The organism is Lactobacillus sp. X-49 (assembly GCF_057063645.1).
In genome coordinates, this window is record NZ_JBXSQM010000002.1 from 1 (window position 1) to 57,671 (window position 57,671).

The 57,671-nt window shown below is 34.4% G+C and carries 51 protein-coding genes (1 of these 51 running past the window's edge); 42 read left to right on the plus strand and 9 right to left on the minus strand.

Annotated elements, in window-relative coordinates:
- Positions 1–266: 266 nt before the first annotated feature.
- On the plus strand, positions 267–1,238 hold the full coding sequence (gene galE, locus ACYIAQ_RS01330) for a UDP-glucose 4-epimerase GalE (protein ID WP_483562283.1): 972 nt from the start codon (positions 267–269) through the stop codon (positions 1,236–1,238).
- A 908-nt stretch (positions 1,239–2,146) separates the two neighbouring features.
- Here the strand turns inward: galE and ACYIAQ_RS01335 are convergent.
- From ACYIAQ_RS01335 to ACYIAQ_RS01350, 4 genes are all read right to left on the minus strand, one after another.
- Positions 2,147–2,371, minus strand: a complete 225-nt coding sequence (locus tag ACYIAQ_RS01335; RefSeq protein WP_483562284.1) for a hypothetical protein — start codon at positions 2,369–2,371, stop codon at positions 2,147–2,149.
- Positions 2,372–3,908: 1,537 nt separating this feature from the next.
- Positions 3,909–4,973, minus strand: a complete 1,065-nt coding sequence (locus tag ACYIAQ_RS01340) for a hypothetical protein (RefSeq protein ID WP_483562285.1) — start codon at positions 4,971–4,973, stop codon at positions 3,909–3,911.
- Between the two features lie 706 nt (positions 4,974–5,679).
- Positions 5,680–6,351 carry a lysostaphin resistance A-like protein gene (locus ACYIAQ_RS01345; protein WP_483562286.1) on the minus strand — a complete coding sequence of 224 codons (672 nt, stop codon included), beginning with the start codon at positions 6,349–6,351 and terminating at the stop codon, positions 5,680–5,682.
- Between the two features lie 438 nt (positions 6,352–6,789).
- Complete coding sequence (locus ACYIAQ_RS01350) at positions 6,790–7,818, minus strand: lactonase family protein (protein ID WP_483562287.1); 1,029 nt, start codon at positions 7,816–7,818, stop codon at positions 6,790–6,792.
- Between the two features lie 165 nt (positions 7,819–7,983).
- On the opposite strand from ACYIAQ_RS01350, the gene ACYIAQ_RS01355 reads away from it, so the two are divergent.
- From ACYIAQ_RS01355 to ACYIAQ_RS01435, 17 genes are all read left to right on the plus strand, one after another.
- Positions 7,984–10,740 (plus strand): cation-translocating P-type ATPase, encoded by a 2,757-nt coding sequence (locus ACYIAQ_RS01355; RefSeq protein ID WP_483562288.1) that lies wholly within the window; start codon positions 7,984–7,986, stop codon positions 10,738–10,740.
- An 82-nt stretch (positions 10,741–10,822) separates the two neighbouring features.
- Positions 10,823–11,203: a PTS glucitol/sorbitol transporter subunit IIA gene (locus tag ACYIAQ_RS01360; protein WP_483562289.1), complete on the plus strand. Its 381-nt coding sequence runs from the start codon at positions 10,823–10,825 to the stop codon at positions 11,201–11,203.
- Between the two features lie 14 nt (positions 11,204–11,217).
- Entirely contained in the window at positions 11,218–12,408 is a 1,191-nt protein-coding gene (locus tag ACYIAQ_RS01365; RefSeq protein WP_483562290.1) for an AI-2E family transporter, read from the plus strand.
- Positions 12,409–12,463: 55 nt separating this feature from the next.
- Positions 12,464–13,021, plus strand: a complete 558-nt coding sequence (locus ACYIAQ_RS01370) for a tRNA (cytidine(34)-2'-O)-methyltransferase (protein ID WP_483562291.1) — start codon at positions 12,464–12,466, stop codon at positions 13,019–13,021.
- A 1-nt stretch (position 13,022) separates the two neighbouring features.
- Positions 13,023–13,415 (plus strand): DUF1149 family protein, encoded by a 393-nt coding sequence (locus ACYIAQ_RS01375; RefSeq protein WP_122017958.1) that lies wholly within the window; start codon positions 13,023–13,025, stop codon positions 13,413–13,415.
- A 20-nt stretch (positions 13,416–13,435) separates the two neighbouring features.
- Entirely contained in the window at positions 13,436–15,877 is a 2,442-nt protein-coding gene (locus tag ACYIAQ_RS01380; protein ID WP_483562292.1) for a DNA translocase FtsK, read from the plus strand.
- Between the two features lie 166 nt (positions 15,878–16,043).
- On the plus strand, positions 16,044–16,772 hold the full coding sequence (locus tag ACYIAQ_RS01385) for an SDR family NAD(P)-dependent oxidoreductase (RefSeq protein WP_483562293.1): 729 nt from the start codon (positions 16,044–16,046) through the stop codon (positions 16,770–16,772).
- A 67-nt stretch (positions 16,773–16,839) separates the two neighbouring features.
- Entirely contained in the window at positions 16,840–17,901 is a 1,062-nt protein-coding gene (locus tag ACYIAQ_RS01390) for a helix-turn-helix domain-containing protein (RefSeq protein ID WP_483562294.1), read from the plus strand.
- 26 nt (positions 17,902–17,927) lie between these two features.
- The gene (pgsA, locus tag ACYIAQ_RS01395) at positions 17,928–18,488 is read left to right on the plus strand and encodes a CDP-diacylglycerol--glycerol-3-phosphate 3-phosphatidyltransferase (RefSeq protein ID WP_122017962.1); all 561 of its coding nucleotides are present in this window, start codon (positions 17,928–17,930) and stop codon (positions 18,486–18,488) included.
- A 222-nt stretch (positions 18,489–18,710) separates the two neighbouring features.
- Entirely contained in the window at positions 18,711–19,889 is a 1,179-nt protein-coding gene (locus tag ACYIAQ_RS01400; RefSeq protein WP_483562295.1) for an ABC transporter ATP-binding protein, read from the plus strand.
- A gap of 1 nt (position 19,890) precedes the next feature.
- On the plus strand, positions 19,891–20,514 hold the full coding sequence (locus ACYIAQ_RS01405) for an ABC transporter permease (RefSeq protein WP_483562296.1): 624 nt from the start codon (positions 19,891–19,893) through the stop codon (positions 20,512–20,514).
- A 9-nt stretch (positions 20,515–20,523) separates the two neighbouring features.
- Positions 20,524–21,459: a glycine betaine ABC transporter substrate-binding protein gene (locus ACYIAQ_RS01410; protein WP_483562297.1), complete on the plus strand. Its 936-nt coding sequence runs from the start codon at positions 20,524–20,526 to the stop codon at positions 21,457–21,459.
- Positions 21,459–22,118 (plus strand): ABC transporter permease, encoded by a 660-nt coding sequence (locus ACYIAQ_RS01415; RefSeq protein ID WP_122017964.1) that lies wholly within the window; start codon positions 21,459–21,461, stop codon positions 22,116–22,118. Before ACYIAQ_RS01410 ends, ACYIAQ_RS01415 begins: the two co-directional genes overlap by 1 nt.
- A gap of 149 nt (positions 22,119–22,267) precedes the next feature.
- A complete protein-coding gene (recA, locus tag ACYIAQ_RS01420; RefSeq protein ID WP_483562298.1) occupies positions 22,268–23,374 on the plus strand; it encodes a recombinase RecA in 1,107 nt (368 codons plus the stop codon).
- 131 nt (positions 23,375–23,505) lie between these two features.
- A complete protein-coding gene (gene rny / locus ACYIAQ_RS01425; protein WP_122017966.1) occupies positions 23,506–25,137 on the plus strand; it encodes a ribonuclease Y in 1,632 nt (543 codons plus the stop codon).
- Between the two features lie 111 nt (positions 25,138–25,248).
- Positions 25,249–26,406, plus strand: a complete 1,158-nt coding sequence (locus ACYIAQ_RS01430) for a glycosyltransferase family 4 protein (RefSeq protein WP_483562299.1) — start codon at positions 25,249–25,251, stop codon at positions 26,404–26,406.
- A 236-nt stretch (positions 26,407–26,642) separates the two neighbouring features.
- The gene (locus ACYIAQ_RS01435; RefSeq protein ID WP_483562300.1) at positions 26,643–26,741 is read left to right on the plus strand and encodes an IS3 family transposase; all 99 of its coding nucleotides are present in this window, start codon (positions 26,643–26,645) and stop codon (positions 26,739–26,741) included.
- A 72-nt stretch (positions 26,742–26,813) separates the two neighbouring features.
- Here the strand turns inward: ACYIAQ_RS01435 and ACYIAQ_RS01440 are convergent, their stop codons facing one another.
- A complete protein-coding gene (locus ACYIAQ_RS01440) occupies positions 26,814–27,461 on the minus strand; it encodes a YigZ family protein (protein WP_483562301.1) in 648 nt (215 codons plus the stop codon).
- Between the two features lie 46 nt (positions 27,462–27,507).
- Between ACYIAQ_RS01440 and ACYIAQ_RS01445 the strand changes: the two genes are divergently transcribed.
- From ACYIAQ_RS01445 to whiA, 17 genes are all read left to right on the plus strand, one after another.
- Positions 27,508–28,788: a helicase-related protein gene (locus ACYIAQ_RS01445; protein ID WP_483562302.1), complete on the plus strand. Its 1,281-nt coding sequence runs from the start codon at positions 27,508–27,510 to the stop codon at positions 28,786–28,788.
- Positions 28,785–29,474, plus strand: coding sequence for a ComF family protein (locus tag ACYIAQ_RS01450; RefSeq protein ID WP_483562303.1), 690 nt, complete (start codon positions 28,785–28,787; stop codon positions 29,472–29,474). Before ACYIAQ_RS01445 ends, ACYIAQ_RS01450 begins: the two co-directional genes overlap by 4 nt.
- Positions 29,475–29,555: 81 nt before the next feature.
- Positions 29,556–30,113, plus strand: coding sequence for a ribosome hibernation-promoting factor, HPF/YfiA family (gene hpf / locus ACYIAQ_RS01455; protein WP_122017971.1), 558 nt, complete (start codon positions 29,556–29,558; stop codon positions 30,111–30,113).
- A gap of 134 nt (positions 30,114–30,247) precedes the next feature.
- The gene (gene secA / locus ACYIAQ_RS01460) at positions 30,248–32,647 is read left to right on the plus strand and encodes a preprotein translocase subunit SecA (protein WP_122017972.1); all 2,400 of its coding nucleotides are present in this window, start codon (positions 30,248–30,250) and stop codon (positions 32,645–32,647) included.
- 67 nt (positions 32,648–32,714) lie between these two features.
- A protein-coding gene (gene prfB, locus ACYIAQ_RS01465; protein WP_483562304.1) for a peptide chain release factor 2 occupies positions 32,715–33,831 on the plus strand; the annotation gives its coding sequence in 2 pieces (ribosomal slippage) (positions 32,715–32,786 and positions 32,788–33,831; 1,116 coding nt in all).
- Positions 33,832–33,846: 15 nt separating this feature from the next.
- The gene (locus ACYIAQ_RS01470) at positions 33,847–34,116 is read left to right on the plus strand and encodes a hypothetical protein (protein ID WP_483562305.1); all 270 of its coding nucleotides are present in this window, start codon (positions 33,847–33,849) and stop codon (positions 34,114–34,116) included.
- Between the two features lie 17 nt (positions 34,117–34,133).
- A complete protein-coding gene (hprK, locus tag ACYIAQ_RS01475; protein WP_122017975.1) occupies positions 34,134–35,078 on the plus strand; it encodes an HPr(Ser) kinase/phosphatase in 945 nt (314 codons plus the stop codon).
- Entirely contained in the window at positions 35,079–35,915 is an 837-nt protein-coding gene (gene lgt, locus ACYIAQ_RS01480; protein WP_483562306.1) for a prolipoprotein diacylglyceryl transferase, read from the plus strand.
- 41 nt (positions 35,916–35,956) lie between these two features.
- Positions 35,957–36,976: an NAD(P)H-dependent glycerol-3-phosphate dehydrogenase gene (locus ACYIAQ_RS01485; protein WP_483562307.1), complete on the plus strand. Its 1,020-nt coding sequence runs from the start codon at positions 35,957–35,959 to the stop codon at positions 36,974–36,976.
- Between the two features lie 57 nt (positions 36,977–37,033).
- Positions 37,034–37,960 carry a thioredoxin-disulfide reductase gene (trxB, locus tag ACYIAQ_RS01490; RefSeq protein WP_483562308.1) on the plus strand — a complete coding sequence of 309 codons (927 nt, stop codon included), beginning with the start codon at positions 37,034–37,036 and terminating at the stop codon, positions 37,958–37,960.
- Between the two features lie 221 nt (positions 37,961–38,181).
- Positions 38,182–39,909 carry a phospho-sugar mutase gene (locus tag ACYIAQ_RS01495; protein WP_483562309.1) on the plus strand — a complete coding sequence of 576 codons (1,728 nt, stop codon included), beginning with the start codon at positions 38,182–38,184 and terminating at the stop codon, positions 39,907–39,909.
- Between the two features lie 98 nt (positions 39,910–40,007).
- Positions 40,008–42,050, plus strand: a complete 2,043-nt coding sequence (gene uvrB / locus ACYIAQ_RS01500; RefSeq protein WP_122017980.1) for an excinuclease ABC subunit UvrB — start codon at positions 40,008–40,010, stop codon at positions 42,048–42,050.
- Positions 42,040–44,880: an excinuclease ABC subunit UvrA gene (uvrA, locus tag ACYIAQ_RS01505; RefSeq protein ID WP_483562310.1), complete on the plus strand. Its 2,841-nt coding sequence runs from the start codon at positions 42,040–42,042 to the stop codon at positions 44,878–44,880. The genes uvrB and uvrA overlap by 11 nt, the downstream gene beginning before the upstream one ends.
- 56 nt (positions 44,881–44,936) lie before the next feature.
- The gene (locus tag ACYIAQ_RS01510) at positions 44,937–45,479 is read left to right on the plus strand and encodes an HdeD family acid-resistance protein (RefSeq protein WP_122017982.1); all 543 of its coding nucleotides are present in this window, start codon (positions 44,937–44,939) and stop codon (positions 45,477–45,479) included.
- An 87-nt stretch (positions 45,480–45,566) separates the two neighbouring features.
- The gene (gene rapZ / locus ACYIAQ_RS01515) at positions 45,567–46,445 is read left to right on the plus strand and encodes an RNase adapter RapZ (protein WP_483562311.1); all 879 of its coding nucleotides are present in this window, start codon (positions 45,567–45,569) and stop codon (positions 46,443–46,445) included.
- A 4-nt stretch (positions 46,446–46,449) separates the two neighbouring features.
- Positions 46,450–47,478: a gluconeogenesis factor YvcK family protein gene (locus tag ACYIAQ_RS01520; RefSeq protein WP_483564032.1), complete on the plus strand. Its 1,029-nt coding sequence runs from the start codon at positions 46,450–46,452 to the stop codon at positions 47,476–47,478.
- Positions 47,479–47,485: 7 nt separating this feature from the next.
- Entirely contained in the window at positions 47,486–48,421 is a 936-nt protein-coding gene (gene whiA / locus ACYIAQ_RS01525; RefSeq protein WP_483562313.1) for a DNA-binding protein WhiA, read from the plus strand.
- Positions 48,422–48,540: 119 nt separating this feature from the next.
- Here the strand turns inward: whiA and clpP are convergent, their stop codons facing one another.
- Positions 48,541–49,125 carry an ATP-dependent Clp endopeptidase proteolytic subunit ClpP gene (gene clpP, locus ACYIAQ_RS01530; RefSeq protein ID WP_122017986.1) on the minus strand — a complete coding sequence of 195 codons (585 nt, stop codon included), beginning with the start codon at positions 49,123–49,125 and terminating at the stop codon, positions 48,541–48,543.
- Between the two features lie 170 nt (positions 49,126–49,295).
- On the opposite strand from clpP, the gene ACYIAQ_RS01535 reads away from it, so the two are divergent.
- The 3 genes from ACYIAQ_RS01535 to ACYIAQ_RS01545 all read left to right on the plus strand — a co-directional run bounded on the left by ACYIAQ_RS01535 (position 49,296) and on the right by ACYIAQ_RS01545 (position 53,868).
- Complete coding sequence (locus ACYIAQ_RS01535) at positions 49,296–50,993, plus strand: SH3-like domain-containing protein (protein WP_483562314.1); 1,698 nt, start codon at positions 49,296–49,298, stop codon at positions 50,991–50,993.
- Positions 50,994–51,722: 729 nt separating this feature from the next.
- The gene (locus ACYIAQ_RS01540) at positions 51,723–52,949 is read left to right on the plus strand and encodes an SLAP domain-containing protein (RefSeq protein ID WP_483562315.1); all 1,227 of its coding nucleotides are present in this window, start codon (positions 51,723–51,725) and stop codon (positions 52,947–52,949) included.
- Between the two features lie 643 nt (positions 52,950–53,592).
- Positions 53,593–53,868, plus strand: a complete 276-nt coding sequence (locus tag ACYIAQ_RS01545) for a hypothetical protein (RefSeq protein ID WP_483562316.1) — start codon at positions 53,593–53,595, stop codon at positions 53,866–53,868.
- A gap of 147 nt (positions 53,869–54,015) precedes the next feature.
- On the opposite strand, the gene ACYIAQ_RS01550 is transcribed toward ACYIAQ_RS01545, so the two are convergent.
- The 3 genes from ACYIAQ_RS01550 to ACYIAQ_RS01560 form a co-directional block, all read right to left on the minus strand.
- Entirely contained in the window at positions 54,016–54,234 is a 219-nt protein-coding gene (locus tag ACYIAQ_RS01550; protein ID WP_483564033.1) for a hypothetical protein, read from the minus strand.
- Positions 54,235–54,514: 280 nt separating this feature from the next.
- Positions 54,515–54,757: a hypothetical protein gene (locus tag ACYIAQ_RS01555; RefSeq protein ID WP_483564034.1), complete on the minus strand. Its 243-nt coding sequence runs from the start codon at positions 54,755–54,757 to the stop codon at positions 54,515–54,517.
- A 21-nt stretch (positions 54,758–54,778) separates the two neighbouring features.
- Positions 54,779–55,036, minus strand: a complete 258-nt coding sequence (locus tag ACYIAQ_RS01560) for a hypothetical protein (RefSeq protein WP_483562318.1) — start codon at positions 55,034–55,036, stop codon at positions 54,779–54,781.
- 678 nt (positions 55,037–55,714) lie between these two features.
- Here ACYIAQ_RS01560 and ACYIAQ_RS01565 point away from each other — a divergent pair.
- From ACYIAQ_RS01565 to ACYIAQ_RS01580, 4 genes are all read left to right on the plus strand, one after another.
- Positions 55,715–57,058 (plus strand): SLAP domain-containing protein, encoded by a 1,344-nt coding sequence (locus ACYIAQ_RS01565; RefSeq protein WP_483562319.1) that lies wholly within the window; start codon positions 55,715–55,717, stop codon positions 57,056–57,058.
- A gap of 84 nt (positions 57,059–57,142) precedes the next feature.
- Complete coding sequence (locus ACYIAQ_RS01570; RefSeq protein WP_483562320.1) at positions 57,143–57,415, plus strand: BspA family leucine-rich repeat surface protein; 273 nt, start codon at positions 57,143–57,145, stop codon at positions 57,413–57,415.
- Between the two features lie 5 nt (positions 57,416–57,420).
- Complete coding sequence (locus ACYIAQ_RS01575) at positions 57,421–57,561, plus strand: hypothetical protein (RefSeq protein ID WP_483562321.1); 141 nt, start codon at positions 57,421–57,423, stop codon at positions 57,559–57,561.
- Between the two features lie 107 nt (positions 57,562–57,668).
- Positions 57,669–57,671: the beginning of an SLAP domain-containing protein gene (locus ACYIAQ_RS01580; protein WP_483562322.1), read on the plus strand. The gene runs 1,116 nt beyond the window's last position; 3 of the gene's 1,119 nt are visible here — the first part of the coding sequence; the start codon lies at positions 57,669–57,671; its stop codon lies off the right edge, out of view.

Here is a 57,671-nt window from a genome sequence, read left to right on the forward strand (position 1 = left end):
GAGGAATGGTGCAATAACCTGCCGCGCAAAATCTTAGCCTACCACACTCCCGATGAATTATATGAGAAAAGATTAGATTGCATCTATCAAATCAAGTAGGGTGTTCAACTTAAAATTGCAATTTTCGTTTAAAATATATTTATGATTTATACTATCTAAAAACAATTGTATTTTGTCATAGTTATTGGAATATATGGAACTGAAAATTTAGTATTTATTAGAATGAGTAGTTTACTAAAATAAATTGAAAGGTAGCGAATTTTGTTATGCGTATTTTAGTTATTGGTGGTGCTGGATATATTGGTTCAGTTGCAGTAAAAAAATTAATTAAAAATGGATATGATGTAGTCGTACTTGACACTCTATATTCAAGTGCAATAGATCCTAAGGCAAAGTTTTATCAGGGAGATTTAAAAAACACATTTTTAGTAAGTAAAATTTTGCGTGCAGAAAAAATTGGTGCAGTAATGCATTTTGCAGCGTCATCATTAGTTTCTGAATCTGTAAAAAAACCGTTGAAGTATTATGATAATAATGTAACTGGTATGATTTCCTTGCTTCAGGCAATGGTTGATGCACAAGTTAAATATTTGATTTTTTCTTCTACTGCTGCGGTATATGGTATTCCCAAAGTGGAAAAAATTACTGAAGATACGCCGCTTGAACCTATTAATCCATACGGTGACAGTAAAATGATGATGGAGCGTATTATGTCTTGGGCTGATAAAGCTAATGGCATTAAGTCAATTGCTCTTCGGTACTTTAATGTGGCTGGGGCAGCAGATAATGGTTCTCTCGGAGAAGCGCATGAGCATGAAACACATTTAATCCCAGTACTCTTGAAAAGTGCACTTAAGGATGATGGTAAATTTACAATCTTTGGTGATGATTATAATACAAAAGATGGAACTAATGTTCGCGATTATGTTGAGATTAATGATTTGATTGAAGCCCATATTTTAGCGTTAACTAAATTAGTGAAAACTAACAAGTCTGATGTGTTTAATCTAGGGACATCTCAAGGATACTCGAATCTTGAAATAGTAAAGGCTGCAAGAAAAGTTACTGGCATTGATATTCCATATACTTTTGGTCCAAGACGTGGTGGTGATCCAGATATTTTGGTTGCAGATTCAACTAAAGCGCGCGAAATTTTAGGTTGGAAGCCAAAACATGAGAATATTGAAGATATTATTTCTTCTGCTTGGAAATGGCATAAAAACACAGCTAAAAATTAATTTATTTCCTGTAATGTAGACTAATTGTTAAACTTTAAATCAGAGTTAATTTCTGAATTTATCAAATAAATACTGACGTCAAGAACTAGATATTTACTTGACAAATTGTCTATTTTTTCTTTTACAATTAAAGTTGAGGTCACTAACAGTAGTGGAATCTTTGAATTCATGTGTCAAAAGAGCTCATAAATATTTTTTCTCTTAAGTTAGTTTAGGTCGAGAGTCTCTAAGTTTGAATTGAAAAAATGATAAATCTGGAATATAAGTTTCTAAAAATATGCTTGATTCAGGTTTTGAAAATAATTATTATAAGTATAAAGAAAAGAATTAAGGACACCTGTAAAGCGTCCTTTTTTGTGAAAAATAAATTTTGTAACTGATACCTAGCTTTATTTATCTTTGAACTAATTATTGTATAGATAATATTTTCAGAAAGTACGCTCTTTAGATTAGTTATTGTAACTAGCATGCGATTTTTCACGTGTTTGTATTTGCCTAATAAAAATTTTTGCTTAGTTAATACTTTAAAAATAGTTATTATCCCAAGCCAAAAGATTTTATGGTCATAGAACACAGTTTCTTAGTTGGTGACCATATAATGTAATGTTTATGAATAGGATTATTAAAAATAAAGATAGCCAGTCCCAATACATTTTAGACAACATAATAGGTAGTAACAGATTTAATCACGATTTAAAATTTCAAATGAATTAAAACATCACTTGGCTGTTCAATAAGAATATTTTAACCTTAACTTTGGAACATATGCCAAGAAGAGGATTCTTAATCATAATTTGAATCCCAAACTTGTTAATGTGTATGAAAGATCTGTCATAATAATAAAAATACGCATTCTAAAAAATTAATTATTTGCTAGCGATATATATATAGTATAAAAATATTTAATTTTATCTAAAGTATCTTTTTAGAGTATCAAGCCAAATATCGACATTATTTTTAGCCGTACTAATGCCAGTATTACATAGCATCAAGTAAAAAAAACATCTAATTTCTGTTAAATATTGACATTTAGTTGTCTGAGACAGATTCTTGCCTAAGTAAAATTTTTTAATGTAAAAAGGTAATTTAGATATTTCCTTTTCTGTTAATTTTGCATAATGTGGTTGATCCATAAAATTCCTTCCAACAAACAAATTCTTTATAATATCTATATATACAAGATCAAGAGGAGAGTCACATTTGGCCATATGAAGAAATTAAAAAATTTGCAGCAGTGAAGCGATTAAAATTAAAACAAAAGCCCAAAAAGATATAGAAATGTTGGGCTTCTTATATTCATTAATTTAAAAGAGAGAACATTAAGTTGACGCCTTAAATCCAAGGTGCAAAAACGTCACTATAATTTAGAATACAAACTCGATCCAGACATTATAATAAGCCACTCAGATTAGTTTCTGAGTGGCTTATTTTTGTATAAAGTATTGGGCCCATAAAATTTCCTCTAGAAAGCAAATTTTTTCATAATATCTATTGTACAAGATCAAGAAGAATTTTTTGATTTTACAATTATTCTATTTGCTATTTATTTTAATCATGCTACATATACTGAGAGAACGATTCTAAGGTCCTTTTTACTAACTTGCATTAATTTTTACCCGTATATGTTCTTAGAATTATAATTTGATTATACAAATAAATAACGCTTTCATTAATTTTGGAAATATTACAAAAAATATATAAAAAGGAACTAATTTAAAAATGAAGCAAGAAGTTAAACCTATTAAAGATTCTTGGGTTTTAAAATATGTTCAAAAAGATTTGTTAGATAGAGCAGGAACAGGTAGAAAAGACTATACTATTTTTTAAGTTGGGAAAGCTACTTTACTTAGAGTAAGTGGCGTTCTTAGTTTAAAAAAGAGTGATGTCTTTGATAATCATGGAAGAGTAAGGCGTAAAGCATATACTATTGATAAGAAGACCATGATAAGAAGACCAAGAAATACAATATTTTATATTTAAAATCAGTTCAAGAGGATTTAGAAGAATACTTTGATTGATTTGAAAGCTTTCAGACCAATGCTCGTAAAATTCCTCGTTACCAGCATTCATCATTTAATGGCAATATTGTAGTAGCCCTTGGCTTTTTCCAAGTGTATATCATGCAGAAAAGCACATTGATAGTCGACAATATTGGAAGATTATGAATAGGTTAGGGAAAAATCTTCATATTGATTTTCTTGGAACTCACACTATGCGAAAGACTGGCGCATATCGTGTCTATCAACAAGCAAACTTTCTTGATTAAGTAGATTTTGGCTAAAATTTTTGCTTTAAATATAGAATCGCGATTCTAAGAATAAGTCCGGTAAAATTATTATCAATGTAAGTTAATAAAAAGCTTCTTAGAATCGTCCCCTCAGCATTACATCATCTAATTGAAACTACTAGCAATCGTAATGAAGTAAGTATTGCTTTATTCAGTAGCTATGTTCTTAAGGATAAAACTAGAAACAAAATATATCTATCATTTACAATGTAATTTACTTCTGTTTATGCCAACTGTGAGGCTGCTATAAGAATAGAGCTTAAAGCTAATGAAAGAAGTTATTGAGTTGGCTTGGCAACTGTTGCTTTTTAAATAATCTCAAAAAATAACTTATGCACTAAAAAAGATCAATTCTAACGAAACTTAGAATTGATCTTTTAATTTTAATTTACATCATTTACATTAAAGGTATGTACAGGAGGTACAGCTGGCAGTTTTGCTTTTGGTGGAGTTAGAACTACTAAAAGGTTTCCATATTGTAGTTTATTTACAGTTTGAGGAACTACATAAACACCAATCTTATAGCCTTTAAAATCTGAAAATGTTTTTCCCCTTAGTGCTAACTTATACTTTAATTGCTCTTTTTCAAATTCAACAAGACCATCTGGAGAGCCAGTATATCTTTCATCAGATTCAAAGTAATTATCTTGATTACCTTTACCAACGATATCATCTAATACTATATCTCTATCGTGGTCAGCATCTCCTCCAAATACAAGACTTGCTAAATTAGCACCAAATTGTACTTGACTATCCTTAATTGTATCAGGGAACAAATCTGCTATTTGGTTATTCAAATTATTATCAATTGAATCGGCAGGAACAGCCAAACTCGTATTATTTGGATCATAATAGACATCTCCTAATTTAGGTAAGGTTGCACTTTTTGGAATCAAGAAAATCATAAATTGACCGCAGTTTTTATTATTGCTGGGATAAACATATGAACCAACTTTATAATCCGCAAAATCAGAGATTGTCTTGCCTTGCACAGCTAGTTGCTGGTTTATTTGCTCTTTCACAAATTGAAATAATCCATCAGCTGGACCTTTATATTTGCTAGTACCAGCTATACTAATTATATTAGCAGCATTTTCAGTACCTAAAATATCATTTTGAAGATTTAACAAAGGTTTACCTGTTATTAAATAGTCGTCTCCAGCTAGATCTGCTGCTAATTGTACCTGCTTGTCTGGTTCTGTTCCAGTAAATAAAGCAGAAACTTGATTATTCAAATGACTGTCAATATTTTTCTTTTCTACCCAATTTGGTGGTAACTGCGGATCATAGTACCTCTCAGCTGGATCGGCTAAAACTATCCCTTTATCTGTATCAGCTGGGTCAATATAGGCACCCTTTGTTAAAAAGCCACGCCAAATATAACCACTATGCTTTTTATTACCACTAACAACTTTATAATAGACAGCCTTAGTAGAGCCGTGGCGCATGGTTACTGAAGAAGTCGCATACCAAGTTGTATGTGGAAAATTAACTAAATCATGTAACTTATGTGTGTGATTCCAATTCCAAACGGCTACACTCGCTTGAGGGTCTTTGGCATGATACGGTCTAGCAGAGTATGAATAGTTTCGTACCCAATGATATTTTTTGGCATGAACCTGTGTAGTAGAAACACTAAAACCTAAAGCTAATGATGTGGCCGCTAAAAAGTCCCAATCATTTTTTTGTTTTTCATGATATATACCTCCTAATCATGATTATCTATCAAAAATGTTATACCACAATTTGCGGCAAATTAAGTGTAATAGTTATTAGTCTGAAGAAACATATAACTTGAATAGATTTTTACTGTTTGGCTATGGAGGATGCGCCGATATTTACGGCTAATCACTTTAGTTATTTTTGAACGTAATTATCTATCTTATCCTGCATACTTTAACTCTTAGAAAGGACAGCTTGAGCAGACTATTGCAGTTTTCATTACTTCATCTTTCCTAAGGCGAACATGAGTGAGTAAAGTAGTCTTGCATTTTTAATTTGAACTATATCTGTGAATTCTGAACCATTATTAAACGTGATCGACCTGGATACTTATCAATCGTTTCCGCCGATTACTTTTTTGGCTTGGTATCTGTTAAGCTTTCATAACCATTTATTTGTTTAAAACTACTCATTTTACTTATCTCCTTTATGTTAAAAAAATCTTAATAACCAAATAATTAAATTTGTTAAGCTGTGACTAAGAATAGACATTTTAATATCTTTAGTTACTAAATATATTAGTGAGAACCCCAATCCACTAACGAATAATTGTAATGCTGCCCATGAAATTACTTCCCCATGAGCTAAAGCAAAAATCAGACTAGTTAAAATTACTGCCAGCCAAGGGTTCATTTTTTTGAAAATTCCACCCTGTAATCCACCTTGAAAAAATAATGTTTCTAAAATAGGACCTGATATAACTAGAGTAAAAAATACAATTACCCCTAATCGAGTGTGCAACAATCTGATTAAATCATTGTCTGTGTTACCTATACTACCAATCTTTCCAATTATCAGTTGTATTAAAAATGAAATTGTTGTAATACCTAAAGAACTCAACAAATTTCTAACACGTAGTTTTACTGACAGGATTGGTGTTCCATTAATCTTTTTATAAAAAATATAGACAGCTACAAAACCAACTAGGCAACCAATTATAAGAATAAGCACATGGTGTAAAATATTTACGTTATTTCTTGTTTCATGTTCATTTAATCTTTCTGCAAGTGTTGGCACCTGCATAAGAAGAAAAGTAACTAAAAACCAAAAGAAGTAGGCAGCCGCTTTTAATAAAAATAAAATAATTTGTCCTAGTTGTTTCATAATGCTATAAAATCCTTTCCTATATCTCCAGAAGCTTAGAAATACTTAATATACATAACTCAACAAGATGGTCGAGAAAGATATTTATTGAATTTGGAAATAGCATGCCCCACTCCATAACCAAAATTATAATCTGCTTGAGCTTTCCAAGTATCGTTGCTCTTTCTTTATTAGTTAGAACTTTAAAATTCTTGGGTTTAACTTCCATGATCGATTACGTTTCTTTAAAAATTATTTATATGTTAACATAGTTTTCGAAAGCCAAGTAAATATTTATAGCTATGAAATTACACTAATAAATTTGAAAAGTAGAATCAGACATACGTTAAAAGGACGCATCCCAATTGAATATCGGAATACGACCTTAGCGAATATAAATTAATGTTAACGAACTCTATGAAGTAACTTCAATGTTCTAACTCTTTTTGTTTTTAAAATTTAGTTGCAAAAAAGAACACAAGTACCTTCAGGAACAGATATATTTTTTTGAATAGGGGTTAAGCAACCGCTATGACTGTCTCGAGTATAAAGTGTGGCATTATCAGTATTCTGATTAGCTACAACAACAAATTTTTGTTCATTATCCCAATTAAAGTCCCGCGGAAACTCGCCGAAGGTTGAAACTGTTTGGCGTAGCTCCAAGGTATGATCATTTTTAACTGCAAATACAGTAATTGAATCATGTCCGCGGTTAGATACATAAACAAATTTTCCATCATTGCTTATTCTAATAGCAGCTGCACCATTATGTGCAGTAAAATCTTCTGGAATGGTCGAATAGGTGGCAATATTGGTAAAGGTCCAGTTTTGTTCATTAAAATGTACAACATTGACCTTGCTTGAAAGTTCACCTACAACGTAGAAATAATTTCCGTCTTTATTGAACACGATATGCCGACTACCAAAACCAGCTTCGTTTTGATATTTTGCCAAATGATTTAAATGGTTATGTTCAAAACTATAAAAATCAACGCAATCATTACCTAAATCGCAACTAACTAGGTTGCCTTGCGGTGTTTGGTCAAAGAAATGTGGGTGCGGTCCGTCTGCTTGTTCTGGACAAGGACCGAGAGTATCAGCTGTGTGTTTAATTGAATCAAGCAATTTTATTTGACCATTAGCTTCGTAAGAAAATACTGCCAAAACTGCGGTATGATAGTTTGCTGTATAAAGCAATTTTTGCTTACGATTGATACCAATATAAGCTGGAGAAGAACCAGTTGTTAAGTATGAATCTTGAGCTAAATAATTGTTATTAGATAATTTGAAAGAGCTAATTCCGCCTTGGTTACCCGTGTTATTGATTGAAAAAATCAAATCATTATCTTGGACAAAGTATGTTGGTCCTCCGATTCGAATTATTTCTTGAGCCTCTCCAAGTTGTAAACTATTATCAGATTTAATTAATGGCAATTGATAGATTCCAGTAGCATTTTTTTTAGTATACCCACCAATTAGTAATTTCATTTTACGCCTCCATTTTGCTTTAATGAGAATAAGTTCAATCATCATTATAGCATGACACACAATTGTAAAGATTTATAGTAACCAATTTTCTTAAATAGTGTTAAAGTATGGTGTCAGAACTGCTAACAAAATAAGCAGCAAAATTTTAATAAGGGGTATACGTGAATGGATGAAAATAAAATTCGAGAGCTTTATGCTAAGAATGAAATTTCAGAAGTTTTTACTAATCTTCACTCGTCTACTACGGGGTTAAGCTCGTCAGAGGCAGCTGATAGACTAAAAAAGTTTGGTTCAAACGAGATTAAAAAATCTCAGGAAGAATCTGAATGGAAAACATTCTTTAAAAACTTTGTCAGTATGATGGCAATATTATTATGGATTTCTGGATTAGTAGCCATTTTCAGTGGAACACCGGAGTTAGGTATTGCTATTTGGATGGTCAACATTATTAATGGATTATTTAGTTTCTGGCAAGAACGAGCAGCTAAACGGGCAACAGATGCATTGAATAGTATGCTCCCTACTTATGTTCAAGTTATTCGTGATGATAAAAAGATGCAAATTGATTCTAAGGAATTGGTTCCTGGAGATGTTTTTGTTTTGCAAGCAGGTAATGCTATACCAGCAGATGCTCGGTTAATTACGGCTAATTCTATGCAGGTCGATCAAAGTGCATTAAATGGTGAATCTGTTCCTGAATCTAAGACAATTGATTATGCACCCGGTGAAGGTAGCTATGCCGAAACTAATTTAGTATATTCAGGAACAACGGTTGGGTCAGGTACTGCTCGTGCGATTGCATTTGCCACTGGGATGAATACTGAATTTGGTAAAATTGCACAGTTGACCCAAAAACAAACAAAGGTTGATAGCCCATTAACGAGAGAATTAAATCGGTTGACAAAACAATTATCAATAATTGCTGTATCAATTGGAATGATTTTCTTAATTGCAGCAATTTTCTTTGTGAAGTATCCTTTTGCGAAAGCTTTTATTTTTGCTTTGGGGATGATTGTGGCATTTATTCCTGAAGGCTTATTACCAACAGTCACATTAAGCCTTGCTCAAGGTGTTAAGCGGATGGCAAAAAAACATGCTTTAGTTAAAGAACTTAATTCAGTTGAAACTCTGGGAGAGACAACAGTTATTTGCTCTGATAAAACGGGAACATTGACTCAAAACCAAATGACGATTCATTATATCTGGACGCCGCAAAATGAATTTCAGGTTACAGGGAATGGTTATGAGAATAACGGTCAAATTGAACTTAATAAAAAGCAATTATGGTATGAAGAAAATCCCGATTTGCATAAGTTGATACAGATTGCAGCGCTCGATAATGATACTTCTATTCAGCCAAGCAATGTTAAAGGGGAAAAACCCAAAATTTTAGGAACACCAACCGAAGCTTCATTAATTATAATGGCACAAAAAGCTGGCTTTGATCGTCAAAAAGTGTTGGTCAAATATCCCCGTTTACGAGAACTACCGTTTGATTCAGATCGTAAACGGATGTCGACGATTCATCGCTGGAATGATCATCAGTATATTATTTTTACGAAAGGATCTTTTAGCGATGTTATCAAGCAGTGCGATCAAGTTCAAGTTAATGGACAAGTTCGATCAATGACTGCCGATGATAAAAAAAGAGCCGAAAAATATAATGCTGAATACGCCGCTAAAGGTTTACGTAGTATGGCGATGGCTTATCGGATTGTTGATAAAGATAATACAGATGTTACTAAGTTAACAATTGAAACTGCAGAAAATCATTTGGTGTTTGTTGGTCTGACGACTATGAGCGATCCACCTCGTCCAGAAATTTATAATGCCGTCAAACGTTGTCATGAAGCAAAAATTAAGATCATTATGGTTACCGGTGATTCAAAATTGACAGCAAAATCTGTCGCAGTGCAAATTGGATTAACCTCTGAGCATGCTCGTGTGATCTCTGGCGATGAATTACAAAAAATGAATGACAGTGAGTTACGTGAAGCATTAAGGGGCGAGGTGATTTTTGCTAGAGTTGCGCCTGAACAAAAATATAAAGTTGTTAAAACATTACAAGAGAATGGCGAAATCGTTGCTTCAACTGGCGATGGTGTCAATGATGCTCCGGCTTTGAAGCAGGCTGACATTGGTATTGCTATGGGGATGACAGGAACTGATGTTGCAAAGGATGCGGCTAATATTATTTTAACTGATGATAATTTTGCCTCAATTGTTGCTGCAATCGAAGAAGGACGAGCTGTATATAGTAATATTCGTAAATTTTTAACTTATATACTAACATCTAATGTTCCTGAAGCTTTTCCATCAATATTGTTTCTATTTTCGGGTGGTTTGATTCCACTACCAATGACAGTAATGCAAATTTTAACCGTTGATCTAGGAACGGACATGTTACCAGCATTGGGATTAGGGAGTGAAGCTGTCGATCCGGATGTAATGAAACAAGCACCGCGAAGTCGAGGTGAACACTTACTCAATAAACGGGTTATTGAAAAAGCATTCTTGTGGTATGGACTAATTTCAAGTGTAATTTCAATTGCAGCTTATTTCTTTGTTAACTATCAAAATGGATGGCCTCATATTCCACTGGCTTCAAGTGGTCAAGTTTATTTACGAGCCACAACAATGGTGTTAGGAGCAATTATTTTCACTCAAATTGCTAATGTTTTAAACTGCAGGACTAATAAGATTTCAATCTTTAAGAAAGGGGTATTTAGTAATCCAAGTATTTGGTTTGGTATAGGATTTGAAATTTTCTTATTCTTTATTTTAACTATGACCCCAGTATTACAGCAATTGTTTAATACTACTAGCCTTATGCCAATAGACTGGATTTTCCTATTCTGTCTTCCAATTCCGTTAGTTCTGCTAGATGAACTAAAGAAATTGCTTTTGTATCATCATAAGTAAAGAACTGTTAATAAAACCGCTTATTATTTAGTTAAGCGGTTTTTGTTATGTTAAAATTAAATGTTAAGGAGTATATAAGACAATGAAATGGATTGCAACAATTAATAAAATAGGTAGACAAGCAATTGAGCCGGAAAATGAAATGGTTCTTTTGTTTGGTGATAATGTATCGCCTGATTTAGTTGAAGTATCAGTAATTCAGAAGTTTGATCAACAAATTCCACTTGACAATTTTGTTTTTAACACTGGTGATACAATCACGATTGGTGGTAAAACTTATGTGGCCAATTATGTCGGAGCAATGGTTGAAAATAACATTAAGACATTGGGACATGTTACGTTTTTTTTCACTGCTTTAAATTCCAAGAAACCATTGGCAAACGCAATTTATTTAACTTCAGGTGCGTCTCAGAGACTACCGGTTTTTAAAGTTGATGATCATATTGTTTATGAACATATTTGATTAGGATGGGGTTAATGGACAATTTAAGAAAACATAAAAAAGAATCTGTTTTTCAAAAATGGTTTTTGAATAACCGATTTAGTATAGCACTGTTAAATATTTTATTATTCTTTTTGGTAATTTGGTTGTTTAACAAGGTGTCTTTCGTATTGAATCCGGCAAGATTGTTTGTAAGTGCGATATTACCTCCGCTACTTCTTGCACTTATTCAATTTTATATTATGAATCCGTTAGTGGATTTACTTGAACGTAAATTTAAGATCCCTCGAGTTGTCACTATTATTGGCTTGTTTATGTTAGTTGCATTATTATTGGTCTGGACAGTTAACACCTTATTGCCAATTGTTCAAGGACAGATTAACTCCTTAATCAAGCACTGGCCGTATATTTGGAATGATGCGACTAATGCAATACAGAACACTTTAAATGCACCACAGCTTCATAGTGTTAGAAATAATATTAATGATGCTATTACTAGAGCACAGAATACAATTTTTAAATCAGGACAAACTACGATAAATACTACATTAAACAATATTTCTTCTGCAATTAGTATTGTGACGATTATTTTTATGACAGTCTTAACCGCGCCGTTTATTTTGTTTTTTATGCTTAAAGATGCACATAACTTGCGGCCATATCTGACACAATTTGCTCCCAGTCGTTGGCAAAAAGGTTTTGGTCAATTGTTATATGAAATTAACACTGCTTTGGCAGCATATATTCGAGGCCAGATTACCGTTGCTTTTTGGGTTGGAATCATGTTTGGTATTGGTTATAGTATAGTTGGGTTACAATACGGAATTGCACTTGCAGTTTTGAGTGCAGTTTTGAATTTGATTCCATATTTTGGTACCTTCATAGCTTTTATTCCGGCAATTGCAATAGCGATTATGATGTCGGTGCCGATGGTAATTAAAGTTTTGATTGTATTTATCATCGAGCAGACTATCGAATCTCGAATAATTAGCCCACTTGTTATGGGGAACAAAATGGAGATGCATCCCGTAACAACGATTCTGCTTTTAATCGGTTCAAGTTCAGTTTGGGGGCTATGGGGAGTAGTTTTTGGGATTCCGATCTATGCTGTTTTAAAAATTATTACATTGCGGGTATATAACTATTATCGGAAAGTTTCTCAAGTTTTTCGTGAAGATGAAGATAGTTCGCTAGTGACAAAAGATTCTAAGAAAATAAAAAAGTAGTGGAATGTATAGGTATAATCGTTATTATGACTTTTTAAATTGAGGAGATAAAAGATTGACAAATCACGTTGTTTTATTTGAGCCACTAATGCCAGCTAATACTGGTAATATTGCCCGAACTTGTGCTGGATCTAACACAGTGCTTGATCTGATTGAACCACTTGGCTTTCAGATTGATAATAAGAAAATGAAACGGGCTGGATTAGATTATTGGGATAAAGTAGAAGTTCATTTACATGACGATTTGGCAGCTTTCCTTAGTACTTTAGGTTCGCAAGATGAAATGTATTTGATTTCTAAATTTTCGTCAAAAAATTATGCGGAAGTTTCCTATACTAATCCCAATAAAAACTATTATTTTATTTTTGGCAAAGAAACAACTGGCTTACCGGAAACGTTTATGCGAAAATATTATGATCGCAATTTGCGGATCCCAATGTCTGATAATATTCGCTGTTATAATTTAGCTAATTCAGTAGCAATTGTTTTGCTTGAGGCATTGCGCCAACAAGGGTTTCCACTAATGGAAAAAAAGCATCATTATGAAAATGACAAATTAAAAGATAATTATAATCGACCGCAGCGTTATCAGAGAAATTTAGGAGGAGAATAAAATGGATTTTAAAAAAGAGACACCAATTTTAGTTAAGAATTTTCATTATGACATTAATGAAGAACCAAAAACTAAGGACAAGGTAAACTTTGGTTTGAAAAAAGTTGAAAAGCAGAATGAAGATGGAACTACTGATAAGGGTGAGGACGGCAACTACTTTGAGATAACTGTGGTTTTTGATGTTGCCCCCGCACCTGGACAATTTTCTGTCAGTGGAATGATTAGTCAAATTGTTCAGATTAAGGATTATTTTGGTGACGGTAATGACTTGGATAATACTGACTATAAGTTACTTAGCCGGCCACTAGTTGAATATATTGAAACTTTAACTTATGAAGTTACGCAAATTACACTGGAAAAACCGGTTAATTTGAACTTCGAAGCTAACTTTTAATTTTTGATTAGGTGGAAGGTATGCCTAAGAAAAAAAACAAAACGCCTAGAAAAAGTAAGAAGGTGCAAAATACAGGAATCACTTGGGCAATTATCGGTCTTATACAACTTGCTATTGTCTTTTTGGCTTTTGCTAAATTTGGTATATTAGGTAAACAAGTCGCAAATGTTTTTCGGCTGTTTTTTGGTGATTCATATTTATTAGCAGCTGGATTATGTGCAATTTTTGGCTTAGTGATGTTGATCTATAATAAACCGATGCACTTTAACTTTAAAAGAAGTATTGGTTTAATGATTGCGATTTTGGGCTTTCTTTTGATTCAAAGTAGCTTATATTTTGAGCGTGAATTGGTTAATAATGCCTTTATGAATGCTTTTTGGTATGAGATGAGTGCTGAATTTAGTCGAGCAGCGATTACAAAGCCGATTGGTGGAGGAGTGATTGGTGCTCTGTGTTACCAGATGTTTTATCCATTACTTGGACATACTGGTTTACGAGTAATTGCGATCTTGTTTATTCCGACTGGTATTTTAATGTTCTTTGACGTTAAATTTGCCGATGTGATTCAAAAGTTTCAGTTGTTTTGTCAACTTTTTATTACAAAGAATCATGAGGCTGGTACTAAGCTCAAAAAAAAGTATGGCATTATGCGAGAAAAACAATCACAAAAAAAAGAACGACAGCAAGCGCGTGATTTGTCTGATCCGTTAGATTCAGAATCATCGCTTTTTCCTAATGTTGATGATTTTAAGGTTGAAAATAAAGCAAACCATTCCCAAGAGAAAAAGAACGATTCATCAGAATCGCTTCAGGAAAATTCCAGTTCCATTGAGTCTACTTCAGAGCAAGAACCACAGATTCAATTTTCTGACCAAAATCAAGATGAGTCAATCAAAAATGAGCAACTAGAAAATGAAGAATTACCTAAATCACATTCGTTTGCTGAAGAAGACAAAAAAATACGTCAGGAACTTGAGAATGTAGATCATGATGAACTTAAACAGAACAAAGCGACTAACACGCAATATAAAAAACCACCGTTAAGCTTGCTTGATGCTGTTAAAAGTGCCGATCAAAGTACAGATAAAAATTTGATCATTAAAAATACGCAGACTTTGCAGGCAACATTTAAAAGTTTTGGTGTAAATGTGATTATTAAAAAAGCTATCTTAGGGCCAACGATTACTCGGTATGAAGTTCAACCAGCAGTTGGTGTTAAGGTAAGCCGAATAGTTAACTTAGCTGATGATTTAGCTCTTGCCCTTGCTGCTAAAGATATTAGAATTGAAGCACCAATACCTGGTAAACCTTTTATTGGTATTGAAGTGCCTAATCGTACGACTTCAGTCGTGGCCTTTAAAGATGTGATGCAAAATCAGGATTCAAAGGCTCATAACGATCCAATGGAAGTTCCCCTTGGAAAGGACGTTAGTGGAAAAACAATTTCAGCTAATTTGGCTAAAATGCCTCATTTGTTAATTGCAGGTTCAACAGGTTCAGGCAAATCAGTTGCAATTAATACAATTTTGACTAGTATTTTAATGAAGGCAAATCCCGATCAGGTTAAGTTGATTTTGATTGATCCTAAAATGGTGGAATTATCTGTTTACAATGGTGTGCCCCACTTATTAATTCCGGTTGTAACAGATTCAAAGTTGGCTGCTAACGCATTAAGCAAGGCAGTGAAAGAAATGGAACGAAGATATAAACTGTTTGCTGCAAGTGGGGCACGGAACATGACTGAATTTAATGAAAAGGTACGGATCAACAATCAGGATAAAACTAAGCCAGTAATGCGTGTTTTACCGTATATTTTGGTTGTTGTTGATGAATTAAGTGATTTGATGATGGTCGGTGGCCATGATGTCGAAGGTGCGATCGTTCGATTAGGGCAGATGGCTCGTGCTGCTGGAATACACATGATTTTAGCAACACAACGCCCTAGCGTTGACGTTATCACGGGATTAATTAAAGCTAATGTGCCTTCAAGAATTTCATTTGCGGTTTCTAGTGGTGTCGATTCAAGGACTATTTTGGATCAAACAGGTGCTGAAAAATTACTTGGACGTGGTGATTTGTTATATATGCCGGTCGGGGCTTCTAAACCAGAAAGAATCCAAGGTGCATATGTTTCTTCCCATGAAGTTGAGAAAGTTATTTCATGGGTAAAAGAACAACAAAAACCAGACTATGATGAAGGGATGATTCCGCAAAAAAATGATGAGTCAGCAAATTCTACTGATGACGAACCAGAAGATGAATTTTATAATCAAGCCGTTGATCTAGTTAGAAGACAACAAAGTGCAAGTGTGTCCATGTTACAGAGACGCTTTCGAATTGGCTACAATCGAGCAGCACGAATAGTCGATGAAATGGAAAATAGGGGAGTTATTGGACCATCAGAAGGTTCAAAGCCGCGTCAAGTTTTATTACCGCCAAAAAAGGATGAGACAAATAACTAATTTTTAAGAAAGTTTATCATGTCGAAATTTAGCACAATTTCATTTGGAAATAATGTTAGAATTAGTTAAATGTGGGCTTAGATGAAATGGTAGTAATGTTTAAGTGATTACTATATAAGTTATATTTACATTTATGGTTCATAAATAATAAAAAGGAATGTTGTAATTGCAACGAGCAATTGTATTTGGAGCTACTGGTGGGATTGGTCAGGCAATTTGTGTCGAGTTGGCACAGGCTGGTTGGTCTCTTTATATTCATTGCAATCAAAATTGGCGAATAGCCTGTGAAATAAGTCAACGTTTAAGTCATAAATATCCGCGACAAGATTTTATTCCAGTTAAGCTTGACTTTTCAGTTGAAAATAGTGACTTAACAGCATTTGTCAATACTTTATTACCAGTTAATGCAGCTGTTTTTGGGCAAGGGATTACAGATTATAACTTTGTCAGTAGTCAAGATTTGAACATAATTGATAGGATCATGCATATTAATTTAACCACTCCAATTAAGCTAACGGGGTTGCTTGAACCACTACTAATTAAAAATGATTTTAGTCGAATAGTTTATTTGGGTTCGGTTTATGGTGGTGATGGCAGTGCAATGGAAGCCGTATACAGTGCCTCTAAGTCTGGAATTTCACGTTTTGCGCAAAGTTACGCACGTGAAGTTGCTTCAGCAAATTTGACTGTAAATGTGCTTGCTCCGGGTGCTGTTGATACTAGTATGAACGCAATGCTTGCTCCTGAAGCTTTGGAAGAAGTAAAAGGAGAAATACCTGTGGGACGAATAGCTGAGGGCGGAGATATCTCCTTTTGGGTTAAAAATTTACTGGATGTTCGTTCAAGCTATTTAACTGGTCAAACAATATATGTTAGTGGTGGATGGCTCATATAATGGTAAAAATAATTAGTAGTATATGTTATACTCAAGATATAAGTTAAAAGAAGTTAAAGAGGTAACTATGGCAGATATCGGAGACAAATTACGTAGTGCCAGAGAGGCGAAAAAACTTTCAATTGAAGATATTGAAAAAGCAACTAAAATTCAAAGTAGATATCTGACAGCAATTGAGCAAAATGATTTTGAAAAACTTCCTGGCGACTTTTATGTGCGGGCTTTCATCAGACAATATGCTCAAGTTGTTGGATTGGATGGTAAGAAGCTTCTTGGTGAGTATCATCAAGAAGTTCCTAAAGCTGAACCAGATGAATACGTTGAAGACTCTATTGATAATAAGAGTGAAGAAGTTCAAAAAACGACTAACAGCAAGAAAAAAATATGGCAAACATACTTGCCACGAATTATTGTTGGTTTAGGAGTTATTGCAATTGTATTGATATGCTACGTGGTTTATGCACATTTTTCATCAGCAGGTAATCAAAATAACGATGCTACAAGTGATGTGTCGGTTTCTACAGGTACTAATAAACGCGCTAAACCCAAAAGGGTTATCCAAAATCCGGTAAAAATTAAGGAGCTTGCTGTTAACCAATACCAAGTTACCGGTTTGAAAAATAGACGTAATTTAGTAGTTAGAGCTGGTGATCAGGCTACAACGGTCACTATTATGATGAATGGTATTAATCAGAGTAGCCAAACTCTAGTAGCTGGTCAAAAACATACGTTGCGGATTCCGGAGACTGTAAAAACTTTATCTGTATCGTTTAGCAATGCTCAAGGAACTTCGGTCTCTATTGGAGGGAAAAGGGTACCATATGAGGCTCAGAGTACAACACAAACTCTGACTTTCTATATTGGTAAGAGAAATAGCCTACAATCGAATCAATCCAGAGAAACAAATACTAATCAAAACAATAATACTGCAAATAGTAATTCCAATTCGATGCATACTGGCAATCAGCAGTCTCACTCTGAGCAGCAATCCAATGCTGCTAATAGTAATGAAACTACTAATAGTCAGCAAAACAATCAAACAAATCAGCAAAGCAATCATAATAACCAAACAAATCATACTGAAAACAATGGCCAAAATGGTGGCTCTAACAATGATGGTAATCAATAATTATCATCCAGGAGGAAAAGTTAAGAATGAATTTACCAAACAAATTAACGGTTTTTAGAATTTTATTAATTCCAGTCTTTATGTTAATCGTCATTTTTGGAGGAGACGCTAGCATTAAAGTTGCCGGAACAACGGTTTACTGGAGATTAGTAATTGCAGCTATCATTTTTGCTGTTGCTTCTGCAACTGATTGGTTTGATGGTCATATTGCAAGATCACGTAACTTGGTTACAAATTTTGGTAAATTTGCTGATCCATTAGCTGATAAAATGTTGACGATGACAGCATTCATTATGTTGGTTTCATTGAAATTAGCTCCAGCATGGATTGTTGCAATTATTGTTTGTCGTGAATTAGCAGTTACGGGGCTACGCTTGATTCTTGCTCAGAATAAAGGTCAAGTAATGGCGGCCGAGATGCCGGGTAAAATTAAAACTACTTGTCAAATGTTGGCAATTATTTTTCTCCTGATTGGCGATTTTTATCGTATTGGGACAATTTTATTGTATCTGGCCTTAATTTTTACTATTTATTCCGGATGGGATTATTTCCACAATTCATGGAGTGTATTTGAAGGTTCAATGTAGTAGTAGCATTTTAAAATACTATAATAATTAAATATAGAATAAAAAAGCGTTGAATATTTTCAACGCTTTTTAACTTTTAAGAATGAAAACATAAAATACTTTAAATTAACAGCATGTAATTCTTTAAAAATTCTCAACTACTGTGTAATAATAGTAAATTTTTGATTAAGTTTTGTTATATTGTTACGATTGAATTATAGGTTTATGAAAAGGGGGATTTTTATGGTCAAGCAATTACCACTGGTTGAGTTTAAAAATGTAACCAAGTTTTACCCTAAAAGTAAAACAGCAGCGGTCGAAGATATTAATTTTAATATAAAAAAAGGTGAATTTTGTTGTATAATCGGCACTTCAGGCTCGGGTAAAACTACCTTGATGAGAATGATTAATCGGATGACTAATATTACTAAAGGTGAGGTTTTGGTCAATGGCAAAAATGTTAAAGCTTTTAATCCGGTTGAATTGCGGCGGCATATTGGATATGTAATTCAAAATAATGGCTTGCTGCCTCATATGACAATTCGTGAAAATTTAATTTTAGTTCCAAAACTATTGAAATGGCCTAAAGAAAAATTGCTAAGCAAGGCAAAAGAATTAATTAAAATGGCGGAGTTGCCAGATAGCTATTTAGATCGTTATCCGACTGAATTGTCTGGTGGTCAACAGCAGAGAGTTGGTGTCATGCGTGCCTTAGCTGCGAATCAAAATCTGATCTTAATGGATGAACCTTTTGGAGCACTTGATCCGATTACACGAGAAAGTTTGCAAAAATTGGTTCAAAACTTACAAAAAAGTTTAGGAAAAACAGTTGTCTTTGTTACTCATGATATGGATGAAGCATTAAAACTTGCAACTAAGATTGTGGTTTTGCATAATGGAAAAGTTGTTCAAATTGGATCTCCTGATGATATTTTACACAATCCAGTTGATTCATATGTTGAAGCGTTAATTGGTAAAGAACGTCTTGCAGATGCAAAATATGAAACAGTCAAAGTTAAGAATGTTATGTTAACGAATCCCGCTAAAATTAATTTGGGTGCTTCCTTAAACGAAGCTCTTATTATGATGAAAAAGAAACATGTTGATACCTTACTTGTGGTTGATAATTATGATCATTTTAAAGGCTATGTTTCTATTGAAATTCTTCAACGTAATTATCCACAGGTTAATAGTGTAAGCGATATTTTACAAAAACAAGTTTATACTGTAGGACCAGAAGAATATTTACGCGATAATTTCAACCGAATATTGAGCCGAAAGGAGCAATATATTCCTGTAATTGATGCAAATAAAAAATTAGTTGGAATTGTTACTAGATCCAGTTTGGTAAATGTCGTTTATGCTAAAATTTGGGGCAGTACAACCTTAGATAGTTCTGATTCAGTAAAAGAGGCGAATTAAAATGACTTCTTTTTTTGCACAACATGGTTCGGAATTAATTGTTAAAACTTGGCAGCAAATTTATATTTCCGCTAGTGCTTTGATATTAGGAATTATTGTTGCAGTACCGCTTAGTGTAGTTTTATTAAAATTTCCACGTACCGCTAAAGTAGTTATTTCGATTGCAAGTGTTTTGCAGACAATTCCAGCTTTGGCACTTCTCGCAATGATGATTCCCTTTTTAGGAGTTGGACCTATACCTGCAATTGTTGCATTATTTTTGTATAGTTTGATGCCAATTTTGCGCAATACTTATGTTGGGTTAACCGGTGTAAATCAAAATACGATTGATTCTGCACGCGGACTGGGTATGACTAGAATTCAAATTATTACCCAAGTTGATATTCCATTAGCAATGCCAGTTATCATGGCTGGTATTAGATTATCTGCTATATATGTAATCGCTTGGGCAACTTTAGCATCATATATTGGTGCTGGGGGCTTAGGAGACTTTATTTTTAATGGTCTAAGTTTATTTCAGCCAAATTTAATTCTTGGCGGAACTATACCTGTAATTATTTTGGCTTTGTTAACTGATTATTTGATTGGCAAGCTTGAACAATTACTTACCCCTAAAGGTATATAGGTGAGAATTATGGAAAAATTTTTAAAGAGATCAATTCTTACAACTATTATTCTTGTAATAATGACTATTACAAGTGGTTGTAGTTTTCCAGGGTTAGCTGACTCGATGGGGAGTACTAATGTTATTCGTATAACTGCGTTAACAACAACAGAATCACAAGTGATGGCTAATATTATTGCAGAATTAATTGAACATGAAACGTCTTATAAAACTACGATTGTTAACAATCTTGGTTCAGCGCCAATGCAGCATCAGGCGTTATACCGGCATGATGCTGATATACAAGCAGTTGCTTATGATGGTGGTGAATTAACTGCTAACTTACTTTTGCCAGCTATTAAGGATTCGAAAAAGGCAAATGATACTGTTCGTCGAGAGGTAAAAAGAAGATGGGATCAAACCTATTTACATACCTATGGCTTTTCAAATAATTACGCCTTTATGGTCGATGGTAAAACTCAAAGAAAGTATAATTTACATCGAATTTCGGATTTAAAAAGGGTGCAAAGCCAACTTTCTTTTGGTGTTTCATCTGAATGGGTTAATGCACCGGGGGTTGGCTATCCTTCGTTTCAAACAGCATATGGTATTACTTTTAGCAAGATGCGGCCAATGAACGCAGGGCTTGTTTATTCTTCTCTAAAAAGTGGCAAGATGAATGTTATTTTGGGTTACTCGACTGATGGTCGAATTGATAGTTATAAACTTCACTTGCTTAAAGATGATAAGCATTTCTTCCCACCATATAATTGCGGTATGTTAATTAATAATTATTTATTGCGCGAACACCCCGAACTTAAGCCAATTCTGGAGCGTTTAGTGGGGCAGATAAGTGTTCATGATATGCGTAAAATGAATTTTCAGGTCGATGATGAATTATTAGAACCTGCAACAGTAGCACATGAATTTTTAGTTAAGCACAACTATTTTAGGGGGCAAGAGTGATGGCAAAGTTATCTTTATGGCAGCAATTTATCTATTATTATCAACATAATGGTGTATATGTACTGCAACAATTCAACCGAACTTTTTTGATATCAATTTACGGGGTTTTACTTGCTGCAATTATTGGAATTCCTATTGGTATTATTATTTCTCGATATTATTATCTGGGGAATTTTGTACTAGAAATTGCTAATTTTATTCAAACGATTCCTTCACTTGCAATGCTTTCAATTTTAATGATTGGGATGGGTTTGGGAGTGATGACTGTCATTTGCGCAACGACTGTTTATTCTTTGCTACCAATTATTAAAAACACCTACACGGGCATAAAAAATGTCGATAAAAATGTTATTGATTCTGCTCAAGGTATGGGAATGACTAAATTTCAGTTGCTTTATATGGTACGATTACCTTTATCATTATCTGTAATTATTGCTGGATTAAAGAATGCATTGGTAATTGCGATTGGGATAACATCTATTGGTTCGTTTGTTGGTGCTGGAGGATTAGGTGATATTATTATTCGCGGCACTAACGCAACGAATGGTAGTGCAATTATTTTGGCTGGTGCAGTGCCAACAGCTTTGATGGCAATTTTTTCAGATATTATTTTAAATTTTTTACAAAAATGGTTACAACCTAAAGGATTACAAAAATAATTTTTGAAGAATTTTAGCTATTTAAGCGTATTTAATAATGTAAGTAAATAAACAAAAACATTTGTTCGCTATTTCTTGCAAATAACCATTGATTCAAAGTATAATTAATAAAAATAAATTTGGTCAGTTTAATAAGAGGAGGAAAAGTCTTGCCAAAAGATGAAAAAAAAGCTGCATTAGAAACTGCACTAAAGAAAATCGAAAAAAACTTTGGTAAAGGTGCCGTAATGCGAATGGGCGATAAAGCAGATACAAAGATTTCGACTATTCCATCTGGTTCGCTTGCACTTGATGCTGCACTAGGAGTCGGTGGCTATCCACGTGGTAGAATTGTAGAAGTTTATGGACCAGAATCTTCAGGGAAAACGACTGTTGCTTTGCATGCAGTGGCTGAGGTACAAAAACGTGGTGGTACAGCTGCATATATTGATGCTGAAAATGCAATGGATCCAGCTTATGCAGAAGCCTTAGGAGTTGATGTTGACTCATTAATTTTGTCTCAACCTAATACGGGTGAAGAAGGACTGCAAATTGCAGATACTCTGATTAGTAGTGGAGCGATTGATATTTTGATTGTTGACTCCGTTGCAGCTTTAGTTCCTCAAGCTGAAATTGATGGTGAAATGGGTGACAGTCATGTTGGATTGCAAGCCAGGTTAATGAGTCAAGCATTACGTAAACTTTCTGGTAACATTAATAAGACCAAAACCATTGCAATATTTATTAACCAGATTCGTGAAAAAGTTGGGATTATGTTTGGTAATCCGGAAACAACTCCTGGTGGTAGGGCTCTCAAATTTTATGCAACTATTCGTTTAGAAATTAGAAGGGCAGAAAAAATAAAGCAGACAGGTGGCGAGATTACTGGTAATCGGGTTAAGATTAAGGTAGTCAAAAATAAAGTTGCTCCACCGTTTAAGGTTGCCGAAGTGGATATGATGTATGGTAAAGGTATTTCTCAAAGTGGTGAATTACTTGATATGGCGGCTGAACATGACATAATTGCTAAAGCAGGTTCTTGGTACTCATATAAGGATGAGCGAATTGGTCAAGGACGTGAAAATGCCAAGAAATATTTAGAAGAGCATCAAGATATTTACGACGAAGTCCAACAGCAGGTGCGCCACGCCTATGGTATTGATGAAGATTCAATATCGGAAAGAGAAGATCCTGAGAGAGTGAAAAAGGTAAAGGAACTGAAGAATGTAGAAAAGGAGGCTTCTGAAGGAAAGGAAGCTGATGGCAAAAGTAGTTAAAATTGAAGAAATTAACCTTGATCTATAAATTCTGATCAAGGTTTTTTTCTAGTTGATTGACATAGGTCACGAGGTTATTTATTATTATCATTGTGTGAATAATCTAAAAAGTAAAAAAGGCGATAGTGATCATGACAAATAATAATTTGATTCCCGTCGCGATTGCTATTATTTCAGTTTTAATTGGCATTGGCATTGGTTATGCAATTAGAAAAAGCATTTGGGAAATGAATACGAAAAATGCTCAAAATGATGCTGACCATATTTTAGCGCAAGCCAATGCTCAAGTTGTTGCTGCAAAAGCTGAGGCCGATGCACAAAAACAAGCAGCAGAAGCTTTTAAGCAAAGTGCTCAAAATACTAAGAAAGAGAAAATTCTTGAAGCTCAAGAAAAAATTCAAGATTACCGGCAAAAGGTTGAGGATGAATTAAATATCAAGCGTGACGCCAATGCGCGTGAAAGTAATCGCTTAAAACAGCGAGAAGATACACTTGATCATAAAAATTCTTTATTAGCTGAAAAGGAAATTGAATTTAACAAAAAAGAAAGTCAACTAGGGAAGCAACAGGATGAATTAAAGCAAAAAATTCAGACTGCAAATGAATTAGTTGATCAAAGTCAACAAAAACTTTATGAAGTTGCTCATTTAGATAAGGAGCAAGCTAAAAAATTAGTTCTAAGTAAATTATCTGATGATCTAGTTAAAGAACGAGCAGAAATGATAAGAAATAGTAATGAAGAAGTTCAAGCTAAGGCTGATCATTATGCACGTAAGGTAATTATTGATGCTATTCAAAGTAGTTCTGCAGATACAGTTGCCGAAACGACGGTATCAGTAGTTGATTTACCAAATGAGGAAATGAAAGGAAGAATTATTGGACGTGAAGGTCGCAATATTCGGTCTTTTGAAGCACTCACGGGAATTGATCTAATAATTGATGATACTCCTAAAGTGGTTACTTTAAGTGGCTTTGATGCTATTAGACGTGAAATTGCTAAACGAGCAATGGAGCGATTGGTAAAAGATGGACGAATTCACCCAGCTAGAATTGAAGAAATAGTTGATAGGGCTCGTAAAGAAGTAAACGACGATATTTATGAGGCAGGTGAAAGTGCGTTAATGGAATTAGGTATTCACCGGATGAATCCTGAACTAGTTAAGATACTTGGTCGCCTAAAATATCGCACATCTTATGGGCAGAATGTTTTAGGACATTCAATTGAAGTTGCTAAATTGGCTGGGACAATGGCAGCTGAGCTTGGTTTAAATGAAAAATTAGCGGTTCGCGCGGGATTATTACACGATATAGGAAAAGCAATCGATCATGATATTGAAGGTTCACATGTTGAAATTGGTGTGGAATTGACAAGAAAATACCATGAATCAGATATAGTAGTTAATGCAATTGCAGCTCATCATGGGGATGTTCCAAAGTTATCATTTATTGCTGAACTAGTTGTTGCAGCAGATACACTTTCTTCGGCACGTCCAGGTGCTAGAAGTGAAAGTTTGGAAAACTATATTCGGCGGTTAACCGAATTAGAGCAAATTGCCAAAAAGTATGATGGTGTTAAACAGGCTTATGCCATTCAGGCTGGACGTGAAGTTCGAGTGATGGTTGAACCAGAAAAAATTTCAGATGATCGGATTACTGTTTTGGCACACGATATCCAGAAACAAGTTGAGAAACAGCTTGATTACCCGGGTAATATTAAAATAACAGTTATTCGTGAAAAACGAGTTGTTGCAGTTGCTAGATAAAGCAGAAGGTTGAATTTCAATTCAACCTTTTTTGCTTTAACTAAACTACAATTTGTGCATTTTTAGTCAAGCCTGTATAATTAAAGCAACTTATTATGAAAGTAGTCGACTATGTTTAAAATTATTGTTGAATTGTTCTTTTTAGTAATTATTCAAGCAGCAATTACGCCATTTATTAGGCGGTTAGCCTTTGTCTTAGGAGCTGTTGATATTCCAAATGCCAGACGAGTTAATAAAAAACCAATGCCAACATTAGGGGGCTTAGGTATATTTGTTACCTATAATATTGGTACATTCGTTCTTCTCCGAGAACAATTCCCAACACATGAAGCTTTTAGTGTGTTATTAGCTTCTAGTGTCATTGTTTTGACAGGAATTATAGATGATATTTTAGAACTTAAGCCGCGACAAAAAATGTTTGGCATTTTAATTGGAGCCTTAATTATTTATTTTTTGGCAGGTATTAAAATGAATGTTCTTAATTTGCCATTTTTGAATAAGCAAATCAATTTAGGCTGGTGGAGTTTACCTATTACCATTTTTTGGATCTTGGCTTTGACTAATGCTGTTGATTTAATTGATGGACTTGATGGTTTAGCTGACGGGGTTTCATTGATTTCTCTAATAACGATGGGTATCGTTGGATATTTCTTTTTACATACCGATCAACTTTATATTCCAATTTCATGCTTTATGTTAGCAGCTTGTTTATTAGGATTTTTACCATATAATTTTCATCCTGCAAAAATGTTTCTTGGTGATACAGGTGCATTATATATCGGTTTTATGATTGCGGTTTTCTCACTGAAAGGCTTAAAAAATGTTACTTTTATTTCTCTTTTAGTGCCTGTAACCATACTAGGTGTTCCAATTACGGATACTATTTACGCTATGATAAGACGAAAACTTAATCATCAACCAGTTTCACAAGCAGATAAGCATCATCTTCATCATCAATTAATGAAAATGGGGTTAACACACCGTCAAACTGTTCTTGCAATTTATTCTCTTTCGCTAATCTTTTCATTCATTTCGTTATTATTTTTACTGTCACCAATTTGGGGTATGTGGCTTTTAATTGCAGGATTGGTAGTTGCCTTAGAAATCTTTGTCGAATCAATTGGGCTTTTAGGTGAAAAGTATAAGCCGCTATTATCACTGATTCAAAAAGTAATTAATTCACGTAGTAAGAAAGATCCAACCGTTGAAGTTTGGCATTTAGGTCAAGAAAAACCAGAACAATTAAAAAACAAACATAATCAACATTAAAAAGAATGTTTTCTTGTAATATGAGTCCCGGAAAGCAGACAATTTCCGGGACTTATTTTTATATCAAATTATTAATAAAGAAAAATTTGGATTTATTAAAGAACTTTAAAACAGCATGACATACCACTAATTCAATGGATAGCTACTTGAGAGAGAATTTATTTTGATTGTAAAGTCAGATATGTTTTACGGTCAGATTGCTAGCTATTATAATTTAAAAAAATTAAAGTAAGCAGTTGTTTGAGTATATTAATTATTGCATCAATGACCGAATCAAGTGTAAATTAAGATACTTGACGCCAATTAAATATTGGAACCAAGCCTTAAACAATTAATTATAAACCTAATAGTAACTTTTAAGATCATTCCCCCTGTCAAAGGGTCCTTTTTGGTTAAGATAAACTTTTTTAACGTTTGTTGGTAGTATTGACAGGTATTTCAATATACCGTGTTTTTCCTTTAATAAACTGAACTTGTCCAGCTAATTGATCTGTTAAATTTGTAAGCAGTTCAGCTTGCTCTTTTTCAGAAACAAAAATATGCAAGCACACATCGACGCCATAATCAATTTTAGCAATTGAAATTTTCTTTTTAGATAGATAGTTGTTTATCTTATCAAAATAGGTATAGGCAATGTTAAAACTAATTTCCTGTTGTTGAATACATTCAACTATTCCAATTTTTTCTGCGGCTTGGGTAACGCTATTTGAATAAGCACGAATTAGGCCACCAGCTCCTAGTTTTATACCGCCAAAGTAACGAGTAACAACAACTATAACATTTTGTAACTTCAATAATTGCAAAGCGTTTAATTCTGGTACTCCTGCAGTCCCAGCTGGTTCACCATTATCGCTGGCTTTTACATGATTATCGACTATATAAGCATAAGTATTGTGTGTAGCATCGCGATATTTTTTAGAAATGGTTGAAATGGCTTTTTCAGCTTCATCAATAGTAGATACACGTACAAATGAAGTAATAAAACGACTCTTTTTAATTATTATTTCATGACTAGCGTTTTCTTTAATTGTTAAAAAGTTTTCCTTTTTCATCAAAAAATTTTCCCTCCTTTTAGCGTATTTAATATATGGAGGATGAAAGATGGAGAAGCTCGCATATCTTGCTGGTCGTCAATGGATCAGTCAACAAAAAAATTTTAGCATAACTAAGGGGTTAACAACAATCAAAGCAATTTCGAATCAGCGTTGCAATCGATGTGGGACAACTGTGAAGGAGCGATTGCCTAATGGTAAGACATATTGCCGTGCCTGCATTGGTTTAGGACGCGTTACTGAGGACGACTTTCTTGTGCGTGACGAAAGTGAAGTTTTTTTTCAAAAGAAAAAAGATATTTTAAAGTGGCGAGGACAGTTAACTCCGGCTCAGAAGCAAGTGTCAATAAAGTTAGTAGAAAATTTTAAAAAAAGGCGAGCAACTTTAGTTCATGCAGTTACTGGTGCAGGAAAAACCGAAATGTTATTTGCAGTAATTTCAGAGTGTCTTAGTTTAGGACAACGTTGTTGTATCGCTTCTCCAAGAATTGATGTTATTAATGAACTTTATCCTAGAATTCAAGAAGCATTTCAAGGATTGAAAATTGGAAAGTATCATGGTCGTGAATTCAAAGAACCTGAATTAGAGCAGTTAACTTTATGTACTACGCATCAACTTCTTAAGTTTTACCATGCATTTGATTTGTTAATAATTGATGAAGCAGATTCTTTCCCATATATAGATAATTCTCAGCTTCATTTTGGTGCGAAAAATGCTATTAAAACTAATGGAATTCGTATTTATTTAACTGCGACACCAACACGTGATATTCTTCAAGAAGTTGAGGCTGGTAAAATTAGAGTTCTAAAGTTAAATCGTCGTTTTCATGGGAGCTTGTTGCCGATACCTCGCGAAAAATTATTTTTGCGCCCCTTTTTAAATAAAGGTCATCTGCACCCAAAACTAATAAAAGAAATAATTGGAGTAATAGAATCACAACATCCCTTACTACTATTTGTACCACGAATTGAACAAATTTCGTTGTATTTATCTGCTTTGAAGAAAGTTCCTGAATTACATCAAATTAATATAGAAGGAGTTTATGCTGCAGATAAAAAGCGTTTGAGTAAAGTCCAACAATTTCGTGAGGGTAAAATACAGCTTCTGATCACAACAACAATTTTAGAACGAGGGGTTACTTTTAAACATGTTTGGGTAATTATTGTCCAGGCAGATGACGCAATATTTACGACCTCAAGTTTAGTTCAAATTGCTGGCCGTGTAGGTCGCGCACAAGATGATGTAGGAGGATTAGTTCTTTTTTGTTATCAAAAATATACTCGTAGTATTCAAAGTGCTGTAAAACAAATCAAGGAGCTTAATAAATGAAGTTATGTCTTGTTTGTGGACAACAATTTATGCCACAAATATCATTTTGTCAGATACTTTATTGGAAAAAACAGCCTGAAGAATACCTGTGTAGATATTGCAAAGCAAAATTTACTAAATTAAGTCAACCAAGATGTCAGTTTTGTGATCGCGAATTAGATAAAAATATAATTTGCAATGATTGTCAAAAGTGGCGCCACCTTTATGTCGATAACCTAATACATAATCATGCAGTTTATCAGTATAATCAAGCTGCACATGATTTAATGGTAAATTATAAACGTTGTGGTGATTTTGTTTTGGCAAAAGTATTGCAGCAATTGTGCTATCTTAACTTGAAAAAAATTCATGCAGATTTTTACGTTCCACTTCCGACTTCACCAGAACATTGTGCAAGGCGTCAGTTTGATACAATAACCAGTATTTTTGATGATTTGGTTTTGTTAACTTCTGTGTTAGATAAACATGGTGGACTGAGCGCACAGGGCGAGAAGAATCGTAGTGAAAGATTGAAAACGCCACAAAGTTTTTTTATAAAGAAAGACTTTAAAGTAAATTTAAACAATAAAAAAATATTACTTTTGGATGATATTTATACTACGGGAAGAACGTTGTATCATGCACGTGATGCAATTATCAAAAGGTATCCGTTTGTGCAAATAAGCAGTTTCACAATTTATAGATAGTTTAATCTTGTTCAGCGCTTTCAAGATTTGTTATAATATAATTAAGTAAAGTTGCATTAGCAATTGAAAGGAGAATCTCATATGTTAAAGTATAATATTCGTGGTGAAAATATTGAGGTAACTGATGCTTTGAGAAGTTATGTCGAGAAACGCCTAAAGAAAATGGAGAAATATTTTGATTTGAATCAAGATGTTGTTGCCCACGTTAATCTCAAGGTATATCGTGATCATACGGCTAAAGTTGAAATTACTATCCCATTACCGTACTTAGTATTGAGAGCAGAGGAAACAAGCGATGATATGTATAGAAGCATAGATTTTGTTTCTGAAAAACTGGAACGTCAGATTAGAAAGTACAAGACCAAAATTAATCGAAAGAGTCGGGAAAAGGGAATCAATGATTTCTTAGTTGAAAATTCGGATACAGATACCGGTGACATTGATAATGATGATGGCAGTGGATTCTCTATTGTACGCAATAAACAGATTGGCTTGAAGCCAATGAGTCCTGAAGAAGCAATTTTACAAATGAACATGTTGGAACACGATTTCTTTGTATTCCAAGATGCTGAAACAAATGGAACTAGTATTGTATATCGTAGAAATGATGGTCAATACGGTTTGATTGAAACAAAGTAAAAACAATGTTGTTATAAGCAAGCGGGACCCCACATTTAATGTGAGGTCTTTGTTTTGTTTATTTTTAATTTTGCACTAATCATGTTAAAATTAATATGTGTTTTTATACTTAACTACATATAAGGATCGATTAAATGGTAAACGTTTTAAAGAAACTATACAATAATGATAAAAGAGAACTAAAAAAATTTGAAAAGCTTGCTAATCAAGTTGAAAATTATGCTGATGAATATGACAAACTTTCAGATGAAGAGTTGAAGGCAAAGACACCTGAATTTCGAGCACGACTAGAAAAAGGCGAGGAATTAGACAAAATATTACCAGAAGCTTTTGGAGTTGCTCGTGAAGGTGCCAAAAGAGTTTTGGGCTTGTATCCGTTCCATGTTCAAATACTAGGTGGAATTGCTTTGCATTTTGGTAATATTGCCGAAATGATGACTGGTGAAGGAAAGACTTTAACGGCTACAATGCCCGTTTATTTAAATGCATTGACAGGCAAAGGGGTTCATGTTGTGACGGTCAATGAATATCTTTCAAGTCGTGATGCTGAAGAAATGGGTCAATTATATAAGTGGCTTGGGTTAACTGTTGGTTTAAATTTAAATTCAATGTCACCTGATGAAAAGCGTGAAGCATATGATTGTGATGTTACTTATTCAACTAACGCTGAATTAGGCTTTGATTATTTGCGTGATAACATGGTGGTTTATAAAGAACAAATGGTTCAACGCGAATTAAATTACGCTATTATTGATGAAGTCGATTCAATTTTAATTGATGAAGCGAGAACACCGCTGATTATTTCTGGTGAAGCCGAGCAGGCTAATGGCGACTATATCAGAGCTGATCGTTTTGTTAAATCACTTCATGAAGATACTAGTGGAGATGACGCTGATGATGATGAAGACCACGGCGATTATAAAATTGACTGGCCAACTAAATCGATTGCATTAACTAGAACAGGAATTCAAAAAGCCTGTGATCATTTTGGCTTAAAAAATTTGTATGATGTCGAAAATCAAAAATTGGTTCATCACCTAGATCAAGCACTACGTGCCAATTATATTATGCTTAATGATATTGACTATGTGGTTCAAGATGGTGAAGTTTTAATTGTTGATTCATTCACGGGTCGTGTGATGAGTGGTCGGCGTTATTCCGATGGGTTACATCAAGCAATTGAGGCTAAAGAGGGCGTTAAAATTCAGGAAGAATCCAAGACGCAAGCCACAATTACTTACCAAAATTTCTTTAGAATGTATAAAAAATTATCAGGAATGACAGGTACGGCTAAGACAGAAGAAGAAGAATTTCGTGAAATCTATAATATGCAGGTAATCACAATTCCGACGAACCGTCCTAATATTAGGAAAGATCAATCTGATATTTTATATCCAACCCTAAATTCAAAATTTGAGGCTGTTGTAAATGAAATTAAAGAGCGTCATTCAAAAGGACAGCCTGTGTTGGTCGGAACAGTTGCAGTTGAAAGTTCAGAAAGATTAAGCAAGATGCTTAATCAGGCCGGTATTCCGCACGCAGTATTAAACGCTAAAAATCATGCTAAGGAAGCCCAGATTATTATGAATGCAGGTCAACGTGGTGCGGTTACGATAGCTACCAACATGGCTGGTCGTGGGACTGATATTAAATTGGGACCTGGTGTAAAAGAATTGGGTGGTTTAGCTGTGATTGGGACTGAACGTCATGAATCACGCAGAATTGATAATCAGCTTCGTGGTCGTTCTGGTCGCCAGGGAGATCCTGGTGTAACTAGATTTTATCTTTCACTTGAAGATGATCTGATGAAACGCTTTGGTGGTGACCGAGTTAAAGACTTTTTGGATCGGTTATCGGATAATGACGATGATAAGGTAATTGAAAGTCGTTTAATTACAAGACAAGTCGAGTCAGCTCAAAAACGTGTCGAAGGTAATAACTATGATACGCGTAAACAAACATTGCAATATGATGATGTTATGCGAATTCAAAGAGAAATTATCTATGGTGAACGGATGCAAGTTATTGGAGAAGAAACTTCACTTAAAGATGTTTTAATTCCGATGATTCATCGTACAATTAATAGTCAAGTTGATATGTTTACGCAGGGTGATCGTAGCAAGTGGCGACTTGATTCTTTGAGAGATTTCATTAGTTCAAGTTTGACAAATGATGAAGAAGTTGAAAAACTTGACTTTAAGACAATTACAGTTCCTGAATTAAAGCAGAAACTGTACGAATTTGTTGAAGAAAACTATCAACAGAAAAAACAGATTTTGGCCGATCCATCAGATATGTTAGAATTTGAAAAAGTTGTTATTTTACGGGTAGTAGATGACCGTTGGACTGATCATATTGATGCAATGGATCAATTGCGTCAATCAATTAGTTTACGTGGTTACGGTCAGCTTAATCCACTCGTTGAATACCAAGATTCTGGATACAATATGTTTGAAGAAATGATTTCTAATATTGAGTTTGATGTAACTCGTTTATTTATGAAAGCTGAAATCAGACAAAATCTTAGTCGTTAAAAGTTAAGATTGAAGGGAAAGCAGCTGCTTTCCCTTTTTTTGGAATTTATTAGGAGTAATTGATCATATGGAAATTAATGAAATTCAAAGTGAATTAGATAGTTTAAGAGCCCGCTTAGATCATTTTAGGGGGTCTCTTTGACTTAGATGCAATAGCTGACAGCATTACAATTAATGAACATAAAATGCAGGATGCAGATTTTTGGAATGACCAAGAATGTGCACAAAAATTGATTTCGGCAACAAATTTACTAAAAGAAAAGCGAAATTCTTTTTTAGATTTACAAGAAAATTATCAAAATGCGTCTACGGCCTTGGAATTACTAATTGAAGAACCAGATGCAGATCTTCAACAAGAGGTTGAAAATGATTTAAAGCAGCTTCAAGGTAAATTTCATGAATATGAGATGGATTTGCTTTTATCAGGAAAATATGACAATCACAATGCTTTATTGGAAATTCATCCGGGTGCAGGTGGAACCGAAGCTATGGATTGGGCTCAGATGTTGCTAAGAATGTATCAACGTTATTCTGACCAGCGTAATTTTGGATTTGAAATTAATAATTATGAACCAGGTGAAGAGGCAGGCCTTAAGAGTGCTAGTATTAGAATTACTGGTAAAAATGCTTACGGTTTGCTTAAATCAGAACATGGTGTACATCGCTTAGTTCGAATCTCACCATTTGATTCAGCTAAGCGTCGTCACACTTCGTTTGCCTCAGTCGAAGTTATTCCTGAAATTGATGACAGTATAAAAATTGATATTAATCCTAAAGATTTACGAATTGATGTTTATCGTTCAAGTGGTGCTGGGGGCCAGCATATTAATAAAACTTCTAGTGCTGTGCGAATAACTCATTTGCCAACAGGTTTTGTTACAACGTCACAGGCACAGCGTTCTCAATTGCAAAATCGAAAGACAGCAATGAATGAACTGCGTGCAAAACTTTTTCATTTAGAAGAAGAGAAAAAAAGGCAGCATAAACAAGAATTAAAGGGCGATCAAAAAGAAATCGGTTGGGGTTCACAAATTCGATCATATGTTTTTCATCCTTATAATCTAGTTAAAGATTTGCGGACGGGCTATGAAACTTCCGACATGAGTGGTGTGATGGACGGTAAATTGCAGCCATTTGTTTATGCTTATTTACAATGGATACTTAGTCAGGCTAATCCTGAATAGGAAAAAGGTGAAGAAATGAGTTTTTTGGCAATTATTTGTATCGTACTTTTGGCAGTAATTATACTGGGTTTTACTTTTGCTGCTTTTCATATTATATTTTTACTCTTACCTGCAGTTTTAGTAATTGCAGTAATTATTTGGTTAATTAATCATTTTACCAATCATGATAAAGCTGATGAAACACCTGACGAAAAAGGAACTTGGCAAAATTGGTCCAATAATGAAAACCCCCATCCCAAACGCAAAAAAGTGCGAGATGTAGAAACTAAAGATGTAGATAAGTAAACTAAGAGGCAATTCAAATGGCAAATGCAGTTAAATTAAAAGATTTGATTCAAGATAATAAAATTGTCCATATTGTCCATGGTAAACAATATATTACCGGTAAAGAGATTGCAGTTTCAGATATATATAGGCCAGGATTGGAATTGACTGGATATTTTGATTTTTATCCTAATCAACGTATTCAACTTCTAGGACGAACGGAAATTTCCTATGCAGCTAGGCTTGATCATGAAAGTTTAGTTTGCGTTTTTAAAAAGCTCTGTACACCACAAACTCCATGTTTCTTTGTTTCTCGTTCTTTGCGTGTTCCACAGGAACTGGTTGTCGCAGCCGAGGCAGCAAAAATACCTATCTTATCAGTTTCTGAATCTACAACGTATATCTCTAGTATTTTGACAGAATATTTACGTGAGCGTTTAGCTATTCGTGAGACTATTCATGGTGTCATGGTTGAAGTTAAGGGATTAGGAATTTTGCTAACTGGAGATTCAGGAGTTGGTAAGTCGGAAACGGCACTTGGTTTAATTAGGCGCGGTCACCGGTTAATTGCAGATGATCGGGTAGATGCTTATCAACAGGATACTGAAACTGTGATGGGTGAGCCACCCCAAATTTTGAAACATATTATGGAAATTCGAGGTATCGGAATTATTAATGTAATGGAATTATTCGGCGTAGGAGCAGTTAAAAATCGTGGCCCTATCCAATTAGTGATAAAACTTGTGAATTGGGATAATAATGCTAATTATGATCGACTCGGTTTTGAAGAAAGCAGTCGGGATATTTGCAATGTTGAAGTTCCGCAAATTACAATTCCGGTCAAAGTAGGACGTAATATGGAGGATATTATTGAAGTGGCAGCAATGAACTTTCGGGCAAAAAAGATGGGGTATAATGCAACCAAAACATTTGATGATAATTTAACTGCTTTGATTGCTCAAAATTCTAAAAAGGATAAATAGATGTGGTTAACTATTAGCCCAGTTGCATTTGCGCTAGGTAGTTTAAATGTTAAGTGGTATGGTGTCATTATGGCACTGGCAATTATTATGGCGGTCTCAATGGCAATTGTCGAAGGTCAAAAGCGGCAAATCGCAAGCGATGACTTTATAGATCTGTTGCTATGGGCGGTTCCTTTAGGATATATAGGGGCACGGATTTATTATGTTGTGTTTGAATGGAATTATTATGCTCAGCACCCCGATCAAATTATTGCAATATGGAATGGCGGAATCGCAATTTATGGAGGCCTATTAGCTGGCTTTATAGTGTTGTTTGTGTTTTGTTATAAAAGAATGCTGCCACCATTTTTAATGCTTGATATTATTGCACCAGGAGTAATGGCCGCACAAATATTGGGACGCTGGGGTAACTTTTTTAATCAAGAAGCTCATGGCGGACCGACAACTCTAGAGTTTTTACAGAAGATGCATTTGCCTACATTTGTTATTGCCCAAATGAAAATTAATGGTGTATATTATCAGCCTACATTTTTATATGAATCTGTTTTTAATCTTCTAGGCTTAATTCTGATTTTGCTTTTGCGTCACCGGCAATATTTATTCAAACAAGGCGAAGTCTTCATGCTATACTTAGCTTGGTATTCCGTTGTTCGTTTTTTTGTTGAAGGTTTACGAACAGATAGCTTGTATTTAGCCGGGACAATCCGTGTTTCGCAATTGTTAAGTTTAATTTTATTTATTGTGACTATTGGGTTATTTATATATCGGAGAAAAGTAATCAAACCGAAATGGTATTTAGATGGTAGCGGACTTAAGTATCCGTATACAAGAGCTTGAGATAAGCTATATTAATTTATACAGAAAGTCTGGAGAAAAAGATGGCAAAAATTGCAGTTCTAGGTGCTGGTTCATGGGGAACCGTTTTAGGCTCATTACTTGCAGATAACGGTAACGAAGTTATATTGTATGGAAATAATGTCCAGGTAAACCAAGAAATTAATGATAATCACACCAATGAACATTATATGAAGAATTGGTATGTGAATGAAACTGTACGAGCAACGGATGATTTGGAACTAGCACTGAATGAGGCAGATATTATTCTCTTCGTTTTACCAACTCAAGCAATTCGCGAAGTTGCTAAAAAAGTAAACCAAATTTTAACAGCAAGTAAAAGTAAGCCTTTGTTAGTTACTGCGACTAAAGGAATTGAACCAGGCTCCAAGAAATTGATTTCTGAAATTTTAACTGAAGAAATTTATCCTAATGATACTGATAAAATTGTTGCTATTTCTGGACCAAGTCATGCTGAAAGTGTTGCGCAAAAAGATTTAACTGCAATCACATGTGCCTCAAATAATGCAGATAATGCTCAAAAAGTTCAAGAAATTTTTACTAATGGATATTTAAGATTGTATACAAATACCGATTTAATTGGTGTAGAAGTGGCTGGTGCAGTTAAAAACGTAATTGCAATTGCGGCTGGTATCCTGGTTGGTAAGAATTATGGTGATAATGCTAAAGCGGCGTTAATGACTCGTGGACTTGCTGAAATTACCCGCCTAGGAGTTAATTATTTTGGGGCAAAACCAATGACTTTTAGTGGGTTAGCTGGAATTGGTGATTTAATTGTAACCTGTACTTCAGTTAATTCACGTAATTGGCGTTGTGGTAAGCAAATAGGTGAAGGCAAAAGTCTAGACTATGTACTTAAAAATATGGGACAAGTAGTTGAAGGGGCAACAACTGTTAAAGCTGTTCATGAATTGTGCCAAGAAAAGCAAATAGATATGCCAATTAGTGAAGCAATTTATCGTGTTTTGTACCAAAAGGCTAATGTTGATAATGAAATTACAAAAATGATGGGTAGGATTCCAAAGCCAGAAATTAGACTTTAAAAGATTTATATTGTAAAATTTACTTACTAAAAATAAGAAAGTTGCTGAGGTAAAAATATGACCCAAAAATATGATGTGATCATTATCGGTGCTGGTCCTGGAGGTTTAACGGCGGCTTTATATGCGTCACGTGCAAATCTTTCTGTTTTAATTCTTGATCGTGGACCTTATGGCGGTCAAATGAATAACACAGATGCGATTGATAATTATCCTGGATTTAGTGAAATAAAAGGACCCGAATTGGGCGAAAAAATGTACAATTCGGTAATGAAGTTTGGTGCTAAGTTTGAATATGGAGATGTGCAAACAGTTACTGTTGAAGGAAACACTAAAATAGTAAAAACAGATACTGGCGAGTACAGTGCGTCAGTGTTAATCATTGCGACTGGGGCTGATCATCGCCATTTAGATGTACCGGGTGAAGATGAGTATTCTGGAAAAGGAGTTTCGTATTGTGCTGTTTGTGATGCAGCCTTTTTCAAAGATGAAGACTTAGCCGTAATTGGTGGCGGAGATTCCGCAATTGAAGAGGGGATTTACTTGGCTCAAAATGCTAAGTCAGTAACCGTAGTTCACCGTCGCGATCAATTGCGAGCTCAACCAACATTACAAAAGCGTGCATTTGCGAATGAAAAAATGCATTTTATTTGGGATGCGGAAACAGAGTCAATCGAAGGCGATGGGAACCGAGTAACCGGAATAACTTATAAAGATAAAAAAACCGCTGAATTGAAACATTTATCAGTACATGGTGTATTTATTTATGTTGGTGTTATTCCTCAAACTACAGCTTTTAAAAACTTGGATATTCTTGATCAAAACGGTTGGATTCCTACGGATGAACATATGAAGACCAAGCACGATGGAGTGTTTGCAATTGGTGATGTACGTGCAAAGGATTTGCGTCAAATTGCTAATGCTGTCGGTGATGGAAGTATTGCAGGCCAAGAAGCCTATAATTATTTGCAAGCTTTAAACGACTAATAAAAAATTGCTTGATACTAAGTCTTAAAAGTAATTTACTTTTAAGACTTTTTTTATGCGCAAGCTATCGGGAAGTCTATGTTATTCTTTAATTTGTTTAAGTAAAAAATTTAAATAGTACCATGAATTATTTTTTTTAGTTTAACAATACTTATGAAAAGAAATGCTAGAATAAGACTATAAAAATCAATTTATTATAGAAAAAGAGGATTAATATTACAATGAATGCGGAAGAAACTTTTAACGCATGGAAAACTTCACCTGTTATGCCCGATTATCTGCAAAAGCAATTAATAGAATTAGGCAAGGATTCTAATTGGATTAATGATGCTTTTGGCCAAGATATTAATTTTGGAACGGCTGGAATGCGTGGCTTGCTTGAACCAGGCACAAATCGAATCAACTTGTTCACAATTGGTCGAGTTACTGAAGGCTTAGCTCGATTAATTGCTGAGAAAGGTGAAATAGCCAAAAAACAGGGAGTAGTAATTTCGTTTGATTCACGATATCATTCCCGTGAATTTGCTGAATATGCAGCTCGTGTTTTAGGTGAACATGGGATTCATATTTATTTATTTGATGATTTACGTCCAACACCAGAATTATCATATGCAGTGCGGCATTTACATGCTTTTGCTGGAATCAATATAACTGCTTCTCACAATGCCAAACAATATAATGGATATAAGGTCTACGGCGCTGATGGTGCCCAAATGGGACCCGAAGATGCTAGTCAAGTTTTTCATTATGCACAAAAGGTAGAAAATATTTTTAACGTTAATGCAGCTGATATTAAAAAACTGCGAGCAAAGAATATCCTTGAATTAATTGGAGAGGATTTAGATCAAGCTTATCTTAGAGAACTTAAAAAAATCAATGTTAATACTACATTGATTAAAGAAAATGGTGCTAAATTAACATTAATTTATACACCTCTACATGGAACTGGTAAGATGCTGTATGATCGTGCTTTTCGCCAAAATGGTTTTATGAATGTTATTCCAGTTCCAAGTCAATCAGTAATTGATCCAGAATTTCCGACTACCCAAAAGCCTAATCCCGAATATCGAGATGTATTTGATGAGGGGATTAAGCTGGCTAATAAAAAAAATGCCGATCTAATCATTGCTACTGATCCTGATGCTGATAGGATGGGTGCATGTGTTCGGAAAAAAGACGGGAATTTTCAAGTTTTGACGGGTAATCAAATTGCCACTTTAATGAGTTACTATTTATTAACTAATTTAAAGAATAATGGACAATTGCAAAGCGATTATGAATTAATTACTTCCATTGTTTCTAGCAATATGCCTTTAAAGATTGCGCAAGATTTTGGCATTAAAACAAAATCAGTTCTAACTGGATTTAAGTTTATTGGTGAAGAAATTGATCGAATGAATAAACAACATGACGGACACTTTTTAATGGGCTTTGAAGAAAGTTATGGTTATCTGTTTCAACCGTTTGCTCGTGATAAAGATGCAATGCAGGGAGCGTTAATGTTTGCAGAAGTAGCTACTTATTATGCCTCACGAAAAATGACTGTTCTTGAAGGCCTTGAAGAAATCTGGCAAAAATATGGTACTTCTTATGAAATTACGCGTGCGATTGAAATGCCAGGGATTAGCGGACAAAAATTAATGAATGAGTTAATGGTAAAATTGCGAAAAGAGCAGTTAAATCAAATTAATGGGGTTAAAGTTATTAAAGTGCAGGACTTTTTAATGCAAAAGGAAAGTTCTATTGGTAAGGCGCCAGTAAAAATGGCGGATCTACCCAAATCAAATGTTTTAAAATACTTTCTGGCTGATGAAACTTGGCTTGCCCTTCGTCCTTCGGGTACAGAACCAGTGATTAAAGTCTATGTTGGGGTTAATCAGCCTAATATCAGCTTGGCTCAGAAGGTGGCCGAAAATTATCAAACAGCCTTAGCAGCTTTATTAAAATAAGCAAAAAGCGTGCGAAAATATGTTCGGAAGCGTAAAATAACAAATATAAAGTAAAAGTTGGGCTTATTGTGTCCAACTTTTTTACAAGGAGCCTTTCTATGATTAAACGACAAGAAAAACGTCAATTTGAACTTGTATCGAAGTTTAAGCCGGCTGGTGATCAAGGGCAAGCAATTACTAAACTGACAACTGGTTTTAAAAAGGGATATAAAGAACAGATTCTTGAAGGCGCAACGGGAACAGGGAAAACTTTTACCATGGCGAATATCATTGCGCAATTAAATAAGCCAACATTAGTTATTTCACATAATAAGACTTTAGTTGGGCAACTTTATGGTGAATTTAAGGAATTTTTCCCGCATAATGCAGTTGACTACTTCGTTTCTTATTATGATTATTATCAACCAGAAGCATATGTACCTCAGTCTGATACATACATTGAGAAAGATTCGGCAATTAACGATGAAATCGATCAACTGCGCCATCAAGCCACAAGTGATTTAATGGAACGAAATGATGTCATTGTGGTAGCTTCTGTCTCATGTATCTACGGCTTGGGAGATCCGCATGAATATGCTGCAAGTGTAATTACCGTTCATGAGGGAGATGATTACGGTAGAAATACTTTGTTGCGTGATTTAGTTAATATTCAGTATGACCGTAACGATATTGATTTTCAGCGTGGTCGCTTTCGAGTACGTGGGGATGTTGTTGAAGTTTTCCCTGCTGGCAACTCAAACCATGCATATCGAATTGAATTTTTTGGTGATGAAATTGATCGAATTGTCGAAATTGACTCGTTAACGGGTGAAATTATTGGTGAGCGAAAAAGCATTTCACTGTTTCCTGCTACACATTTTATGACAAATGAAGAGCAGCTAAAACGAGCACTTCAAGCAATTTCACAAGAAATGGACTTACAAGTAAAAGATTTTGAAGGACAAGGAAAACTGCTTGAAGCACAACGAATTAAACAACGTACGACTTATGATATCGAAATGATGGGCGAAGTTGGATATACTAATGGAATTGAAAATTATTCTCGCCATATGGAGGGACGTAAAGAGGGAGAACCTCCGTATACCTTGCTGGACTTTTTTCCAGATGATTTTTTGATTTTAATTGATGAATCTCATGCGACAATGCCTGAAATCAGGGCAATGTATAATGGAGATCGCAATCGAAAGAAGACTTTAATCGACTATGGTTTTCGTTTACCATCTGCTCTTGACAATCGACCATTAAAATTAGCCGAATTTGAAAAACACGTTAATCAAATTCTCTATGTGTCAGCTACTCCCGGCGACTACGAACTTGAACGTACCGATCATAAAGTTGAGCAAATTATACGGCCAACTGGTCTACTAGATCCTAAGATTGAAGTTAAGCCAGTTGAGGGCCAGATCGATGACTTAGTTGCTGAAATAAATAAGCGAATCGAGCATAATGAACGCGTTTTTGTTACAACCTTAACTAAAAAAATGGCAGAAGATTTGACAGATTACTTAAAAGATTTAGGGATTAAAGTTCAGTATTTACACTCTGATGTTAAAACATTGGAAAGAATGCAAATTTTGCGAGATCTGCGCTTAGGCAAGTATGACGTGTTGATTGGAATTAACTTATTACGTGAAGGTATTGATGTACCTGAAGTATCACTAGTTGCTATTCTTGATGCCGATAAAGAAGGCTTTTTGCGAGCTTATCGCCCCTTAGTACAGACCATGGGACGGGCGTCGAGAAATTCTAACGGTGAAGTTATTATGTATGCTGATACGATCACGGATTCTATGCGTCAGGCTATTGAAGCTACTCAAAGAAGGCGGAAACTTCAAATTGAGTTTAATCAAGAGCATCAGATGGTTCCCAAAACAATTGTTAAGCCAATCCGAGAAGTGATTTCAGCAACTAAGCCTACCGAAGAGACAACCAAAAGTGATAGTTTTGCTGATCTGAACTTCAATGAATTGACTACTAAACAAAAGCAGACAATGATTAAGGATCTTCGTAAACAAATGCAAGAAGCGGCTAAGAAACTTGATTTTGAGGGTGCGGCTACTTTACGGGATGCGATTATGGAACTGGAAAGTTCAACTAGAAAACCAATTACAAAAAAGGGAAAAGCAATAAATGGCAAATAATCAAATTGTAATTCGAGGTGCACGTGAGCACAATTTAAAAGATATTAACCTCACAATTCCAAAAGATAAGCTTGTAGTTATTACCGGCTTATCAGGTTCGGGTAAAAGTTCGTTAGCGTTCGATACATTATACGCCGAGGGACGTAGACGTTATGTTCAATCCCTTTCAAGCTATGCGCGCCAGTTTTTGGGACAAATGGATAAGCCTGACATTGATTCAATTGATGGATTAAATCCGGCAATTTCGATTGATCAAAAAACAACTTCGCATAATCCACGATCAACTGTTGGAACAGTGACGGAAATCAATGATTATTTACGTTTATTATGGGCACGTGTGGGTCATCCAGTTTGTCCTAATGACGGTACATTGATTGAACGACAGTCTGTTGAACAAATGGTTGATCGGATATTGACATTGCCGCAAAAAAGTCGTATTCAGCTCTTAGCTCCTGTTATTAGGGCAAAAAGAGGAACCCATAGGGAAGTATTCAAGAGAGTACAGCGTGCAGGATATGTGCGTGTGATTGTTGATGGTGAGATGCATGAAATTGATGAGGAGTTTGACTTAGCCAAGAATGCTCGTCATACAATTGATATTGTGGTGGATCGACTGGTGGTTAAGGACGGAATTCGTTCTCGGCTATTTGATTCTGTTGAAGCAGCGTTACGCCTTTCTGATGGGTATATGAACGTAGATGTTATTGGTGGAGAAACACTTAATTTTTCGGAGTATTACGCATGCCCAATTTGTGGCTTTACAGTAGGAGAAATGGAGCCGCGACTCTTTTCGTTTAATGCACCATTTGGAGCTTGTCCCGAATGTGACGGTTTAGGTGTCAAATTATCAGTAGATAAAGACTTGGTTATTCCTGATCCGGATAAAACACTAGCAGAAGGTGCCATTGCACCGTGGAAAAATTCTAAGTATTACTCACAAATGTTAGAGCAAGCTTGTTCTGCATTAAAAATCCCATTGGATAAACCATATAAAAAGTTAACTAAAAAACAGCAAGAAACAATTCTTCATGGTTCGAAAAGAAAGATCAAGTTTCATGTAACAGGTGATTTTGGTCTTAATGACACAACTGCTGCGTTTGAAGGAGTGATGGAAAACGTTGAACGTCGCTATCGTCACCCAATGTCAAAATTTATGCGTGATGTAATGGCAAAATATATGACAGAATTAACTTGTGCAACGTGTCACGGTAAGCGCCTCAATCAAAAGGCACTAGCAGTTAAAGTCATGGGAAAGGATATTGCGCAAGCGTCAGAATTGGCAATTAACAAGGCACTTGACTTTTTCAATGAAATTAAATTAGATAAGCAAGAGGCAGTTATTGCAAAGCCAATCTTAAAAGAGGTGCGAGATCGGCTAACCTTCTTAAACAGTGTGGGTCTAGACTACTTAACTTTGTCTAGATCGGCAAATACGCTTTCTGGTGGTGAAGCACAAAGAATACGTTTGGCAACACAGATAGGATCTAATTTATCTGGAGTAATGTATGTTCTCGATGAGCCTTCAATCGGTTTGCATCAACGAGATAATGACCGCTTAATCGCTGCGTTAAAACGAATGCGAGATTTGGGTAACTCATTAATCGTAGTTGAGCATGATGAAGAAACTATGCGGCAGGCAGATTATTTAATTGATATGGGACCGGGTGCAGGAAGCTTTGGTGGCGAAGTAATGGCAGCAGGTACACCAGTAGAAGTAGAAAATAATCCTAATTCTCTTACTGGACAGTACTTAACTGGTAAAAAATTTGTTCCCGTGCCATTAAAGCGTCGCCATGGTACAGGTAAAAAGATTACAATTACTGGTGCGCAGGAAAATAATCTCAAGAACTTAAAAGTTGAATTTCCATTGGGCAAATTTGTTGTGGTAACTGGTGTTTCGGGTTCGGGTAAGTCAACATTAGTTAATATGATTTTGAAACGAGCATTAGCGCAAAAATTAAATCGAAATCAAACAAAACCAGGAAAATACCAGAAAATTACAGGCTATCAGAATATTGAAAAAATTATTGATATTGATCAAAGCCCAATAGGACGAACACCTAGAAGCAACCCTGCAACTTATACTAGTGTTTTTGATGATATAAGAACTTTATTTGCACAAACAAATGAGGCTAAACTTCGTGGCTACACAAAAGCAAGGTTTTCGTTTAACGTTAAGGGCGGGCGCTGTGAGGCTTGTCATGGTGATGGAATCATCAAAATTGAGATGAACTTTTTGCCAGATGTTTATGTTCCCTGTGAAGTTTGTCATGGTAATCGATACAATTCGGAAACACTTGAGGTAACCTATCGCAAGAAAAATATTGCACAAGTTCTCGATATGACAATAAGCGATGCGTGCAACTTTTTTAAAAATATTCCTAAAATTGCACGTAAGTTGCAAACAATTGTTGATGTTGGATTGGGTTATGTTAAATTAGGACAATCGGCAACAACATTGTCCGGCGGTGAAGCTCAAAGAATGAAATTGGCAGCTGAATTACAAAAACTTTCTACTGGCAAAAATTTCTATATTTTAGATGAGCCAACAACAGGTCTTCATACGGATGATATCAAACGATTGCTTGATGTTTTACAAAGGCTTGTTGATCAAGGGAATACAGTTTTAATCATTGAACACAATCTTGATGTGATTAAATGCGCTGATTGGCTAATTGATTTAGGACCTGAAGGTGGAGAAGGCGGTGGCCAGGTTGTCGCGACTGGGACACCGGAAAAATTAGCAGGAATAAAGAAAAGCTATACCGGACAATACCTAAAGCCGGTTCTGGAACGTGATACAATGCTAACTAAAAAAGCAAATAAATAGTATTTGTTAGTATTTACTTTAGATAAAGTGTAAAATAGCCGAAAGGAGGTAAGAAGATGGATAATTTTTCTAGTTATAGGGGAAATCGTGGTTTTAATTGGGCAGCTTGTATAGCTGGCATCTTAATGATTGTGGCTGGTGTCTTCTTGATCGCTCATCCTGGAAAGGCTTTACATGCCTTTGTTTTATTATTTGCGATTTTGTCAATTGTGCAAGGACTTGTTTGGTTAGCTGTATATAATCGCTTGCACTATTTTATTTCTTTCAGCTGGTTGGCAATTATTTCCGGAATTTTAGATATCGCAATCGGACTTTTATTCTTGTATTCTTATGATGCAGCGGGGTTAACTATTGCATACTTGTTTGCTTTTTGGTTTTTGTTTGATTCTATTTCTGGCATTATTCTGTCATGGAATATGCGAGCAGCATCTGGATTCTATTTTTGGATTAACTTTATTTTAAATATTTTTGGATTATTAATTGCGATAGGATTGATGTTTAATCCTGCATTATCAGCTCTAACATTAATTTGGTTAGTTTCATTTTGGTTATTTATATTTGGAATTGGCGAAATTATTGCAGCTTTTGCCAATAGATAATAATTAAGTTCGTTAAGAACTTTTTTTTTGCACTAAAAAATTAAGAAACAACTGGTATGATATAATTTGATATAGGAGGCTAGCAAAATGGTTGCAAGTAAAAAACAATTGTTGATTTTAACTGGCATGAGTGGAGCTGGCAAAACCGTTGCGGCACATGCATTAGAAGATATGAATTATTTTGTTGTTGATAATTTACCGCCAACACTATTACCAAGTTTTTGGGAATTAATTGTCGACTCGGATACCTTTACTAAAGTTGCTGTTGTCGTTGATTTACGTATTAAAAATTTTTATAAAGATTTAATTAATGAAGTTAATTCACTTGAAGACAACGGTCAAGCACTGACAACCATTGTGTTTTTGGAAGCATCTAATGATGAATTGGTTGCCCGTTACAAAGAAACAAGACGATTGCCACCTTTAGCGAGAAATGGTCGACTGCTTGATAGTATAATTGAAGAACGACGAATTTTAAGTGAGATAAAGAATCAGGCAAATTATATAATTGATACTAGTGATTTGACTCCTAAAGAGTTAAAACAAAAATTAACTACTAAGTTTGGTGAAAATCAGCAACAGTCATTTTCAATTGAGATAATGTCATTTGGTTTTAAATACAAAATGCCAGTTGATGCCGATATTGTAATGGATGTCCGTTTTTTGCCTAATCCATATTATATTCAAGAGCTTAGACCATTTACCGGACTTGACAAGAGAGTCTTTGATTATGTGATGAATAAATCCGAAACGCAAAACTTTTATCATAAATTTCTGGATTTAATACAGAGCACTTTGCCAGGCTATCTAAAAGAAGGTAAGAGCCGCTTAACAATAGCGATTGGTTGTACTGGCGGTCAGCATCGCAGTGTAGCAATTGCGCAGCAGCTTGCTCATGATTTGGCTAAAAATTACACTGTTGATATTACACATCGTGAAATTAGTCGCTACACTAGAAAAAGGTGAGAAAATGGCGTATGAAGGTTCAAAAATTATACGAGTAACTAAAAGTCGCAGACCTAAAATTGTTGTGATTGGTGGTGGAACAGGGTTACCGGTTGTTTTAAATGCATTAAAAGATCAAGATGCCGAAATTACGGCAATTGTGACCGTCTCAGATGATGGAGGATCATCGGGGTCAATTCGCAATTTTATCAATGTTGTGCCACCTGGCGATATTCGAAATGTTCTTGTGTCTTTGAGTGAACTATCACAGGAAGAAAAAAATATTTTCCAATATCGGTTTGATTCGTCTGATTCTTTCTTCTCCGGTCATGCGATTGGTAATTTAATAATTGCCGCCTTAAATGAAATGTATGGTAATATTTTTGATGCGGTTCAATCATTATCTCGAATGATGCGAGTGGACGGGCACGTTTTTCCAGCTTCTAATGAACCCTTGACGTTAAATGCCGAATTTGTTGATGGTTCAATTCAAGCTGGCGAAAAAGAAATTACTAACATGGATAAGCGGATTAAACGAGTTTGGGTAACGAATTCAAATTCGAAAGAAGAACCAGAAGCAGTTGAGCCTGTTTTAAATTCAATTATGCAAGCTGATGCTGTTGTCTTGGGACCAGGTAGCTTATTTACTTCAATTTTACCTAATTTAATGATTCCTAATTTAGGTCAAGCTGTGCGTCACACAAAGGCCGAGGTTATTTATATTTGCAATATTATGACTCAATTAGGTGAAACGGATCACTTCTCAGATTGTGACCATGTAGCTGTAATTAACAATCATTTAGGGGGGCATTATATTGACACTACTTTAGTTAATGGTGCTGAAATTGATATGTCGAAATTTGATCCCAATGATTATGATGCTTATATTGAACCTGTTAAAAATGATTTTACTGGCTTACGTTTGCAAGGATGTCGGGTAATAACTGATGACTTTATTGATCAGCATAGTGGTTTAGTTTTTCATGATGGTCAAAAAGTAGCTAAGGAAATTATTAATCGAGCGTTTGCGGCAATGTCACGCAGAAAGGAATAGATGATTAATGTCAAGTTATGCAAGCCAAGTAAAAAAAGAATTGACTTCGCTAACAATTCATCCTGAACATGCCAAAGCTGAGTTGGCAGCTTTTTTGCGTATGAATGGTGTTTTGAATTTTCATGATCATCAGTTTAGTCTTGATATAACAACTGAAAATCCAGCGATTGCTAGACAGATTTTTTTGTTAATTAAGACGGCCTATCATGTAGAACCGTTGTTAATTGTATCTCGACGAATGAAACTGAAGAAAAATAATCAATATTTAGTTAGATTACAAAATCATGTTAAGGAAATTTTGACTAATTTAGAAATTTTAACTTCTAATAATGGTTTGATTACGCGAATTCCAAAACGTATTTGTTCTTCGCGAGAAGGGGCAATGTCTTATTTGCGTGGAGCATTTTTGGCTAGTGGCAGCGTCAATAATCCAGAAACGAGTCGCTATCATTTAGAAATTTATTCTGCTTATCAAGATCATAATAATGATTTGTTGGATTTAATGAATCGGTATTTTCAATTAAATGCTAAAACTACTAAGAGACGCCGTGGCTATATTGTGTATTTGAAAGAAGCACAAAAAATCGGTGATTTTCTTCATATTATTGGGGCGTTTAATGCTATGTTGGCATTTGAAGATTTGCGAATTATGCGTGATATGCGTAATTCGGTTAATCGATTGGTTAACTGTGATACTGCCAACTTGAAAAAAACTGCAACAGCTGCGGCTAAACAGGTTGAAGATATAGAATTTTTGGAACGCAAAGTTGGCTTAGAGAATATTCCCGAAAAATTACAGGGAATTGCACGATTAAGGCTTGCCAATCCGGAATTGTCTTTAAAGGAAATAGCTGCGCAAGTTCCAGATGGTCCCATTTCTAAATCTGGTGCCAATCACCGATTTAAAAAGTTACATGAGTTGGCACAAAATTTAGATGAATAAAAATAAAAAGCTAGCAACCTTCGTTTTACAAACGAAGCTGCTAGCTTTTTTACTGTGTTGTAAAAAGTCCCCACACAAATTTGGCATTGTGCTAATAAGTCTTTTATTAGTTAGTGTAACTATTTCTTTTGATTGGCCATGATTTCATCAATTAAGCCATAATCCTTTGCTTCTTCAGCTGTTAAGTAATTGTCACGTTCAGTGTCTTTTTGAATCTTTTCAAGTGGCTGTCCAGTGGTTTCGTGTAAAATCTTATTGATCTTTTCACGACTCTTCAAAATTTCATTGGCAGCAATTTGAATATCAGTTTGCTGACCTTGAGCACCACCTAAAGGTTGATGAATTAGGACAGTAGAATTTGGTAAAGCAAAGCGTTTGCCCTTAGTGCCACTGGTTAAAAGAATTGAGGCCATTGATGCAGCCATTCCAATCGCAATTGTAGAAACATCTGATTTAATAAAGTTCATTGTATCCATGATTGCTAAACCAGAAGTAATGACACCACCAGGAGAATTAATATAAAGGGAGATGTCCTTGGTGTTATCTTGAGCATCAAGAAATAATAATTGCGCAATAATTGAATTAGCCAAGTCATCGTTGATTTCACCGCTGAGCATGATAATTCGATCCTTCAACAAACGTGAGTAAATGTCGTATGAACGTTCACCGCGAGCAGTTTGTTCAATAACTGTAGGTACGAGCATTTTTTAACCTCCTAAATTTAAGTTCAAATTTTTAGCACTCTAAAAAGTACAGTGCTAATTAAATCACTTACATTGATTGCTGTCAATGAAAGTGTATCAAATTTGTATTATATATCGCGACACTATTGTTATATACTTAGAGAATGAATTTAATTTTTGGAGGAAATATTTTGAAGCTTTCTAATAAAATAGCAACATTCTCGATGATGTTACTTGGTAGTTTAGCGTTTACAGCTCATGTATCCGCTAATCCGGTTCTAGCTGATACGACAAATTCACCGCAAGCACCACAGACTAATAGTGCCAATAATTCCACAAAAGAGCCAATGGATGATGATGATGGAACTGTTGATAATGGTAAGAGTAACGATACTAATCCTACTACTATAAAAAAACAAAAGCAGGCTAAGCAAATGGTTACTGGCTATTCAATGATGACCAAGGTGGCTGGTAATAAAAATTATAAAGTTTGGGAGGAAATCTCTGATGGTAAGGTCAGCAAAAAAGTAGCTGACGGAATTAATTTTCGCTATAGTCACATTCAGTCTGACCAATTGATTGAAACGAAAAAAAATCGGTACTGGAGAATCTATGTTAATGGCCGTGAAGTTGGTTATGTTAATGAAAAGTTTTTTGCAAGAAACCAAATTGCCGTGCCTAAGACGGTTAGTTTGGTTAGGAATGAACTTTATAGTTTCTTCCCCAAGGATGCAATTTCGTATGTAACTAATAAATGGGGAACAGTAATTGATAATGATCAGGTTCAAGTATCCCGTGATAGCATCACCTGTTCTAAGCCCAAAACTTATAAAGTTAAGTATACTTACGGTAATACAACTGCTATTGTTAAAGTTACCATTAGAAAAAGTACCACTGAGGGAATTGCCGATCCTAATGAAGTAAATTCGTTCCCTGCTCAAAAAGGAACTAGCGATTATCAGGCTTGGAAGACGCACTACGGTTCTTCTATTAACTACATTAATCCAAATGAATATAGCCCAGAAACCACCCCGCATGAATTTAAGAGTGGTGACTTGACTTTGAGAACGCGGTTTTATCAACCAGTTTTATTAAGCGTTAAAGACCCAACAGATGACAATATTAACCGTGTTGGTCATATACCTGAAGGAGTGACTGTTTCACAAGGCTGGGCATACACTAGTTTATTAAGTCATACCAATTTAACTTCAGGTCACATTGTTGGTTACGATTTAAATAATTTGAAGGATCCATATAACGCACAACACCTGCTGGATATGTCTCAAAAAGACTTTAATAACTATGTAAAACATATCAAGGTTAGTCCATATGTTCCAATTGGTCATGGACAAGCTATGGGCTCAAGTGATAAGTACATTTATGTTTTAAACAATGATAATACTTTACGTGAAAGTACTGACTCAGAAGAATTAATCCAAATTCGTAAAAGTGATTTACAAATTAATAAAATTTGGACTATTAAAACTTGGGTAGGTGATGAAAATACTCCAAGATACTTCCATAATGGGGTAATTGTTTCCGATAATGAAATGTACACGGTTTATCGTGATACCAAAAACAATTGCTATGAGTTTTGGGAACTGACCCGTAAAGGTGACAACTGGTATCCAAAATTAGTTGGTAAAACTGCTGGTAGCTTTGTAAGTAATAATTCTCCTTGCCAAGGCTTAACTTATGATACCAAGAATCAGAACTTCTACTTAGCATTTAATGATTTGATCTTTAAGATTGCGCGTAATGGGGAATTAAAACAAACCTATACCTTTGATACTGGTCGCGAAATTGAAGGAATGTCTGTTAGTGGTGATAAACTTTATGTTAATTTAGCACAAAGAGCAGAACTACTAGTAAGCATGAACATTAATTAAACTAAATATTACTAAGAGCTTAATGCCGATGTCTAATCGGTATTAAGCTTTTTGTTTATGAATAAATTAAATAAATGAAATTTGGTTATCATGAAATTTACCTCTTAGTAAATAATTGAGTAACTTCAATTATTTAATTTTAATTCTGAAAAGAAATTGTGACTAGCTTAAAAAATAAGCGTTAAAAAATTTATAAAAGACAAAATTTATAACAATCATTTATTAATTGTTAAATTATAAAAAGTAGAAAAATCGTTAAATTATTAACATTAACCAAATTTAAATTATCTCAAATCTTATAAAATATAATTCTTAAGATTATCTCTTTAATGTAATATATTGCTTTTTTTTTTTTTTTATTTTACTATATATTGTCTTTAAATACTCAACGAATAGTCATAACATAAAGATAACGCTATATATTGTACTTTTAAAGCTGTGTATTAGCGAATAGTACAAATTGATTTTGATATTACGGTTAAATTCTTATTTGGTGCTAATTAAACGAGATCAAAATTAAAAGGCGTGGGAATGCTGTGTATTCACTGCTACTGGTCATTTGTCTAATAATAACAGTGCTTGAAAAACTAAGGTGGTAAAAGGCAATAGGAGAAATTTTGAGTTTGATGAGACCCATTAGTTAAGATAATAATAATTATTATACAAGCTATTAGTTTTGGGTGATTTAGTTGTAGATTGGTTCGAATTTTAATTGAAAGGTTTGAAAAGATGAGTAAAAGTAATTTCAATAAGAAAATGATTGTTTCAGTCGTTGGAGCAGCATTATTGTCAATTGGTTTTGCTGGAGTAAGCGGCCAAGAAAATGCAATGAACGCAACAACTGTTAGCGCTAAGGCTGCTAAGAGTAAAGCAGTTGGTGTAAATTCTGCCATTTACAAGAAGATTGGTAAAAAGGCGGTTAAGACAAGCGCAATCGTTAGAGCCGGCAGTAGAGTCACTACTTATGGTAAAAAGACCATTAAGGGCATAACTTACTATGAAATTGGCAAAGGTCAATATATTAAGGCAGCTAATGTTGATGGTAAGCTCCGTACATTGGTAAGGAATACCTCACTTTATACTAGAAATGGTAAAGTTATTAAAGGTAGTAGAATGGTAAAGGGCAAGAAGGTTAGAATTTTTGGTAAAGCCATTACCATTCATGGTAAGAAGTTCTACGCTACAAAGCGCGGATATATTCCTACTAAGGCCTTTGTTGTTAAACAGGCTCCAATTAATAATTTTGTGTCAAATACCCCAATAATACCAACAACTCCACCAGTAAGTGGTGGAGCTGAGGCACCAAGTAATTCTACTAATAACACTTCTAATATTATTAATGGTGGTGGCGCAAGCAATGGTGGTAACATTAATCCACCGGCAGATGCTTTAAGGAATCAAAGGGCAGCAGCAGATAATGAAGTTGACTATACTGCTAATAATGCTCTAAATACGCTTGTTAATGTAAAAGAACCAAAAGAAGAAGTATCTAAAGCAGTCGATGCCGTAAATCATGCTTTAAGTGATGGTAAAACAGGGATTAGTAACGCGAAGACAAGCGGTGAAATAAATCAATTTAAAGACCAGGCTATTGCCAAAATAAAGAATATTGTAGATGATTTTACCCGCAAAGCAGCAGTTCAAAAAGTTAAAAATAAAGCTGATGATGCTCTAAATACGCTTGTTATTGCAATAGGAAAAGAAGAAGCAACTAAAGCAGTCGATGATGTAGATAAACTTTTAAGTCATGCTGAGAGAGAGATTAAGAATGCGAAGACAAACGATGAAATAGACAATATTGAAAAAGATGCAGAGACAGCAATCGCTGCAGTAAAGCAAGCAGCAACAAACGCTGACACTGTGATTAATAATGCAGATTTAACTTCTGAAGAAATAGCCCAGATTAAAGATCAGACACTTGAAAAAATAAAGAATATTGTAAATGGTTTTATCTAATATCTGGTAAACAAAAAATTACTGACGCAGAAGAATTAATAAAAGCTAGACAAGGTAGTAGAAATTAATGATTTAGCACAAGGTGATAGTGTAAAAAAGATATTGTTATACAGAGTGGGAACACAATTATATACAAAATTAATTGTGCCAATACTATTAAAAATTTGAATACCATATTATCTGATGGAAAAGTTGAAATTAATGCATACTTACCAAAAGCAACTCAGGTAGCTGTTTTATGTCTAACGTATTTGGTATTTTTAGAAACTAGTTTTCTTTATAAAATTTAGTGAAGTAAAGTATTTGGTTTTATATCAATATAGTTTATGGATGCTAATATAAATTTTAAAACGTCAAGCTTACAAAGCGTGACGTTTTTTATTAGTGTTTTTGGGGTAGTCCAACAATTTTTCACACAATCTGTTTGATTTTTAAATAACATTCGTTAAATAAAAAACTTAAGGCTAATATTGAAAAGGATACTAACGCTGTTGATAATGCGCAAAACTATGCTGATATTATTAAAGCTCAAAATGAAGCTATTACTGTCTGCCAATTTGCGCAAGTTAAAGCAGAGAAAATAATATCAATTATCCATGACATTAATACTAAAATTGCTCGACTAACAAATGCTTCAGGATTTTTGGACGAAGCAAGTCTGCAAATTGCAAGAGCAACAAATATAAAAGAAATTGAGGATAATAATAACAATTACTATCGTAAAATTGGTAATCTTTTGAATAAGATTGATATAGCCTCTCTAAAGAGAGCTGCTAGTCAGATAGTTCAAGAAGCATATAATGATGCTGATATAGACGATTCTAAACTTAATGCGGTCGTTAAAAATATTAATAATGCTCAAACAACCGAAGACATCATTACTATTGTCCAAAATGCACTTCATGTCGTAAACAAGTAACAAAATAATAAACAATAAAAGCAAGCAGACATAAATAAATTTCCTAAGTAAAATTAGGAAATCTATTTATGTTCTTTTTGTGCTTAAAATAATAGTTGAATTAAACTTGCCCTAAAAATAATTCAATCTGGGTTAGAGTTAAATATTTTACCACGTCAGGCAAATTCCATAAATTTCTAAATGACTAGCCGAAGTTATAAAGCCTGTTTGCTTTTCAATTTTTTGGTGCATTTTGTTTTCAATTTTGGCAGAATTAGAGTAGAAGAGGTTAGTAATTTGCTCACATTTAGTACGAATAACGTGAAAGTGTGGTCTTATAAAATAGTCGTAGTGAATCGCTTCGTCACCGTTTTTGATTTCGATCACAATTTTGGCAGTTAACCAGTTTATTTAAAATATTGTAGACTTGTTGCTGGGTGAATAGCGTTACTAGTAGATCTTAACAAGTCAAATGTTGAATTAATTATGATCATTAAATAATTAGAAAATCTTTATTCTCGGCTTAGTTACTTTTAAGTGATGACAATGTAATAAATCAGTTGCCGCTTTTAAAGAATCCACTGTCAGTTTCATCTTCTTATCTTTATTATAAGTTTAGTATTGCAACAAAAAAACCGCCTAATAGGCGGTTTAAAGTTAGATTGACTTAATTATTAGCTTTAGCTTCTTGATAATTCCAAATAGCTGGTAAAATTAAACCAAGTAGGAATAAAACAATTGGGGTAGCAATATTCAAGCCTAAAGTTAGTGGATCAGTTGAGTAAATACCAAGTAAACAACAAATTAGGTTGATGGCAAAAGCCCAACCTCCAGCAACAAAGGCTAACCATTGATGCTTAGTCATTTGATAGTTGCCTGGGGTGTGGAACTTATCAACTTGTTTACGCAAAGCAATATAGGCAACAAAGACCTAAAGATAACGCATTGGCATCACAATTGAATTGAGTTTAATAAGTTGAGCCATAACTGCTTGGGCATTAGGTAATAATGCTTGGAAAACAATTGACCCACCTGACAGGATCACAATTATCCAAATGCCGTTGATACAACCGCTATTGTTAAAGTTACCATTAGAAAAAGTGCTACTGAGTGAATTGCCGATCCTAATGAAGTAAATTCGTTCCCTGCTCAAAAAGGAACTAGCGATTATCAGGCTTGGAAGACGCACTACGGTTCTTCTATTAACTACATTAATCCAAATGAATATAGCCCAGAAACCACCCAATTGAGTAACTTCAATTATTTAATTTTAATTCTGGAAAGAAATTGTGACTAGCTTAAAAAATAGGCGTTAAAAAATTTATAAAAGACAAAATTTATAACAATCATTTATTAATTGTTAAATTATAAAAAGTAGAAAAATCGTCAAACTATTAACATGAACCAAATTTAAATTATCTCAAATCTTATAAAATATAATTCTTAATATTATCTCTTTAATGTAATATATTGCTTTTTTTTTTTTTTTTTTATTTTACTATATATTGTCTTTAAATACTCAACGAATAGTCATAACATAAAGATAACGCTTTACACTGTACTTTTAAGCTTACATATTAGCAATTAGTACAAATTGATTTTGATATTACGGTTAAATTCTTATTTGGTGTTAATTAATCGAGATCAAAATTAAAAGGCGTGGGAATGCTGTGTATTCACTGCTACTGGTCATTTGTCTAATAATAACAGTGCTTGAAAAACTAAGGTGGTAAAAGGCAATAAATAGGAGAAATTTTGAGTTTGATGAGACCCATTAGTTAAGATAATAATAATTATTATACAAGCTATTAGTTTTGGGTGATTTAGTTGTAGATTGGTTCGAATTTTAATTGAAAGGTTTGAAAAGATGAGTAAAAGTAATTTCAATAAGAAAATGATTGTTTCAGTCGCTGGAGCGGCATTATTGTCAATTGGCTTTGCTGGAGTAAGCGGCCAAGAAAATGCAATGAGTGCAACAACTGTTAGCGCTAAGGCAGCTAAGAATAAAGTGGTTGGTGTAAATTCTGCTGTTTACAAGAAAGTTGGCAAGAAAGCTGTTAAGACAAGCGCAATCGTTAGAGCCGGCAGTAGAGTTACTACTTATGGTAAAAAGACCATTAAGGGCGTAACTTACTATGAAATTGGCAAAGGTCAATATATTAAGGCAGCTAACGTTGATGGTAAAGTACGCAAATTAGCTAAGAGTACTTCTCTTTATACCAGAAATGGTAAAGCTATTAAGGGTAGCAAGTTGGCAAAGGGCAAGAAGGTTAGAATTTTTGGTAAAGCCATTACCATTCATGGAAAGAAATTCTATGCCACTAATAGAGGTTATGTTCCTTTAAAGGCACTTGCAGTAAAGCAGACACCAATTGATGATATCACTCCAACTAATCCAGCAACTCCAACAGCCCCAACTGCACCATCAGCTAACACCAGTGCTCAAACACCAAGTAGTACCACAAATATTATTAACGGCGGCGGTACAAGTAATAGCAATGGTAGTAATATTAACCCACCAGTAGATAGAAAAGAATTAGCGGTTAAAGAAATTGACAAAACTGCTAATGATGCATTAAATATACTTGTTAAGTCAAAAGAAGCAAAAGAAGAAGTATTTAAAGCAATCGATGCAGTAAATCATGAAAAAAGTGATGCCGAGAATGCGATTAATAAGGCAGATTTAAGTTCTGAAGAAATAGATCAGATTAAAACTCAAACACTTGCCAAAATAAATGATATTGCGAGTCCCTTTGCAAAGGATGAAGCAGATGAAGATATTGAAAATGCAGTAATGGAAGCACGGAATGGGTTTGCCAATGCCATAGCACCTATAGATGCCGATAAAGCAATCGATGCAGTAGAACAAACTGCAAGTGACTCTAAGACTACGATTAAAAATGCAAAGACAATCTCTAAAATAGTTTCAATCAAAGACAAGGCTCTTGACGAAATAAAGAGTATTGCAAGTAATTTTGCTAAAAAAGATGCAACAGTAGTGGAAATTGACAAAACTGCTAATGATGCACTAAACAAACTTGTTAATGTAAAAGAACCAAACGAAGAAGTATTTAAAGCAATTGATGCAGTAAATCATGAAAAAAGTGATGCCGAGAATGCGATTAATAAGGGAGATTTAAGTTCTGAAGAAATAGATCAGATTAAAACTCAAACACTTGCCAAAATAAATGATATTGTAAAAAAATATTAATCAAGATTTAACGTTATTAGATAGTAGTATTTTGACTATTTCAGGTAGTACAGTACAATAGCTGTTAATAATCCTACTACAATTTTGTCAGCTTTAACTGCTGCTAAAGTTAATCCTGATTCTGTCAAAAAAATTTATATTGATGGTAAGTTATTACTTTCTGGTAAAGCTGATGAACTATTTAGTGGTTTGAATAATTTAACAGAAATTACTAGATTAAACCAAATAGACACTTCTAATATAACCAGCATGCAATTAATGTTTTATGATTGTCATAATTTGGAAAGTTTAGATTTAAGCCAATTTAATGTAAAAGATTTAGAAGACGTAAGTGATGCATTTATGGGGCTTCAGTAACTAAATTGACAGTTTCAAAAAATGCTAAGAAGTTGCTAGAAAATGGCGGATTGGATTATAGTAAGTTAGGTATTGATTTAGAAAATTACAGGTTACAGCGACTACCTATCTATAATCAAATTCTCAAAACAAAAATTAATGATTAAAATTTAAGAGGACATAAGTCAGCTTTTGGTCAAAGCGCCAAGAATATTTGGAGTCTTTTATGCCCTCTTTTTGTATAAGGCTATTGCTTTTTAAAAGGATTTAGAAAATG

Bases quoted from the DNA above. Each gene is read 5' to 3' on its own strand.
- galE (WP_483562283.1), top strand. From the start codon at position 267: ATGCGTATTTTAGTTATTGGTGGTGCTGGATATATTGGTTCAGTTGCA.
- ACYIAQ_RS01335 (WP_483562284.1), bottom strand. From the start codon at position 2,371: ATGGATCAACCACATTATGCAAAATTAACAGAAAAGGAAATATCTAAA.
- ACYIAQ_RS01340 (WP_483562285.1), bottom strand. From the start codon at position 4,973: ATGCGCCACGGCTCTACTAAGGCTGTCTATTATAAAGTTGTTAGTGGT.
- ACYIAQ_RS01345 (WP_483562286.1), bottom strand. From the start codon at position 6,351: ATGAAACAACTAGGACAAATTATTTTATTTTTATTAAAAGCGGCTGCC.
- ACYIAQ_RS01350 (WP_483562287.1), bottom strand. From the start codon at position 7,818: ATGAAATTACTAATTGGTGGGTATACTAAAAAAAATGCTACTGGAATC.
- ACYIAQ_RS01355 (WP_483562288.1), top strand. From the start codon at position 7,984: ATGGATGAAAATAAAATTCGAGAGCTTTATGCTAAGAATGAAATTTCA.
- ACYIAQ_RS01360 (WP_483562289.1), top strand. From the start codon at position 10,823: ATGAAATGGATTGCAACAATTAATAAAATAGGTAGACAAGCAATTGAG.
- ACYIAQ_RS01365 (WP_483562290.1), top strand. From the start codon at position 11,218: ATGGACAATTTAAGAAAACATAAAAAAGAATCTGTTTTTCAAAAATGG.
- ACYIAQ_RS01375 (WP_122017958.1), top strand. From the start codon at position 13,023: ATGGATTTTAAAAAAGAGACACCAATTTTAGTTAAGAATTTTCATTAT.
- ACYIAQ_RS01380 (WP_483562292.1), top strand. From the start codon at position 13,436: ATGCCTAAGAAAAAAAACAAAACGCCTAGAAAAAGTAAGAAGGTGCAA.
- ACYIAQ_RS01390 (WP_483562294.1), top strand. From the start codon at position 16,840: ATGGCAGATATCGGAGACAAATTACGTAGTGCCAGAGAGGCGAAAAAA.
- pgsA (WP_122017962.1), top strand. From the start codon at position 17,928: ATGAATTTACCAAACAAATTAACGGTTTTTAGAATTTTATTAATTCCA.
- ACYIAQ_RS01400 (WP_483562295.1), top strand. From the start codon at position 18,711: ATGGTCAAGCAATTACCACTGGTTGAGTTTAAAAATGTAACCAAGTTT.
- ACYIAQ_RS01405 (WP_483562296.1), top strand. From the start codon at position 19,891: ATGACTTCTTTTTTTGCACAACATGGTTCGGAATTAATTGTTAAAACT.
- ACYIAQ_RS01410 (WP_483562297.1), top strand. From the start codon at position 20,524: ATGGAAAAATTTTTAAAGAGATCAATTCTTACAACTATTATTCTTGTA.
- ACYIAQ_RS01415 (WP_122017964.1), top strand. From the start codon at position 21,459: ATGGCAAAGTTATCTTTATGGCAGCAATTTATCTATTATTATCAACAT.
- rny (WP_122017966.1), top strand. From the start codon at position 23,506: ATGACAAATAATAATTTGATTCCCGTCGCGATTGCTATTATTTCAGTT.
- ACYIAQ_RS01430 (WP_483562299.1), top strand. From the start codon at position 25,249: ATGTTTAAAATTATTGTTGAATTGTTCTTTTTAGTAATTATTCAAGCA.
- ACYIAQ_RS01445 (WP_483562302.1), top strand. From the start codon at position 27,508: ATGGAGAAGCTCGCATATCTTGCTGGTCGTCAATGGATCAGTCAACAA.
- ACYIAQ_RS01450 (WP_483562303.1), top strand. From the start codon at position 28,785: ATGAAGTTATGTCTTGTTTGTGGACAACAATTTATGCCACAAATATCA.
- hpf (WP_122017971.1), top strand. From the start codon at position 29,556: ATGTTAAAGTATAATATTCGTGGTGAAAATATTGAGGTAACTGATGCT.
- secA (WP_122017972.1), top strand. From the start codon at position 30,248: ATGGTAAACGTTTTAAAGAAACTATACAATAATGATAAAAGAGAACTA.
- ACYIAQ_RS01470 (WP_483562305.1), top strand. From the start codon at position 33,847: ATGAGTTTTTTGGCAATTATTTGTATCGTACTTTTGGCAGTAATTATA.
- hprK (WP_122017975.1), top strand. From the start codon at position 34,134: ATGGCAAATGCAGTTAAATTAAAAGATTTGATTCAAGATAATAAAATT.
- lgt (WP_483562306.1), top strand. From the start codon at position 35,079: ATGTGGTTAACTATTAGCCCAGTTGCATTTGCGCTAGGTAGTTTAAAT.
- ACYIAQ_RS01485 (WP_483562307.1), top strand. From the start codon at position 35,957: ATGGCAAAAATTGCAGTTCTAGGTGCTGGTTCATGGGGAACCGTTTTA.
- trxB (WP_483562308.1), top strand. From the start codon at position 37,034: ATGACCCAAAAATATGATGTGATCATTATCGGTGCTGGTCCTGGAGGT.
- ACYIAQ_RS01495 (WP_483562309.1), top strand. From the start codon at position 38,182: ATGAATGCGGAAGAAACTTTTAACGCATGGAAAACTTCACCTGTTATG.
- uvrB (WP_122017980.1), top strand. From the start codon at position 40,008: ATGATTAAACGACAAGAAAAACGTCAATTTGAACTTGTATCGAAGTTT.
- uvrA (WP_483562310.1), top strand. From the start codon at position 42,040: ATGGCAAATAATCAAATTGTAATTCGAGGTGCACGTGAGCACAATTTA.
- ACYIAQ_RS01510 (WP_122017982.1), top strand. From the start codon at position 44,937: ATGGATAATTTTTCTAGTTATAGGGGAAATCGTGGTTTTAATTGGGCA.
- rapZ (WP_483562311.1), top strand. From the start codon at position 45,567: ATGGTTGCAAGTAAAAAACAATTGTTGATTTTAACTGGCATGAGTGGA.
- ACYIAQ_RS01520 (WP_483564032.1), top strand. From the start codon at position 46,450: ATGGCGTATGAAGGTTCAAAAATTATACGAGTAACTAAAAGTCGCAGA.
- whiA (WP_483562313.1), top strand. From the start codon at position 47,486: ATGTCAAGTTATGCAAGCCAAGTAAAAAAAGAATTGACTTCGCTAACA.
- clpP (WP_122017986.1), bottom strand. From the start codon at position 49,125: ATGCTCGTACCTACAGTTATTGAACAAACTGCTCGCGGTGAACGTTCA.
- ACYIAQ_RS01540 (WP_483562315.1), top strand. From the start codon at position 51,723: ATGAGTAAAAGTAATTTCAATAAGAAAATGATTGTTTCAGTCGTTGGA.
- ACYIAQ_RS01565 (WP_483562319.1), top strand. From the start codon at position 55,715: ATGAGTAAAAGTAATTTCAATAAGAAAATGATTGTTTCAGTCGCTGGA.